A 57,671-nucleotide genomic window follows, 5' to 3' on the forward strand; every position below is an offset into this window, starting at 1 on the left:
TCCCGGCTGGTTCGGATTATTGGGTTGCGAATGCCCATTAGAATCGCCAGGCTCGGGCGAATCAGGATGCGAAGGAGAGGCTGGCTGGGGCTGATTCGACTGTTGATGCTGCGGATCATTCTGCTGTTCTTCTTGGGAAGGCGTTGGCTGCGGAGTATTGCGGTGCTTATTGCGGCGCTCGGCAGCAATCTGCGGGAACTCTACTTTCTCCATATCCGCCATAGCCACTTTTGTATATTGCCACCAAATATCCGCCGGGAAAGTACTGCCGAATACTGTGCCTACCCCACCAAAGCTGGTGAGCACCTGCTCCGAACCATCTTCCCCCTGCTGGAACATATTTACTGCCGTCACCATTTGCGGAGTGTAACCCACAAACCAAGCCGATACCGGCCCGGTCGAAGTGCCGGTCTTTCCGGCGAAGGGGCGAGAATATCCCCCGAGACCACTAGCCGTGCCGCCCGCGGAAAATACAGAGCGCAAAGCGTAAGTAGCTTCGTTAGCCACCTCGGATTTGATTACCCGCTCACCTGCTTTCGGGCTTTCATAAATTACATTGCCCGCCGCGTCACGCACTTCTTTTACGACGTGTGGCGTCACCAATTTTCCACCATTTGCTACCACACTATAAGAACGTGCCATTTCTTCTGCCGTCACCGAGGCCGAACCGAGCACATTTCCTAAATTATCATCTAGACCAGGAGTATCTGCTGAAAGACCCATACTTATGGCAGTTTCTTTCGTCTTTTCCGGCGTAATCTTTTTATTCAAATTGATATAGCCCGTATTAGAGGAATACTTGGTCATTCCAATTAAATCGAGCGAACCGTAGCCAACTCCCCCAGAATTCGTAAAAGTAGCTCCGCCTACCTGCATAGAAGCTGGAGCTGGGAAGCGCTCGCCGAGATCCACTCCCGCATCTAAGGCTCCTACCAGAGCAAATAGTTTAAAAGTAGAGCCCGCCTGCGCTCTATCTTGGGTGGCTGCATTACGCTGGCGCTTCATGTAGTCATCTCCGCCATAGACGGCGTAAATCTCGCCCGTATCTGGGCGCATCGAAATCAGACCTACCCGATTACCGGCTGGGCGTGATTTCGGCAAAGAATCCACGGCGGCCACGGCTGCTTCTTGCATTCCCTTATCTACCGTGGTGATTATCCGATAACCGCCCATATTCACTTCGTCTTCTGTGAAATCAGCTTTGCCTATCAGCTCATCGCGCACCTGCTGCAGTAAATAACCATTGGTGCCGGAAAAATCATTACTTTTAGCTGCGTCTACCGTCTCCGGGAAAGCCGCCAAGGCCGCCTGTGCTTCATCGGCAGTTATTTTCTCATCTTCCTGCATTCGCCGCAGCACTCGCTCATAACGCTTCTGAGCTATATCTGGATTGACAGCTGGATCCCAAGCCGAGGGCGCAGGGATTATTCCCGTCAAAAGTGCCGCCTGTTCCAGAGAAAGCTGCGCTGCCGGAATTCCGAAATAGGCTTTCGCAGCGGCCTCCACTCCATAGGCTCCCCGCCCAAAATAAATAGTATTGAGGTAGTTACCCAAGATTTGATCTTTAGATTGCGAATTATTGATCTTCAAAGCTAATACCGCTTCTTTGGCTTTGCCGAAGAGAGAAGTGGTAGTACCGAGATAATAACGCTCCGCATATTGCTGCGTAAGAGTGGAGCCACCCTGGCGCTCTCCACCGCGCAAATTATTAATAAGGGCTCGAATAATCGCCTTCGGAGAAACCCCACTATTTTTCTCAAAATTTTGATCTTCGGAAGAAATAACCGCTTTCTTCATCACTTCTGGAATTTCCGTAAAGTCAATTATCTTGCGGTTAATTTCGGCATATTCGCCTACTTTGGTTTCCCCGTCGGCATAGTAAACACCGGTAGTCTGGGCAATAGCGAAATCTGCCGGATCCGGTACTTCCGTCGAGAAATACAGACCCAAAAAAGCTCCTATTCCGAGAGCAATAAGGGTAATAAAAGATCCCAATACGACTCGCCAACTCGGGAGCCACCTGAGCACTGCCCCTTTCCCGGCGCGCGGATAATTCAGCCCACGGCGCGGCTTATGCTTAGGTTTTGCGCCCGGTTGCAGATTTCTCATCTTTTTACCTGCCATTATTTACCCTTTGCTTCGCTATTTTCCGGCATGGTCTTTTCGGCTTTTTCGGCTATGCTCTGCCCTAATTTACTCATTGCCAACCCGCGGCGCGCCTTCTTCTTAAAAATATTAAGTTTCTGCCACGGATTTTCCGTATCACCGAGCGGATCAGTAGCCGGATTTTCCATATCATACCATCCACGCTCCAGCCGCGATTGAGTGTCGTCCTCGGAAATAAGAAATACATCTAACCAGCGAGTACGCGGATCGGCGTCCACAAAAATTGCTTTGCAGAAAAGAGTGAGCGGCACGGCGAGAATAGAGCCAAGTATGCCCACGATACCCGTCCAGATAGCTAAAGAAATAAAAGTAATACTGGGGGAAAGCCCCACCACATCACCCGTAAATTTCGGTTGAATAAAGGTCTGAATTACCACATTTATTAGTGAATAAAGCACCCCTACCCAGAGCATGGCCTGCCACCCTTGGTCGAGCAAACCCATCAGCATCGGAGGTAGCACGCCAATGATGAAGCCGATATTGGGAATATAGTTAGTGATAAAAGCCCACATTCCCCACGTCCACGCGAGCGGAATACCCATGATTTGCAGCGCGATAGCGTCAATCACTGCCACAATTAAGCCAAAAATAGTGGAAATTATCCAGTAATGGCGTACCCGCTTTTCAAAACCCGCGAGCGCCGCGCCCAAGCTCTTGTGCTCCATATTGATTATGAAGCTGCGCGAAGTCATGGTGCGCAAATCAAAAACGATGAAGAATAAAGAAATTACTACTACTGCCAGCAGACCACTTATGGAGGAGAGAGAATCTACTAGCGTCCAGGCCGCTGAAATCAAAGAATTGTAGTTGATATCGTTAATTAGGTTATTAAGGTCATCTGTTTTAATGCCGTGGCTACCTAAAAATTGCAGCAAAGAATCCACTACCGATTCGAAATTACCGGCATAGTTCATTAGCGTTTGCGGTACCGGCGTGAGTGACCACACCATAATTCCTACCGTGCCGAGGAATACCACCATTACTAGTAGGAAAGTAATAAAGACGGCGAGTGCGGCGGGGACGCCGAGGTTGAGTAATTTGCGGGAAATGGGGCGGAAAGCGAGAGCAAGAGTGAGAGCTAGAAAAATAGGAGCAAAGACGTCTGCTATATAGTGCAAACCCATAAAAGCCACCACGAGCAGTGCCAAGGAAATTAATATCATTAGGCCTACCGGCACGGTGGTGCGATAAGTTTTCGATTCTGCCAGCACTTTCGCTTTTGCACTAGTTTTCTGTGCCTTGGCCGCATCCGCTGTTTGGGCAATGGTTGCACCCGCATCGGTAGATATGTGCATAGGTAAGCTCCTCACTCTTCGTTCCTATCATTGCACTTTTGTATCCGATAGAGAGAATTTTAGCAGGCGCGGTGCCTCATTTAGTTGTGAGACTTTCCGCCAATACCAGAGTGCAGCCAAGATATATATGGAAGCGAGCAGAGAAAAAACTAGCGGAGAGAATCCGGTGTCTGGCAAGAAGAGAGCACCTGTTAACGCTGCCGCTACGAAAGCAGAATTGTAGAGCATATCGTAGAGAGCGAAGGCTCTTCCGCGAAAAATATCTGCCGTATCTTTTTGCACAATTGTATCTACCGCTATTTTTGCTCCCTGCGCTCCCAGTCCGCCCAGAGCTGCACTTATATACAAAAATGGAGGATGGTAAGTAAATACTAGAAGTAGCTGCGCACAGAAACTTACCAGGAGGCAGCAGATAATCCAGCGCGCCGGGCTAAGTATTCTCCCAAAAGCAGGAGTAAGAATTACGGCGAGCCCACCTCCGAAAAACGAGATACCCGCTGTGAAAGCAAAAATGGCTAATCCGGCATCGGCGTTGCGTGGATCGGAGAGTAAATTGCGCGCAATGAGCAGTAAAGCCAAAAAATTTACTCCGTAGAGGAAACGATGTATCGCCATTATGCCTAGGGCATAGGCGGGAGTACCGCGCTGGAGCAGGTAGCGAGCACCGGAATATATTCGCTGCCCTAAATGGCAGAATTCTCTAGCCAGCGAGCGCGTATTAGCTCTGCGCAAATCATCCGCATCGGGCCCGAGCGCATCCGGAGTAAAACGCCGCGCCGCTAGGCTAGCCGTTAAGAAAAGCAAAGCAGCTAGGAGTAGTGCAATAGCGTTGCGGATCCCTCCTGGCGGAGCTAAACGATTCACTAATAAGCCCAGCAGTGCTCCGGCTACTGCAGCGCCCGCACCTAAAGTAGGCACAATTGAATTCGCCATTAAAAGGAGATCTTTTGGCAGCGTATGTGGTAATCCTGCCGAGAGAGCAGAGAGCAGAAATCTATTCACACCCAGAGTAATTAACGCTAAAACGTAAATCGCTTTGGCATCTGGAGCAAAATAAATAAGTATTGCAAGTAGAGAAGCCAATCCAGTACGCAGTAAATTTCCAAAGCAGAGCACCTGCCGGCGGTGCCATCTATCTAGAAGCGGACCGGCGAAAGGCCCGACGATGGTAAAAGGAAGGAGAAGCACTGCGAAAGCCAGCGCCACCTGCTCAGCCGTCGCCATCACTTCCGGGCGGAAAAAGAACAAGGCAGCTAAGCCAGCTTGAAATACTCCATCTCCGGTCTGCGATAGGAGGCGTACCGTGAGTAGTTTTCGAAATTGCCGATGCTGTAAGCAAAATTTCAGTTGCTTTCCGGCACTACGATTTTCCGAGCGATGATTTTCTGGGTGGCAGTTTCCCACAGGACGGTTTTTCTCGTGGTGCTTTTCACCACGATATTTTTCCCCGCAGTACTTTTCACTCTCCCGCATCGTCTAGCGAATTCTTTTCTTTCCACCACGCCAACAACCGCCGGCGTGCCTCTTCCTCTCCGAGCGCTCCTTCTTCCATACGCAACTCCAGCAGATAATTGCGCGCTTCTCCCACTTGCCGCCCCGGCGGAAGCGAAAGTAACTCCATGATTTGTTTTCCATCTAAATCTGGGCGAATAGCGTCGATTTCTTCTTGCTCTGCCAGCTCTTTTATGCGAAGTTCTAAATCATCCATCCCAGCACTCAGCCACTGGGCTTTCCGGCGATTACGCGTGGTACAGTCGGCGCGCGTAAGTCTGTTTAATCTCCCTAGCAGCGGCCCCGCATCAGTTACGTAACGGCGCACCGCCGAATCAGACCAGCGTTGCTCTCCATAGCCATGAAAACGTAGATGTAGCTCTACCAGGCGCGCCACATCTTTTATTAGCTGTTTTTCAAAACGAAGCGCCCGCATTCTTTTTGCGGCCATCCGCGCCCCCACAATATCGTGCGCATGAAAAGAAACTGTGCCATCTTTTTCAAAACGCCGCGTCGCCGGTTTCCCGATATCATGCAGCAAAGCTGCGAAACGCAAACGAAAATCTGGCGCAGGTACTTCCCCGTCTGCCGCCGTTTCTAAATCTATTGCTTGATCTAAAACGGTAAGCGTGTGCTCATAGACGTCTTTATGCCTTCCGTGTTCATCTACCGTTTCACGTAAAACGGCAACTTCCGGCAAGACTCTTGCAAGTACTTCCGTCTCCGCCAGCAGTTCTATTCCTGCTCGGGGATAGGGTGCACAAATTAACCGCACCAACTCGGCCTGTACTCTCTCCGCCGAAACTATTTCTAAACGCGGCGCCAATTTACGCATTGCCCGCATTACTTCCGGCGTCACATGAAATCCAAGCTGAGCAGTAAAACGCGCCGCCCGTAAAATACGTAAAGGATCATCAGAAAAAGATTGCTCCGGAGAAGCTGGAGTAGAAAGTATGCCTGCTACTAAATCATTCATTCCCCCGCACGGATCTACCAGCTCTAATTCCGGAAGCCGAACGGCTAGAGCATTTACCGTAAAATCCCGGCGCGTCAAATCGCCTGCTAAAGTATCCCCAAATTCCACTTCGGGCTTTCGGGAATCGCTTTCATATTCCTCTTTTCGGTAAGTAGTGACTTCTACTACTAAGCCATCTTTTACCGCACCTATCGTGCCAAATTTCTTACCAATATCCCAGGTATTATCTCCCCACTCTGCCAGAATTTTTTGCGTCTGTTCAGGGCGAGCAGAAGTGGTGAAATCATAATCATGTACTGGCGCACCCAGAAAAGCATCTCGAACTGGCCCCCCAACTAACGCCAATTCTTCTCCATAACGTGAGAAACTAGTACCTAGATTAAGAATTGCTTCCGGAAGTGAGTGCAGGGTTTGGTGCCCCTGCGCGAGCATCCGAGCACGCTGGTTCGCGCCAGCGCCTAAGTTTGTTTCTATGCCTTGTGAAGGAGGATTAGTATTCGTCACTCTCTAAGAATGCCACGAAAACTGCTCCGTTCATAACGCATAGAACACCAAATCACTACCACTGTAAACGATGTCGAATACGAAGAAGAATACTCACCCCTTGCGCCGCCGCCGGCGTTTACCTGGGAAACGACGGACGTTTTCCCGCCACCAACTGCCGATTGTGAACGAAACTTCGGCCGGTGGGGTAATAGTAGAAGTGAGAAATAACCGTGCTTATGTGGCTTTAATTGCGCGGCGCGCCCGCAACGGTAATTTAGAGTGGTGCTTACCGAAGGGGCATTTAGAAGGAGAAGAAACTGCTGCCGAAGCAGCAGCACGCGAAATTTCAGAAGAGACTGGCATACATGGGCGAGTACTTTGCCATTTGAACACTATTGATTATTGGTTTTCTGGCACCGATAGGCGCGTGCACAAAGTAGTGCACCATTTCCTGCTCGAAGCACTAAGTGGAGAAATCACCGTACTAAACGATCCTGATCAGGAAGCAGAATTAGCTGAATGGGTGGCTCTGGAGGAAGTGGCAGAACGCCTCGCCTACGATAACGAGAAGCGTATAATTGAGGCTGCGCAGGAATTACTCATCGGAGAGAAAGAGTAGCCATGGCGGAGAAGAAAAAATCTTTATTCATCTCCCTAGTGGCTTTATGTATGGCAATCTGCCTATTCACTCTAGGTATTCCGTATGCACAAGGAGAAAATCAAGAAGAAGATACTGCTCACCCAGGCGTACACCTAGAAATTATTGGTACTGGAGAAGCAATTCTTCTTCCGGGGAAAGATTTAACGCTCCGCCTGCGAGTGGAAAACTTGGGAGAAAACGCGGCGAAACTAGAAAATCTCGAATTACGAGCTGCCTATTCCCCCTCTACCACCCAAACAAGTATCTATAACTGGATGCGCGGCGCGACGGCCGGAAAATCAATTCTCTCTTTCCCACAGAATCTCTCCTTGGCGAAGGGGGAAACTAAGGAAATTACTCTTACGTTGCCTGCTGATAAACGCCCTTGGTCTACTAAGGCTTTTGAATGGGGAGCGCGCGGAATCGAAGTGCAAGCCAGCATCGCCGGAAATGAGGATAATGAAAATCTCCGCGATCGCACTTTTATTACCGTAGCTCCCGAAGCTGAAATCACCCCGATGCCTATATCTGTGCTATTACCAGTGACAGCAGGAGTAAAGAAACTGGCAGAAACGCCGAATATTAAAGAGTTGGTAGCGGGAGAAAACGCACAGAACGCAGAAAAAACAGCAAATAAAAAAGAAGCAGGAGTGCAGCTGCAAAAACGCGTGCTCGCTTGGGATATTGCGGGAATAAATGCTTTTGTTGATCCAGCTTTTCTGCAAGAGAATCAGGTACCGCTGCAGCAAAGTTCTTTTAAGCAGGCCAAGCTACACTTGCTGCCTACGCACGACGTCGATTTTGCGGCACTTGCCCACACCGAGCAAGCGAGTTTAGCTAAGAAAATCGTAGAACGCACCCAAAAACAGGCACTTAATATAGGCGGAGATTCAAAACTTACGCAGATATTTTTAGAGGGGAAAGCCGACGCTCAGACGCTTAATTTAGTGGCACAAACAGGAATTTCGCAAGTAATTATGGAAGACCGTTACGCGCCCGCCGAGCGAGAACTTTACTATACGCCGAGCCCGTATTCGCATATCTATCTAGAAGATGGCGAGTTGAATGTGTTGCTTTTCCACAGTGCCATTAGTTCTGCTCTACATGGGCGTCTACCAGCTCCCGCCGGAGATGACTACCTTGACCTCTCGACTTTCGATGCCCAACAAACGAGTATTGCTTTGAGTGCCGTACACTTCGGACAAGCGCCAAATTATTCGCGGCCAATTGTGGTGCGCATAGAGCGCGGTATAGTTGATGGAAACTCTGGTGCAGAAAGTGACGCAGTAGCAAAAGAAAATACAGAGCTCACAGCCGTGCGCGCACTTCTCCAAGCTCCTTGGTTAAAGCCTGCTTCTTTAGAGAATATCGAAAACACTAATACACGCCAGCTCAACGAAGGTGGAATTTCTGAGCAAGAAATAAATCCCGGGGAATTATCTGCCGCTGATTTGCAAAATTTGCAAATAAATCGCGCCGCCCTCGATGAAATAATTCAGATCATAGAAAACCCCACTACTTTTCGGGCAGTTTTGGATAACTATACAGAGCGAATGCTGGCTACTGATTGGCGAAAAGATCCAAAAGCGCGAAAGACGGCAATCAACCAACTGGCGGCACCACAATTAATTTCCGGAATTAAGGTGGAAGAATCTTCTACTATCAATATGATTTCTGATACTGCTGAAATACCTCTACATATCACTAACCCTTTTCCGGTACCCGTAAATGTGACGGTCAAAGTGAAAGCTCCCGATAGCCGATTAGAAATTCCAGCTGCAGTATCTGCGCAGTTACGGGCAGGAACTACCACTACCGTAGCAATTCCTGTGCAGGCACATGGATCAGGAAATCTGCAGCTAGAGGTGCATATCGTAAATAAAAACGGGCACGAAGTGGGCACGCCGGCCGCTATAAATATGCGGATTCGCGCTAGTTGGGAAAATACCGGCACTCTAGTTTTCGCTATTTTAATTGGCCTAGTGCTGGTAGTCGGAGTGACTAAATCAGTACGCAGCGGGCGGAGAGCGGAAGCAATTTCCCAACCACATGAAAAAGACCTCTCTGCTTCTTCAGCTCCCACTACCGCTTCAGCTCCCGCTTCAGCTCCCGCTTCAGCTCCCGATTCGTCTCCAGCTCAAGCTCCCGCTCCCACCGACCGCGCAGATAAACAGGTAAACTTAAAGAAGGATTGACATAAATACCTACCTTTAACGTATTGGCGTAAAATCTGCTAGCAGAGTCTCCTGGCGCAGAGCGTATTGGCAGGTAGCGCATTATATTTATCGGAATGATTAGAAAGGGAAAATTTTGGAAAATTCGTATCTCTCTGGAAAAACCCCCATTGCTGATCGTTTCACACTAGATTCACTTTCGCTCGAAGAATTTTCGTCTTTTGGCACTACTACTTGGCAAGCCACTGATACGGTACTTTCCCGGCATCTGCGTGCTATCGTCGTCGATCCGAAACTAACGCAGCGCCCACAAGTTATTGATGCCGCACGCCGAGCTGCCTTACTTGATCCGGCACAGCATATTGCGGTAGTAGCGATACACGATGATGCAGAAAGTGCCATAATTTTTACGGAAATTCCCACCGGCGAACGCCTAAAATCTTATCTGGAAAAAGGCCCCTTAGATCCTGCCTCGACTATGGCAATTATGGGGCAAGTAGCGGCCGGAATACATGCAGCTGGGGATTTCGGAATTCGAGATTTGCAACTGCAGGCACGCAGTATTTATTTGCCTGATTCAGGAGAAGTGCTAATTGACGGCATCGGAATTCGCGCCGCTTTAGCGCAGGTAGATTTGCAGCGCAGCCCACTCGAATTAGATCGAGCAGAAGCGCGCGGTTTGGTAATTTTCCTCGCAGCTTTACTCCAAGGAGAAGATTTCCCTGAAGACCCAGCCAGCCACGATTCAGTGCTGCAAAAAGCGCTTAGCTTACCGAATTTACCGGCAGCTCTTTTCGATTTGTTGCAGGCAGAGGCACACGGGCAAGGGCCAGCTTCAGCCGGAGATTTTTTGCGGCGGCTAGCTCCGTGGGGAGAAATTGATTTTACGGCACTTCCAAATCCACACGCCCGCTTGCATACTGCTTTTCCACTTTTAAGTGCACAAGATTTACCGGTAAGCGCGCAAGATTTCCCAGCAGAAAATAATGCTCCCGCTCCCAATCCAGCGGCAGAAGTGGAAGAAGTGGAATCTGCTACCCCAGAATCAGAGGCTTACGAATCTCTCACTCCAGAATCTGCTACCCCAGATTCAATTATCCAGAATTCTCCCAGCCCAAATTCTGGCGAAGGTTCAGAAGAAGCGCTATCTGAAAATTCTCGCCCACCCTTTGTGTGGCCAAAACTAAGTAGCACCCCTGGTAAAGCGGCATCGCCTGCAACCCCTTCGCAGTTAGCTCCGTATGCAAATACCGATTTACCGGAAAATACAAAGGCGCAATCTGCTCATAATGCAGAAGCTGCTACAGGCAGCGACGCTAGCGCGCACGATAGCGATGCCAGCGCATACCAAGAAAATACGGGTGGGCGCCAAGACAATACTGATACGCATAACAGCGATACCAATACGCGGCGTCGTTCACGCGGACTTTTTTGGGGAATGCTGCTAGCTGGGATTGCCATTTTTGCTATCTGCCTTTTTGCTTTGCTGCGGCCTTTAAGTCCGGTATCTATACCCGCAGAAGAAGATAAAAATGGTGCAGCCGGGAGCTCGGAAGCAGAAAACTTTCCGCAGGTAGCCCCCCAAATTTCCAGTGCAAAAGTAGTGGCAGAAGATCCGCAGACGCTGGAAACAGCCAATAGCTCCACTGAACGTTTGGTAAAAGAAATAACGAAAGCAATCGATGGGGATCCGGAAACTGCCTGGTACACCTGGTGGTACCAAAGCAATTCTATATATAATAATGATAAAATAGGAGTAGCCGTCAAGTTAAAAGAAAAAACTGCTCTTAGTGAAATTACCGTGCTAGTACGCGGAGAAGGTGGAAGTATTAAATGGATGCTTCCTCCTAGTGCGGATGCCGAAAGCGGTACACTTGTAAGTAGTAGTGCTATTTCGGAAAAGACGCATTTACAAGCAAAGAAACCAGTAGTAACCGATGAATTCATTTTATGGATTGATTCTCTGCCAGTAGACGAAGAAGGAATGAATCGAGCCGTAATTTCGGAAATTACAGTCAAATAAGTGCCCAGACAATGCTAAGAAAGTGATGGAGAAAGAAAATGGCTGATATTTATGATGTTTTAATTGTGGGCTCTGGCCCAGCTGGCTGGACGGCAGCGATTTATAGCGCCCGCGCCGGGCACAGCACCTTAGTAATTGCCGGAGCTTTAGATGCAGGTGGCGCGCTTATGACTACCACCGAAGTGGAAAACTTCCCCGGTTGGGAAAACGGTGTTATGGGGCCCGAACTCATGGACAATATGGAAAAGCAGGCTAAAAAGTTTGGGGCAGAAGTCGAATATGAAGATGCCAGCGAATTTTCTCTCTCTGGCGATGTGAAAACTATAAAAACGGAATCTGCTTCTTATAAGGCAAAGACGGTTATTCTGGCTCTCGGCTCCGCCTACCGCAAGCTCGGATTAGAAAATGAAGCTAACTTGACTGGAAAAGGTGTTTCTTACTGCGCCACCTGCGATGGTTTCTTCTTTAAAGATCGAGAAATCGCTGTGATCGGTGGAGGGGATTCCGCAGTCACGGAAGCACTTTTCCTCGCAAAATTCGCTAAAAAGGTGCACGTAATTCATCGACGTGATGCTCTGCGCGCCTCGCAGATAATGGCAGATAGGCTTCTGGCAAAAGATGAAGTAGAAATGCACTGGAATTCCGTAGTAGAAAAAATAAACGGAGAAGATGCCCTGGAGTCGCTGACCTTAAAGGATACCCAGACGGGCGAACTCTCTGAACTGAAGGTAGCCGGACTTTTCATAGCTATTGGGCACGAACCACGCTCTAAAGTAGTGGCAAATGAAATTACTACCGATGAAAAAGGCTATATAAAAGTAGAACATCCTACTACAAAGACTAATTTACCGGGGGTTTTTGCTTGCGGAGACGTCGTGGATAGTCACTATCGGCAAGCTGTCACGGCAGCAGGCAGTGGCTGTAAAGCTGCTTTAGATGCCGAAAATTATTTAGCAGATGCAGCAGCCAAATAGGCTAATTAACTAGTAAAAGCGGGGTAGTGTTACCACTATCCCGCTTTTCTTTTTAGCTTCTATTGCTGCTTTTATTTCCCTACACCAATAATCTCTAAAATCCGCTGTAAATCTTCAACAGAAGCAAATTCGATAGTTATCTTCCCTTTTCGTATTCCTTGCGCAATCTTCACTCTTGTATCTAAGTAATCGCCTAATTCTTGCGCCCATGTGGCCAGCTCTGGATTAACTTGTTTTGGACGCCGCGGCGTAATTAACTTTTCTTCACCGCTTAAGGTAACTTTTTCTTCCGTAGCTCGAACTGACAAACCTTCCGCTACTATTTGCTGCGCTAAACGCTCCATAGCAGCCGGATCATTCAACCCTAAAAGTGCTCGGGCGTGCCCAGCTGAAAGCACTCCTGCCGCTACTCGCCGCTGCACCAAAGGCGGCAACTTTAAAAGCCGTAAGGTATTTGAAATCTGAGGGCGAGATTTCGCAATTCGTTTCGATAATTCCTCTTGTGTGCATTGGAAATCATCTAATAACTGCTGATAAGCAGCTGCTTCTTCTAAAGGATTCAACTGCGCCCGGTGCAAATTCTCCAATAACGCATCTCGCAACAAATCTGCATCCTCGGTATGGCGCACAATTGCTGGTACAGTTTTCTTTCCTGCTTTTAACGAAGCGCGCCAGCGCCGCTCACCCATAATTAATTCATAACGTGCCTGTGGATGGCTGGCATTTCTCTCTGCCAAAGGGCGCACTACTATTGGCTGTAATACTCCTACTTCTTTTATTGAAAGCGCTAATTCGTCTAATTCATCTTCATCAAAAACTTGCCGAGGCTGTTTTGTATTGGGAATTACCTGATCTAAAGCAATTTCTCCGTAAGTGGCTCCTGGCACTGGCACCAAATCTTGGGAAGTATCCGTTTCACGTGAAACATTCTTATACTTTTTAGAAGCTTTCTGTGCTTTCTCTGTGCTAGCTACACTAGCTGTGCCCGTCTGCGCGGCACTAACTTCATCCTTTTTCTTTTTACCGCTGGCAACTCTCTTTACCGACTTTTTATCCCCAGTTACAGAAACACCAGAAACATTATTTTCATTAACCTTGTTTTTAGCTGCTCCACCAGTATTTTCACCGACACTATTTTTTACTGCGATACCTTCTGCAGCGGTGTTCGCCGAAGCGGTAGCGGGGCGTGCCGAACTAAAAAATACGTCAATTGGACTTTCTTTTTCTCCCTGAGAATCAGGAATCAAAGCGCCGATTCCTCGCCCTAATCCACGTCGTTTTTCTCTCATCGTTTCATCCCCTCAAATTATTCAACAAAAGCAGCTAAATTAATATCTTTTGCCAATTAAATTCTAACTAGTTTTTATTTACTTTTTTCGTTTAGTGTTCTACTTAGTTTTTATTTAGTTTGCTCGCTCAGCTATTTCTTTTGCAGCAGCCATATAAGCTATCGCTCCAGAAGATCTTTCGTCATAAGTAATCACACTCTGTTGAAAACTAGGTGCTTCAGAAATTCTAATATTGCGCGGAATCTCTATATTCAAAGTTTCTTGTGGAAAATACGCCCGTACCTCTGCAGCTACTTCTTGCGAAAGATTAGTACGTCTATCAAACATCGTAAGTAATATCGTAGATATCTGTACTTCTGCTTGGAGAGCCTCTCGTACCCGCCCTATCGTCTTTAATAGTTGCGTCAACCCTTCTAAAGCATAGTATTCAGTTTGAATCGGAATAAGAATTTCTTTTGCTGCCACTAGCGCATTAATAGTCAATAAGCCTAAAGAAGGCGGACAATCGATAATAATATAATCTGGAGCAGCGGATGTTTCACGTGAAACATCTAAATAATCTTGCACCGCTTTTTGCATACGAAATTCGCGTTGCTCAGAATTAGCTAATTCAAATTCTAATAAAGATAAATCCATATTCGCAGGAACGACTTGCAAGTTACGTAACTCTGGGCATGCTTGCACTACCTGCGCAATATCGACTTCTCCCTGCAATACGTTATAAAGAGTAGAAACTTCCGCACTTTTATCAGCTCCAAGTGCAGTAGAAGCATTACCTTGGGGATCGCCATCTATTACCAGTACTTGTAATCCACCTTTGGCGAGTGCTGCTGCGATATTTACAGCTGTAGTAGTTTTACCTACACCGCCTTTTTGATTTGCCACCGTAATTATTCGGGGCACAGCAGGGCGCGGAAAAGGAGAAGAAGCTACTTCTTTCATTACTTTTCGGTCACGCGCGAGATCAGCACCTAGGGGAGAATCTTGCAGCAGAGTTTCGAAAAAATCTTCGTTTTCCGCATTATTCACATTCGATAAGCCACTAGACTCTACTGCACCCATTTGCCCATCTATGTTTTGCATAAAATCCTGCTTTCCCTACTTCGAGCCTATCTAATCACTATCTTGCAGTAAACAGCAAAAATTCTTAAACAGTAAAGTACCAATACCTATATCGTAATAAATAGAGAAGCAATCCTGCCTTTATTATTGGATAAATTTTACTACTTCACTATTCATCATATAGGCACTCTTAATATACCCACTAGAAGAAAAAGAGCAGAATCTTTTCCCTGATATATTGTAGGTATAATGAACATAGCAAACAAATAAGTACGCTATTTTATACTTTCCGCGCTTTCCTACTTCTTTTTGATCTCCACTACTCGCGTACCCTCTACAGCACCCCAAATAGATACTTCGTGCACATCTACCCACGCCGCCCTATATTTACGCAACTGCGTATGTGCAGCTTTTATTTCTTCTTCTGCGCGGGCACCTTTCAAAGCGAGGAGCGAGCCACCACTTTTCACTAAAGGCAAAGTCCACGGCACTAATTTCCGTAAAGCAGCTACCGCACGCGCCGTCACAAACTCACTAGCCAGCTTGCCGGAAAGCTCTTCTGCCCGCCCTCTTTTAATTTCCACATTAGAGAGATTCAGCTCCGCTTTCACCATCTCCAACCACTTAACGCGGCGCTCCATTGGCTCTACCAAGTAAAGCTGCATATCAGGCCGTACAGCGGCAATCACGATTCCCGGAAAACCCGCTCCTGCTCCCACATCAATAAGCTCAGCACCAAAAGGCAAAAAATCTAATAACGCAGTGGAGTTAAGTAAATGGCGATCCCAGAGTTTATCCATCTCACGTGGACCTACCAGTCCCTGCACTTGCCCTTGCGATTCAAGCAATTGTGCAAACCGCAGCAACTTTTCCCAACCTGCATTACCAAAATGTACAGCTCCTCCGGTTGGAGGAGCTTGTACACTATATTTTGGCTCTTCACTCATATGCGAATCATTCATATGTGAATTGCTCATACGAAATCGCTTATATGCGAAATACTTATTTACTCTGCAGAATCTGCTGAAATAGCCGATTCAGCGGAATCTGCCGACTCGGCAGAATCCATCGACTCTGCGGAAAAATCTCCCTCCGCGGCAGAATCAGCATATTCAGTAGCTAACTCGTCTTCATCTTCTGCTAAATGTAAGACCACATGCCGATTAGCTCCGAAACCTTCCGATTCGGAAACCAATCCCGCGGCAGCTGCTACGTCGTGCACTACTTTCCGCTCAAAAGGATTCATTGGCTGAAGCGCATACTCTTCTCCGGTATCCAGCACTTCCTCTACAGCATCCTGTGCTATTTCCCGAATCTTATCGCGATGCTGCTCCCGATAACCCAATACATCCAGCATCAGCCGCGAACGCTCTCCGGTTTCTTGCTGCACGGCTAAACGAGTAAGTTCCTGTAAAGAATCCAGTACTTCTCCGCGGCGCCCAATCAAGCGCTTTAATCGCCGATCTTTACCTTCTTCGTTTACAATCGCCACCGTTGCTCGTTCAGCCTCAGTAGAGATTTCTAAATCTCCATCTAAATCAGCTATATCTAAGAGCTCTTCCAAATAATCGGCCGCTAAATCGCCTTCTTTATCTAGCTGCGTTTGCAACTCTTCTGGGCTGAGTTCTTCTTCTTTCATTGTTTTCCTTTTATATCCAGGAGGTGAAACACCTAACCTACATAATTAAACTAAAAATTTCGGGGCTTTTGGGCCTTTTGTGCGCGCTTCTTCCGCGCTTTTTTCTTTTCTTGCGAACGCTGCCGCTGTGCTAGCCGCCGTTCATAGCGCTTCCGAGCTCTTTCTTCATCAGTAAGCCCGTCTTTTCCGCGCTCTGGTTCAGCTGCCACAGAATCTGCATCTACTTCTGCTGCACCTTTCCCAGCTTGCTCTCCACCACTTTCTTTACCACGCAGTTGCGCTTTCTTCGCCCGCTCTTTCCCTAAAGGTTGTGGACGCTGACCGGTATTTTCTACCTCTCCTTCTTCTGGAGGAAGACCTTTTGCAATCCGCTTCGCCCGCAGTTTTGCTTGCCGTTTCTTATAAGCTGCACTGCCAGGGGTGGGGTTCGTATTAAGCAGCCACGTCTGCTGGCCGATATTCCAAATATTGCCAACTAACCAATAAATAAGCACGCCTACCTGGAAAGTAGTGCCGGTAAATATGTAAATCATCGGCATGCCATAGAGCATATACTTTTGCATCTTATAGGCCGGATTATTTGGATCCATAGCTTTTTCCGGCATATTCTTCGTCATAATCTGCTTCTGAGTAAAGAAAAGCGTCGCAATCATAAGCGCAATTAAAACAACTGCTACGACGAGAATATTGGTAGAAGTAGCAAAATTTTTCGCAGTACCAATCGAGCTGGAAAGAGGGGCTCCAAATAGAGTAGAACGAGAAATTTCTTCTGCTAATTTTTCATTAATCGGCCCTACTGCCTTTACCCGATATATCCCTTCTGAAAGTGGCTTTACCGCGTAGAGAAGCCGGAAAAGCGCAAAGAAAATCGGCATCTGAATAAGCATCGGTAAACAAGAGGAAAAAGGGGAAGTGCCGTGCTCTCTATAAAGTGCCTGCAATTCTTCCTGCTGCCGCTGCATCGACACCTGATCTTTACGATTCTTATATTTCTTTTGAATCCGCTGAATCTCTGGATTTAACTCTTGCGCAGCTCGCATAGATTTAGTCTGCTTATTAAAGAGCGGAATCATTAAGGCACGTACCACAATAGTGAGCCCTACAATAGCTAGTACCCACGCTGGGCCCGGGCCTTTCCCCATTCCTAAAGTTGTGAGAAGAGAGTGGACGCCACTCATAATCCAAGCAATTATCCACATAATGGGATAGAGAATAGTATCCAAGGTATTTCCGTTCCTTATTTAACTGATTCGTTTATAAAATTTCTTTTTCTGCGTGCCGGCGAACTTCGAGTAACTCAGAATAATTAAGGGGCCGAGTCGGCCATTTTCCCTGCGGTGGTACCCAGTCTACCCCACCTTTACTCCAAGGATTACAGCGCAAAATTCTCCATACTGCTAAGATTGTACCCTTTATTACGCCGTGAATTTCAATCGCTTCCACTGCATAACGCGAACACGTAGGTTCATACCGGCATCTGCGCGGTAAAGCAGCAGATATAGAGCGCTGATACCACGCAATAACAGCCAGAAGAACTTTTTTTAGCACTTTTCTGCTGCCTTTCCTGCCACCGGTATTAGAGATAATTTTCGTAATTCTTTTTCAATAGCTACTTGTAGTTGCTGATAATCGGCCGTAGCTGCTGCCGGACGAGCCCTTACTACTAAAGCTTGTGCCTTTATTATGGGCAAATATTCCCGCATAATATGCCGTAATTTTCTTATTACTTGATGGCGAACTACGGAATTTCCAACTCTTTTACCAACAACGAAGCCGACCTTAGGTAGGTCGGCTTTCGTATCTTCCGCAACAGGAATTACATGCATAGTTAATAAGTAATTTCCGCTGCTCTTTCCGCCGCGAAATACGGAAGTAAATTCCGCGCTTTTTCGCAACCGGTTTTCTTTCGGCAGCATTTAGGCAGAAAGCTTAGCGCGACCCTTAAGCCGGCGCGCAGCTAATACTGCACGGCCTCCGCGCGTGCGCATACGCTTACGAAAACCATGCACCTTGGAACGATGCCGGTTATTAGGCTGATAAGTACGTTTCGTAGACATGGGTAACTCCCACCGCATAAACTCGGATTCTTCACAATGTATCTATACCGCGGATATATTTACATTGTGCGTGCGCTCTTTACACACATAGCCATATGACTCTACGCGACTTTTCGTTTATAGGTCAATCTTTCATGCATCTCTCGTGATTGATATCTCAAGGAATATATTTGAAAATTTCCGGTATAAATCATATTCCACAGCTGTTAATAACTTTTCTTTTTTGACTTTTCGGCTTATTGCTCAGAAAAGCCACAACGAATTACAAAGGTGTAATATCCACAGCTGTGTATAAGTATGTGGATAATTTTAATGCATTTCCTTTTTTTCTCGTCTAGACTGAGAAAGCTAAGTTTTATATTTCTTTAATTTATGGCCATACTTTACGGTCATTTTTAGAAATCTGGAAAGGAATATTATGGAAGAAGGCTTTGCTGCGCGGGCGGCCTGGACAGCTGCTGCAGAACTTTTACGTGCAGAAGGATGCCTTTCTGATTCCCAAGCTGCTTTTCTAAATTTAGCTAAACCTATAGCCACTGTAGATGAAATTTTTATGATCAGTGTAGGCTCTGATTTCATAAAAGATTGGCTACAGGAACACGTAATAGAAGCTATGACTCCACAACTGAGTAATATCCTCGGGCGCACAGTTAAAATTTTAATTTCCGTAGATCCAGCTCTCAGTGAACAAGAAGTACCTACTTCAAGTGCCGATACTCTCTCTGCTTCTTTTACTTCTCCACATCCATCTACACCACTTCAAAATGTAAATTCTCCTGTTTTTTCAGAAGAAACAAAGAAACCAGAACTCCACTCTGTAAATTATTCACCCGTAGATAACTCTCTCACTTCTTTAGAAGAAAAAATGCGGTCTTATCACGGAGATTCTTCTTATTCTGCCTCTTCCTATCCCGAAGATTTTTCCTCTTCTCCGCAGAATGAACCAAATACCGATACGTCTTTCCCTGCTGCTTTTCCAACTGCGTTGCCAAAATTACCAAATGGTAGTCAAGGGCAAGAAGCAGCACGTTTAAATCCTCGGCATACTTTTGAAAATTTCGTAATTGGCGAATCAAATCGTTTCGCACATGCCACCGCTTTAGCAGTAGCAGAATCTCCTGGATCTACCTACAATCCGCTTTTTCTTTACTCTGCTTCCGGCATGGGAAAAACTCATCTTTTACATGCCATTGGAAACTACACGCTCAGTCTTTATCCCGGATTAAAAGTCCTCTACACTTCAGCTGAAGAATTTACTAATGCCTTTATTAATGCATTAAGTAATAACGAACGCTATACCTTTAAAGATCGCTTCCGAAATGTAGATGTACTACTTATTGACGATATTCAGTTTATTTCTGGCCGAGAAAACACATTGGAAGAATTTTTTCACACCTTTAATTCTCTTTCTAACGCCAATAAACAAATCGTCATTACTTCAGACGTAGCTCCAAAATATTTAACCGGCTTCGAAGAACGCATGATTTCTCGCTTTGCCTCTGGAATTACCGCTAATATCGATTTACCTAATTTTGAAACCCGTATAGCTATTTTAGAGAAAAAAGCTGCTGCCGAATCTCTCGAAGTCCCGCGGGCTGTTTTAGAATTTATTGCTTCCCGCATCACCACAAATGTGCGCGAAATGGAAGGCGCTTTACGGCGTATCACTGCTTACGGCGGTTTAGCTCAGCAAGAAATTACCTTGGATATGGCAGAAATGGTATTGAAAGATATTATTTCCGATCCGGATTCTATCCAAATAAGTGCCGGTATGATCATGGCAGAAACTGCTCTTTATTTTGATCTCACTACCGCTGATTTAAAATCTCCTACTCGTACCCGCGCACTCACTACTCCACGCCATATCGGAATGTATCTTTGCCGAGAACTCACTAATCTTTCGCTTCCGCAGATTGCAGATGCCTTTAATCGCCGCGACCATACCACGGTAATTAACGCTGTGAAAAAGGTAGAAAAACAGATGGCGGAAAAACAAAATATCTTTAATGAAGTATCGGAATTAACTACCCGCATTAAACAAGCTGCAAAAACCCAAGCCCAGCAAGTAGAAAATTATAAATAATTTTTCTTGTGCATAACTCTGCTTTTCTGCGACTTCTTTGTGTTCTTTGCCCGCTTGCCTGTGGATAAAAACTAAAAGCAAATACTTTCTTCCGCGTTTTTACTTCTTATCCACTGACTAATCACAAAATATTACACAGATACTTTCCCTCTACCGTTAAGAAAATTTAGAATATCCACAAAATCCACAAGGCCTACTACTGCTACTACCTATTTATATAAACTACAAAAATGCCGCCACCCGTTGCGGAAAATATGTAATTATAAGTATCTTGTTTTCTCAAACTCACGTAAAATACTCTTAGAAAAAGAAAGTAGGTAGTTGTGAAATTTCAAGTTGAATACGATACCTTCACCGAAGCAGTAACGTGGGTGGCGCGTACTATTCCCAACCGTCCGGCTATTCCCGTATTAGCAGGAATGAAGATTACTGCTAAAGAAGAAGGGGTAATTACCTTAGGATCGCGGGATTCCGATATTTCTTCACATATTGAAATAGACGGAGAAGTGCTAGACACGGGAGAAATTTTAGTAAACGGAAAGTTGCTGGCAGATATTTGCCGAAATCTACCGAATAAAGCAATTACTTTTTCTTTAGAAGATAACAAGCTAGAAATTGAATGCGGTACCACGCGTTTTTCCATGAAAATAATGACCATGGATGATTATTCTGAATTACCGGAAATGCCAGAAATAATTGGAAAAGTAGATGGCAGTATTTGGGAAGAAGCAGTAAGCCAGGTCAGTATTGCTGCCTCGCATGACGATACTTTGCCAATGTTGGTATCTATTTGTATCGAAATTTCTGGAAACCAAATTTCTTTACTTGCTACCGATCGATATCGTCTCGCTTTGCGGGAATTAGCGTGGGAAGCAAAAGAAGAAAACTTAGAGAAGCGAATTTTGGTACGCTCAGCACGGCTGCTAGAAATAGCAAAATCTTTGGGAAGCAGTAGCGTAAATATTCACCTAGATAGTTTAGAAAATCCGTCGTTATTAGGTTTTTCTGCAGCAGGTAAACAAAATACCGTGCAGCTCACGGATGGAGAATATCCGCAAGTACGTTCTCTTTTCCCCACGGAAGTAGAAGGAAGTGCCAGCGTAGATAGAGAAGAAATGCTAAACGCAATTAAAAGATCGCGTTTAGTAGTAGAAAAAAATTCCGCGGTACGCCTTTCGCTACAGCCAGAAGAATTAGTGATAGAAGCCGGGCAAGGGGAAGTCGCTCAGGCTTCAGAGGTAATAGGAGCAAAATTAGCGGGAGAAGAAATTAAATTAGCTTTTAATCCGGTATTTCTCCAAGACGCTTTAAGTGTAATAAAAGAAGAGAATATGCATCTTTCCTATACACAAGCTACCAAGCCAGTGGTAATAAGTGGAGAAAACGCAAAAGGTGAAGTTAATAAAGATTTCAGTATTTTACTTATGCCGATTCGTACTTTCGGGGAAAACTAAATTGTAGAGCAAAGTGTATATTTCTGATTTCGCAATTTATAATTTTCGCTCGTATCGGCAAGCTTTTTTAAAGCTGCAGCCCGGTATTAACGTGTTTTGCGGCCAAAACGGGGCGGGGAAAACAAATCTAGTAGAAGCAATAGCTTATCTAGCTACGTTTTCTTCGCATCGAGTTGCAGCTGATACGGCATTGGTACATAAGCAGGCTACCGAAGCAGTTATTCAGGCGCGCTGCGTACAAGAAGAAGGCGAAAGTGTTTTAGAAGTAAAAATACTTCCTGGCAAAGCGAATTCTTGTTGGATAAATAGAGGGCCAGTAAAGCCAGCAGAACTACTGGGAATAGTGAAAGTAGTGGTCTTTGCACCGGAAGATTTAGAAAAAATAAAAGGAGAGCCGGGAGCGCGGCGAAATTTTTTAGACGAATTACTTATACAGGTAGATAAAAAGAATAAAGAAATTAATCGAGAATACAATCGGGTACTTAGTCAAAGAGCAGCGTTATTAAAAACAGCGCGGAAATGTCGGCGGAGTGGGCGAAATTTTGACGAAAAAAATTTAGAAGTTTGGGATAGGAAAATAGCTAGCTTAGGGGCAGAAATTATTGCCCGCCGCGCGGAAATTATTCAAAAATTGCGCCCTTATATAATGGAATACTATCGGCTTATTTCTGGAGGTAAAGGAAAAGCCCGAATAGATTACGAAGCAAATATTAATATCCGCCGCGGGTGGGAACTTCCAGATCCAGCAGCTGTGCAAGGAGAAAAAGGAGAAGAACTTGCGCTTAAAGCGGATGGAGAAATTCAAGAAAACGAAGAAAAACTGCAAAATACAGCAGTTGTAGAAGCCGTTTTATATGAGCAACTACAAAAATGGCGCGAAACAGAAATAGAAAGAGGAGTAAATTTAGTAGGCCCACACCGCGATGATATTCGGTTATTACTTCAAGATTTACCTGCTAAAGGTTACGCTTCGCACGGAGAAACGTGGTCCTATGCTTTAGCTTTGCGCCTTGCAGAATGGGAAATTTTACGGAATATCGAAGCAGATCTGTGGGGAAGTAAAGAAGAACCTATTCTCATTTTAGACGATGTATTTTCTGAACTAGATATGTATCGGCGGGAACGGTTAATGGAGATAATAACCGAGGCAGAACAAGTAATAATTACTTCTGCGAGCGGAGAAGAATTGCCGGAGAGGGCTGCGCGAAAAAGTTTTCTAGTAGCAAATCACGAAGTAGTAGAAAAAACTGAAACTGAAGTTGAAGCTAAAACCGAAGAAAATGAAAAAGTAGCAGAAGGAAAGTAAATGAAAAAAGAGGAGGTGAGTAGGGAAGAACGTCGGCGGCAGGCACGAATAGCTGCCGATAAAAAATATGGAGATGTATTGCCATTACAAATTTTAGAAAAAATGCGGGTAATGGCAGAAGCACAAGGCTGGGTGCGAATTAGAAAAAGTGGCTCAGCAACGCGAAACAAAGAAATGGCACCGCAAGAGAGAATTGGTGCAGATGTTTATGTACCTGTACCCGGGCAAGATGTAGGAAGTGGTGCCCGAAAATCTTATTTAGATCCCAAACCGCTCGGAATGTTAGTGGAGCGCACGTTAAAAGAAAAAGCGTGGCAAGAAAAAATCGATGTAGCTGCTATTGCAGAAAATTGGGAAGCAATAGTAGGAAAAGTGGTAGCAGCTAATTCTTGTGTGCAAGAGTATTCAGAAGAAAAAGTATTGACGATTAGGGCGCGTACGGTTTCGTGGGAAACGCAATTGCGGGCACTTTCTTTAGAATTAGATAAGCGAATTTCTTCCCAGCTAGGAGAAGGTGTAGTAAAAGAAATTCGCATAGTAGGGCCGCATCGCCCTTCTTGGAGACACGGAAAATATGTAGTTCCTGGCCGCGGTGTGCGCGATACCTATGATTAAACGAATGATTAACCGGAATAACGATACGCAATACATAAAAACAAAGTGAAAAAGTACGGCGTGGGGAGAAAGCTTTAGGAAAAAGCTCTAAAAGAGAAGGCTCTAAGATCGGAGCGAGCGCCAAAATCGAAAAATGCGTATTTTCTGGCTATAATAGAAGAAGTAGTAGTTTATGTAGGTACCTACTAAAGAAGGTCTTAAATCTGTAAAAGTATATATCTCGAGCCATTGAGAGATAAGACACAGAAAAAGAAGCAGTAAAAGGGTGGAGGAGCGCTGCCGCGTGAGTGAAGAAAAAAATAAACCGGAAGAACATTATGGCGCAGAAGATATTACGGTACTGGAAGGGCTAGAGGCAGTACGTAAACGTCCGGGAATGTATATCGGCTCTACCGGAGTACGAGGACTACATCATTTAGTTTATGAGGTAGTGGATAATTCTGTAGACGAAGCTTTAGCTGGATATTGTAGTGAAATCACCGTCACTCTTTTAGAAGGTGGCGGAGTGCGCATAGTAGATAATGGGCGCGGAATTCCGGTAGATATTCACCCCACCGAAAAAGTTTCTGCAGTACAAGTAGTTATGACGATGCTGCACGCCGGAGGTAAATTCGGCAACGGCTCCTATGCGGTATCAGGTGGTTTACACGGAGTAGGTGTTTCGGTCGTAAATGCGCTTTCCACCCGAATGGAAACACAAATTTGGCGTGATGGATACGTCTGGAGAATAGCCTACGAAAATGGGGTACCTTTAGCACCACTCGCCAAAGGCGAAAAGACCGATAAAACGGGTACGCAGCAGACCTTTTGGCCAAATGCAGAAATTTTTGAAACTACCCATTTTGATTTCGAAACTCTCCGGCATCGTTTCCGGCAAATGGCTTTCCTAAATAAAGGCCTTCGTATCACGCTAATAGACGAAAGAAAAGAAGCGGTAGAAGAAGGAGACGAAGTCACTGGAGACAACAAAGGAGTAGCTGATGCACCACTGCCGGGGCATCGCGAAATTAGCTATAAATATGACGGGGGAATTCTGGACTATGTGGCACATTTAGTGCGCACGAAAAAAGCAGAACCAGTACATAGCGAACCTATTTATTTTGAAGTAGAAGATACCGAAAAGAAAATGTCGGTAGAAATAGCTATGCAGTGGACTAATGCCTATAGTGAATCCCTCTACACTTTCGCCAACACTATTAACACCACAGAAGGCGGTACCCACGAAGAAGGCTTCCGCACTGCACTCACTTCAGTAATAAATAAATATGCCCGTGATAAGAATCTTCTAAAAGATAAAGATCCGAATCTTTCGGGTGACGATGTGCGCGAAGGTTTAACTACCGTAATTTCTATTAAAATCGGCGAGCCGCAATTCGAAGGGCAGACAAAAACTAAGCTGGGTAATACGGAAGCGCGCACTTTTGTGCAGACCCAGACCTATGCATATCTTTCCGAATGGCTAGATATGCATCCAACTGAAGGAAGAGAAATAATTCGCAAAGCTACTCAAGCCTATTCGGCGCGAGTAGCAGCACGGAAAGCTCGCGAAGCGACGCGGCGTAAATCAGTACTAGAATCAGCTTCTTTACCTGGGAAGCTGAAAGATTGTACTTCGCGTAACCCGGAAGAATGTGAAATTTTTATTGTGGAGGGTGATTCTGCTGGTGGTTCAGCAGTAAATGGGCGTAACCCCCAACATCAGGCGATTATGCCGATTCGCGGGAAAATTCTTAATGTGGAAAAGGCGCGGCTAGATAGGGCACTTTCTTCCGACACTATTCAAGGTTTAATTACGGCTTTTGGTACGGGCGTAGGAGAAAGCTTTGATATAGAGAAATTGCGCTACCACAAAATCGTCTTTATGGCAGACGCCGATGTGGACGGGCAACATATTGCTACGTTGCTTCTCACGTTAATTTATCGCTATATGAAGCCGCTTATTGAAGGGGGATATGTGTATTTAGCAATGCCACCCCTCTATCGTTTGAAATGGACTAATGCTCCCCATCAATATGTATTTTCTGACAAAGAACGCGATGAAGTTTTAGCAGCTGGTTTAGCGGCTGGGAAAAAATTACCGAAAGCCGAAGGGCAAGGAATTCAGCGCTATAAAGGTCTAGGAGAAATGAACGCTTCTGAATTGTGGGAAACCACGATGGATCCGGAGACGCGGACTTTGAAAAAAGTAGAAATAGGTGAAGCAGCTAGTACTGATGAAACTTTTTCTATTTTGATGGGAGAAGATGTGCAGTCGCGGCGCAGCTTTATTCAGCGCAATGCCCATGACGTACGCTTCCTAGATATTTAAGGATAGATGTGAGTACAGAGAAGAAGAATATGAGCGAAACCGGATATAAGCACGGATATATAAAAGACGTAGACCTGCAAAAAGAGATGGAAACTTCCTATCTCGATTATGCGATGTCGGTGATAGTCGGGCGCGCGCTTCCCGATGTGCGCGACGGCATGAAACCCGTACATCGGCGAGTAATTTACGCTATGTGGAATGGCGGTTTCCGCCCCGATGCTTCTTTCTCTAAATCAGTAAAAGTAGTGGGCGAAGTAATGAGTAATTACCACCCACACGGTGATGCTGCTATTTACGATACGATGGTGCGCTTAGTGCAACCGTGGAGTATGCGCTATCCGCTGGTAGCTGGGCAAGGAAATTTTGGTACGGCCGGAGATTTGGGTGCAGCTGCTCCGCGATATACCGAAGCCCGTATGGCTCCACTCGCTCTGGAAATGGTGCGCGATATTAATGAAGACACCGTAGATTTTCAGCCTAATTTCGATGGATCGGTACAAGAACCTACCGTACTTACTGCGCGAATCCCTAATTTACTTATTAATGGCTCAGAAGGAATTGCGGTGGGTATGGCCACCCGAATTCCACCGCACAACCTACGGGAAGTAGCGGAAGGAGTGCAGTGGTATTTACAGCATCCGGAGGCGAGCCGCGAAGAACTGCTTAATCAGTTAATGCACTACATTAAAGGGCCAGATTTTCCGACCGGAGCCGTCATTCTCGGCACTAAAGGTATTGAAGATATGTATCGCACGGGTAATGGTTCGATTACCCAAAGAGCGATTGTGGAAGTAGATGAAATAAACGGGCGGCAGTGCCTAGTAATTACCGATCTTCCCTACCAAGTGAATCCCGATAGATTACTCGGGAAGATGGTAGAAGGAATTAAAGACGGGCGGCTTCCTGGCATCGCTGATATTCGTGATGAATCTTCTGGGCGAGCTGGCCAGCGCATAGTAGTAGTCTTAAAACGCGACGCAGTAGCAAAAGTAGTGCTTAATAATTTATATAAGCATACGCAGCTGCAAAATAATTTCCCCGCCAATATGCTGGCATTAGTGGACGGTGTGCCGCGTACACTTTCTTTAGACGGGTTCGTATATCACTGGGTAAATCATCAAATAGAAGTGATTAATCGCCGTACCCGTTATCGGCTGCAAAAGACCGAAGAACGGCTGATGATTCTTGCCGGATTGGCGAAAGCATTAGATAACTTAGATGCGGTAATTTCGCTTATTCGATCTTCTCAAACTCCGGAAGAAGCGCGCAATGGTTTGATTGCTTTGCTAGATATTAACGAAGTGCAAGCTGATCATATTTTGGCTATGCAGCTCCGCCGGTTGGCAGCTTTAGAGCGGCAGAAGATTCTAGATGAAAAGGCCGAGAAAGAAGCACTTTGCGCCGATTATCGGGATATTTTGGCGAAGCCAGAGCGGCAACGGCAAATAATTTCTACCGAGTTGGCAGAGATAGTTGAAAAATATGGGGACGAGCGGCGTACCAAAATTATTCCTCATGAAGGCGGAGTGACGGTAGAAGATTTAATACCGGAAGAAGAAGTAGTCGTGACGATTACCCGCTCCGGATTCATTAAGCGGACTAAAGTATCCGAATACCGGGCGCAGCATCGTGGTGGAAAAGGAATTAAAGGCGCTACTTTGCGAGGCGACGATGTAGTAGAGACTTTCGGTATTGCCTCTACGCACGATTGGCACCTTTTCTTCACCAATATGGGGCGGGTCTACCGTATTAAAGGTTATGAAATCCCGGAGGGAGCAAGAGATGCGAAAGGCCAGCATATAGCGAACCTATTAGCTTTCCAGCCGGAAGAAAAGATTGCCTCCGCTATTTCTTTACATAACTATGAGCAGGCAGATTATTTAGTGCTGGCCACAGAAGACGGCATGATTAAAAAGACCCGGCTGAGTGAATATGATTCAGCGCGCAGTGGCGGGTTAATCGCGATAAATCTGCGTGAGCGCGCCGATGGCAGTACCGATAAATTAGTATCTGCCCAGCTGATAAACGAAAATGACGATTTATTGCTGGTATCACGGAAAGGTCAATCTTTACGCTTTACTGCTGACGAAGAATCTTTGCGGGCGCTCGGGAGAGCTACTGCAGGAGTGCGAGGTATGAAATTCCGGGCGGGCGATTCTTTGCTTACCATGGTGGCGGTGCGCGAAAACGCGGAAGTCTTTGTGGTGACGGAAGGTGGATTCGCAAAGCGTACCTTATTAGAAGAATATCGCCGGCAAAATCGCGGCGGCTTAGGAGTAAAAGTAGCCAATTTAGTGGCAGAGCGGGGAGATTTAGTAGGAGCTTTAATTACCCAAGCCGGTGATGAAGTGCTGGTAATTATGGAATCTGGAAAAGTAGTGCGCTCGCGGGTAGATGAAGTAAATCTGACGGGTAGAAATACGCAAGGAGTTACCTTTGCACGCCCCGAAGAAGACGATAAAATTATTGCAATTGCTATTAATCTAGAAAAAGATGAAGAAGAGGAAGAGAGCGCATAATGGCAGAAGAAAAACCTGCCGCTGGAGTGGAAAATTCGGTACCTGCCGAAGAATATCCGGTGGAAATAAAAACGGCGCAACTGACTATTTCTCATATTAATCCATGGTCGGCGTTGAAGATTTCTTTCCTTCTTTCAGTGGCGGTAGGCATTGTTATAGTGGTGCTTTCAATAATTGCTTGGTTTATTTTTGACGCTATGCACGTATGGTCAGGTATTGCCGAGCTTTTCACCACTTTGAAATCGGAGCAGTTACTGCAAATGGGGCAATTCTTAGAATTTGGAAGATTGATACCCTTTTCTATCATTGTGGCTTTAATGGAAATTGTGCTCTGTACGGCTGCGGGTGGTTTAATGGCGCTGATTTACAATACTGTAGCTTCGCTGGTAGGTGGCTTGCGTATAGTAGCTACGGACGAATAGAGCCAGAGAAAAAGCAGACAGCAGAAAAAGTGTGAGTTCTATTGCTTACCACGCAATCTGATTTGTAAATATATGCTTTTTTAAGATAATCTAACTCGGTACGTAGTTAAAACGCAGTACGAATGGGCCTATAGCTCAGTTGGTTAGAGCGCCACACTGATAATGTGGAGGTCGATGGTTCGAGTCCATCTAGGCCCACGGAAATAGCAGTTTTCCCTACGGGGCATTGGCGCAGCTGGTAGCGCGACTGCTTTGCAAGCAGTAGGTCAGGGGTTCGAGTCCCCTATGCTCCACTCCATTTGAATTTTATATAGAAAATTTTTTATTGCTCTAAAATTTGTTTTATCAGTGGCGAAAAAATACTGAAATTATGGGAAATATGAAAGATTATTTTGCAGGAGATCCACGCACAGAGCGGCAGCGTATGCTGGCGGGAGATTGGTATAGAGCTTTTGATTCCGATAATGCACTGGTCGCTCAGCGGGGTATGGAATTAACTGATGAATACTACGGAGCAGAAGTCTATGGAGAAAAAGAGCGCGCAAAAGAAATTCTCCACGAGCTGCTTGGTGAGGTAGGCGAAGATGTATATATTAAGCCACCTTTTTATGTAGACTACGGTGAAAATATCTACATCGGGGCGCGCACTTTTATTAATTTTAATTTAGTGGCGCTGGATTGCACCGAAATTCGCATAGGTGAAGATTGCATGATTGGGCCAAATGTGCAGCTCTTGACGCCTATTCATCCTTTAGAAAAAGAAGCTCGCCGCGCTAAAATTGAAAAAGCAGCCCCGATTACGCTCGGCAATAATGTGTGGCTCGGAGGCGGAGTGATAGTGCTACCAGGAGTCACGATTGGTGATAATACCGTGGTAGGTGCCGGAGCCGTCGTCACTAAAGATTTACCGGCAAATGTGCTGGCGGTGGGAAATCCGGCGCGGATTCTGCGCAGCCTAGAAGCGGAAGAGTTCCCTCCGGCGGCGCGGGCGGAAAAGAAGTAAGAAATTATAGATTTTCCCAATAGTCCGCTGCCCACGGATCTGGCCGCTCGTTGCCGCAGTTAATTTTGGGCAGTTTACCTAATTTAATTGCCAGCGCGAGTGCTGCGCAGCCGAGAAAAAATAATGAGAAGCAACCCTTTTTTCGAAAATGCATAATCTTTCCTTTTCGTAATTTACTATCTAGTCTACTGATTTCTTTTTGCACTGGTATCCGCGGCGGTGAATTTACCGGCAAGTTATGAAAAGATAGAACTATGAAAGCAACTATACACACAAATATGGGAGATATTGCGGTAGAGCTCTATCCGCAGTATGCACCGGAAACAGTAGCGAATTTTACGGAGCTAGCCACTGGAAAACGCGAATGGATAGATCCGCGCAGCGGCGAGAAAGTGACGCGGCCACTTTATGACGGAGTTATTTTCCACCGCGTAATTGACGGTTTCATGATTCAGGGTGGAGATCCGCTCGGAACGGGCACCGGTGGCCCGGGCTATACTTTTGACGATGAAATTTCGGCAGAAGTTAACTTCACAGCTCCCTATATGCTCGCAATGGCCAATGCGGGTACGCGTTTCGGTAAAGGCACCAACGGTTCTCAGTTTTTCATTACCGTAGCCCCCACCACGTGGCTACAAGGAAAGCACACTATTTTTGGAAAAGTAGTGGATGCGGATTCGCAGGCAGTAGTAGATAAAATAGCGCAAGTAGAAACCGGAGCACTTGATAGGCCGGTAGAGGATGTAGTAATCGAAACAATTTCGGTGGCAGAGTAGTCTAACTAATGCCGAGAAAAAGTATTTCTGAGCAGCTGCGCGCCTTTTGGGCCGGAATTTCCACGGGGCGGTTTCTTCGTTATGCGGAAAGCGCCCCGGTCACCTGCGGCTTAATTCTGCTTTCCGCACTACTAGTCTTAGCAGAGCGAATACAGCCAGTAATAGGCGCGCAGCTGCTCTTCTACCCACCCTTAGCTTTTTATCAGCCTTATCGCTTTATCACGGCGGCTTTTCTCCACGCTGGCCTTCTGCACTTACTGTTCAATATGTATGCACTCTGGCTAATTGGATCAGTATTAGAGCGCATAATTGGCTCTCTCCGCTTCGCACTGCTCTATATTTTGAGCGCTTTCGCGGGAAACGTCATGTTTTATGCCGTTTCGGTAATGACTAATACTATGCATACCGCGGCAGTAGGAGCTTCCGGAGCGGTATTTGGGCTCTTCGGCGCTTTACTAATTTTTACGCGCAACGTACAAGGAAATACAGCCGGTATAGCAATTTTATTGGGAGTCAATCTGGCGCTCAGTTTTATAATTCCCGCTATTGCCTGGCAAGCACATTTGGGTGGATTAATAGGTGGCACTCTCTTAATGTGGCTCTGGGTGGTAATTCGTAAGATTCGCCGCCAGCCCAGCCTGCTCCTAGATATTCTAATTGCTGCCCTTATTGCTGCTCTTTTAGTGGGAATACTCTATCTTCTCTAAGTCATTGCGGGGAGTTATTTTCTAAGAGAATTTTTAGCGGAAAACTAAAAAATTCATATAGTTCGTGCAGAGTATAATAGCTATAAAAGTACGCAAAGTGTTGTCCAAGTAAAGCAGCGCAAATAAAATTACGCAAATAAAATCGTTCAAGTATTTATCCACAGGCTTTCCCACAGTCGTGGATAAATTACAAACTTGTAATTCGCTTTTAATTTTAGAAATAGTGCGCTTTGGAAATAATTCGCTTTGAAAGTGGAGAGTGGAGCGAAAAGTGGCTACTTCCAACCCGCCGTCATAAAGAAACCAGCTAACATAAAGCCAATTCCAATGAAAAGATTGATATTGCCGTTGCTAAGCCCCGGAACCGGGAAACGCCCATTCGTTACATAAGCGGTGACTACTATTAAAAGGCCAATAATAGCTAGTGCCACCATGAGCGGTGCCCACCAGCGCGGAGAACGCTTCTCTTCGGTGGTGTTCTGTGCGCGGCGATTTTGCGCCTTGCGGCGGTCGACTACTTTTTGGCGTTTTTTAGATTCAGGCATCTTTACTCCCAACAAACTTAAATAGCTTCACAGGTAAGGATATATGGATATAGTAAAAAAAGGGAGCGGGACGCAGAGAAAAAGCAAAGAAGCGCCCGCGCAGAGAAAGTTTTAGAATAAGAGCGTGGATACAAAAGAAATACAAATAGGCGAAGTACCTCGGCATCGGGGGCGTTCTGCTTCGCATAGAGCAGAAGCCCGCAGGAGCCGCACGCAGAGTGAGCAAAGTACGGCTCCGCGCCCGCCGGCGAGCCGAAAAAGAAAGTTACTTTTTGGAGCAATAGGAATATTAGGAGAAATTCTAATTACTATTGGTATCCTCTTGGGGCTTTTTATCGTGTGGCAGCTGTGGTGGACCAACTTAGTGGGAGAGCGTAACCAAGCCACAGCGGTATCGGCTATCCACGAAGAATTTGGGAAACTACCTCCCGGTGTAGGGGAAGCACACCACGACGCTCCGCCAGCTTGGGAAAAAGCAGTAGGCCCTGGTGAGCATTTCGGAGTAATCCACATTCCGGCTTTTGGCTATGATCATCAAAGCATAATCGCCGAAGGCACCACGAAACAAGTACTAGATTTCGGGGCTTTTGGGCACTACACCGATACCGCTATGCCCGGGGAAATTGGTAATTTTTCCACCGCTGTGCACAGAGAAGTCTACGGCGCTCGCATGATAAACGTAGATAAGTTAAAAGAAGGCGACGCAATCGTCATCGAAACTGCCGATACCTGGTATGTGTATAAAATAATTAGTCACCAAATAGTAGACCCCAGTGATATTTATGTAGTTTCCCCAGATCCTTTCCGCGCGCGCGAACGGATTGAAGCCGGGCAAGATTATAGCGGGATTCACCCCACGCGCCGGCTACTTACTATTACTACTTGCCATCCGCCGGGGATTGCCAATAAACGCTGGATTGTCCAAGCAGAATTTGATAACTGGGTGAAGCGTAGCGATGGAAAACCGATAGAACTTATTGACCCAGCAGAGTTAGCGAAGAAGTAGGGAGAGGAAAATGTACGGATTTATTTGGCGGCATTTGCCGGGGCCTACTTGGCTAAAAGTAATCGAATCACTGGTGTTGATATTAGCGATAGTTTGGCTGCTCTTTAACTATGCTTTTCCGTGGTTAGTAGAAGAAACGGATTTCTTCGGCACCACTATCAGCTAAACCTGTAATTAGCTAAATAGCATTTCTGATATCGGTGACGTTCGCTAAAGCGTAGTATCCCATGCGCAACGCTACCGACTAAGCTTTCTGTAGATGCCAGCTAAGCCATGTTGTGGATGCAGGTAAAGCCCTAGTGGTAGTTGCTTTCTGCGGTAATACCTGCAGCGAAAAATATCTAGCGGAGTAACTCGCGGCAGTAATTAATAATTATTCTGTGAATAACTATTAATTTCGCGGTGGAGTTGCTGGTTGTGAATTATCGTGTGGAGGCTGGGTATTATCCTTATTCTTTGGGCCGTCCGATATAGTGAGCTTTACTCGCGTATTGAAATCAACTTTTCCAGCGAGTGGTTCCTGCTTTATCACTGTGCCCTGCGGGGAATCATCTGACTCATAAACAGTATCGTAGTTCAGTTTCCGCGCATTTAATTCATTCTGGGCAGCTTCGAGGCTCTTTCCGACCAGAGTTGGTAAAGTGACTTTTCCAGTGGATACATAGAGAGTAATTCGCGTACCTTTATCTACCGGTGTGCCGGCCGAAGGATCCGTATCGAATACTTTTCCAGCAGCTATGCCTGGTTCATCTACTTTTTCTACCGCCCCTACTATCAGACCTAAAGATTTCAACTCGGCGCGGGCGCTCTCTTCCGTATAAGAACCATTACTCAAATCCGGTACCGTCGCCTCTCCCACTCCAGATGAGAAATGCACAGTGACGGTGCTGCCTTTATCAACCATAGTGCGGATAGCTGGGTTAGAAGATACAAACCGCCCTACCGGCACTTTTTCGTCTTCTACCGGATCTCCGAGAGCAAATACTAGTCCAACTTCTTCTAAGGCGCGCCGGGCATCTGCCTGAGTCATATTCGACATATCCGGTACGCTTACGCGGGTTATTTCGGTGCCTTTATCCTGCCAAGGTAAGGCATCATTCCACGCTGCTATGCCAACTCCGGTGAGCACCAACAATATTAAAATGCCGGCTACCCATTTCCATATATTGTGTGATTTTTGGGGAGTTGACGGAATTTCAATATCGGTATCCGTTTGCCCGGCCGCTGCACCTGGAAGCGGTCCGGCAGCAATCTGGGTAGCCTCTACTGGCCGCGGCGGTATCGGCACCACCCGGGTCTTCCAAGTATCTACCTGGGGAGCTGCTACTGCTTCTCCGTGCATGGCGGCAGAAAGTTCGCGATGCATTTCGGCGGCACTTTGATAACGGTCTTCGCGCCGCTTCGCAAGTGCCTTCATCACTACTCTATCTAAAGCCTCCGGAATATCAGGAGCAATTTCCGAAGCTGGCCGCGGAGTTTGCGATACGTGCTGATAAGCTACCGCTACCGCCGAATCACCTTGGAAAGGTGGTTTGCCGGTGAGTAATTCATAAAGCAGGCAGCCGGTGGAATATAGATCAGAACGAGCATCCACTACTTCGCCGCGCGCTTGTTCTGGCGAGAGATACTGGGCGGTACCAACTACTGAATTAGTGGAGGTCATAGTGGCTGCCGAATCCGCAATTGCCCGCGCAATTCCGAAATCAGTCACCTTTACTTTGCCATCGGTAGTGAGCATAATATTGCCCGGCTTAATATCGCGGTGAATTATCCCTTCGCGGTGGGAATATTCCAGAGCAGAGAGTACGCCAATCGTAATCTGCACGGCTTCGCTTATCGGCACCGCTTTGCCGTTTTCGAGAAGTTTCGATACCGTCTTTCCGCGTACTAGCTCCATTACGATATAGGGAAGCGAAATAATTTTCCCACTGCTAGTTTTTATTTGCTCTTCGCTGGTATCGTATACCGCCACAATAGCTGGATGGTTTAGTGCCGCTGCCGAGCGAGCTTCGCGCCGGAAGCGTGCCAAAAACGTAGGATCTGCCGCTAAATCTGCGCGCAGCACTTTTATAGCTACCGTACGAGAAAGGCGAGTATCGTAGCCTTTATGCACCTGTGCCATACCACCGCGGCCAATTAAATCACCTAATTCGTAGCGGCCGCCCAGGATTCGGGGAATCTCAGTCATTATCTCGCGCTCCTATCGGTGTAAAACCACCCTCTAGCTTATAATGCCGTATTTTTCTGTAAATATCTGCTTGGAGAAGTTGCGATTGGATTACAAAATTCATTTATTCACCACCGCATTCATCACTGCTTTTGCTACTGGAGCAGCTGATTCAATTCCATAGCCGCCGTTCTCAATAAATACGGCTACCGCTACCCGTGAATTTTCTGCTGCTTCGAAACCAATAAACCAGGCGTGTGGAGCTTTAGCTCCGCCCACTTCTGCCGTTCCCGTTTTCCCTGCCATCTTAATGCCAGGTACCTGTACACGTGCTCCGTAATTTTTTTCTACCGCATCCTGCATCATTGAAGAAAGATACTGGGCAGTGGCGGAAGAAATCGGAGAAGCCAGCACGGTGGGAGAAGTTTGGGATACGGGTGCAAAATCCGCACTTAATACTTTGTCGATTAAATACGGCTGCATCATTTCACCGTTATTTGCAATTGTCGCGGCCACTAAGGCCATCTGGAGGGGACTGACCTGCACATCTTGCTGGCCAAAAGCATCCATAGCTAAAGCGGCTTTACTGGCTGGCTTCGGTAACCGGGAAGGGCGCACCGGAAGTGGCGTAGTTAAATCTTTATGGAAACCAAATTTTTCGGCCGTCGCTATGAGTTTTTCTGCCCCTAAATTAGCGCCAGCAATAGCGAAAGCCGTATTGCAAGACTCCACTAAAGCGGTGCGCAAAGAAGCCTTCCCGGAGCCATCTCCACAGGCCCCACCGGTATTATGCACCACAGAATTAGTTTCTGGAAGTGTCCACGTGGTGGGAGCATCTATCACAGACTCCGGAGAAGCACCTTCTTCGAGGAGAGCTGCGGCGGTAATTACTTTAAAAATTGACCCCGGCGGGTAGAGGTCATCACCTAAAGCTCGATTTAAAAGTGGTTTATCGCTTTGAGCCGATATTTCTTCCCAGTACTGCTCAGCTGCTTTCTTATCTTGGGTGGCTATCCCATTTGGATCGAAAGCTGGTGAAGAGAGTAAAGCGAGAATTTTTCCGCTCTGCGGATCGATAGCTACGACGGCGCCGCGGCGCCCCGCTAGTGCCTCATAGGCAGCTTTTTGCGCGGCAGGATCGATAGTGAGAGCTAAAGCTCCTCCTTGCGGCTGGGCGCCGGTAAATAAATCTTCAATGCGCTGCGCCCACAGCGAAGAATCGGAACCTCCCAATACCGAATTACCGTATTTCTCTAGTCCGGTCATCGAGTTGTGCGTGACGGAGAAATAGCCAGTGATATGGCTGTAGAGATCTCCTGCCGGATAATTACGCTGATACTTATAGATGCCCTCAGTAGGGGTAGAGCTAGCTATCGCATCTCCAGCTACGATAATTGGCCCACGTTCGGTACCGAATTCTTTATAGAGAGTACGAGCATTGCGGGTATCGGCGTTGAGTGCATCGGCGCGAAAGAATTGGATATAGGTCGCCGCCAGCATAAGCGTCACAAACATGACGATGACGGTGAGAGAGAGTTTCCGTAAAGGTGGATTCATAGGTGTACCACCTCCGTCGGGTGTGAATCTGTATCGGGGGAATCCGCGGCGGAATCAACATTAACTCCATCTGCGGCGTCGTCATTCTTTTCCAGGAGAGGAGTTAAATCTGAAGTATTTAACTGGGAAAGTGGCGTAGTGGCGGGCTTATAGGGGCGGCGCGCATCGCTAGACATACGCAGTAAAATTCCTACTATTATCCAATTGGAAATAAGTGCCGAACCACCTAAAGCCAGAAACGGCATAGCCAAGCCGGTGAGGGGAATTACGCGCGTCACTCCTCCGACGACTACAAAGCATTGCAAGGCGATGGCGAAGCCAAAACCGCCAGCGAGAAGTTTCCCGAAACCGTCGCGCAGATGAAGGCCGATATTGAAAGCGCGGAAAATAAAGAGTAAGTAAAGACAGAGAATAGCTATTAAACCAACTAGTCCTAGTTCTTCCCCTAAAGAAGCAATTATAAAATCAGAATTAGAGGCGAAAGACATAGTCGGATAGCCTTTTCCCCAACCAGTGCCGAGTAAACCACCAGAGGCCAAACCAAACCAGCCTTGGACTAGTTGATAGGAACCGTAAGGAGAATCGTATACTTGCTGGTCAAAAGCGTGGAGCCAGACGGTGATGCGCGCTTGGATATGCGGCATGATTTGAATGATGAACCAAACTCCGATGCTGGAGAGTAATCCACCAATTACAATCCAAGAAATTCGCTCGGTGGCGAGGTAGAGCATAGCTACGAATAAGCCAAAGAACAGCAGCGCCGTGCCGAAATCTTTTTCAAAAGCCAGAATTGCTAGCCCGGCCAGCCACGCAACTAGAATTGGGGCGGCGTGGCGAAGTTGTGGAAACTGGAGTCCAAATAATTTTTTCCCAGCTAGAGCTAGGTTATCGCGCTGTACCACTAAATATCCGGCAAAAAATATCACGAAGCAGATTTTTGCTAATTCGGCGGGCTGGAAGCTAAAACCGGCCAGAGAAATCCAGAGCCGAGCTCCGTAAATTTCTTTACCGATTCCCGGAGTGAGCGGCAATAATAGCAGGGCAATTCCGAGTAAAAGCGAAGTGTAAGTGAATTGCCGCAACCGGCGGTGATCGCGCAGGAAAAACAGCGTTAGCAGCATGAGGATAATTCCCCCACCCGTCAGTATTAACTGACTTCCGACTTCGGCATGGCCGGGTAAATCGTAATCAATACGGTGAATCATCGCGAGGCCGATACCGTTTAGTGCCACTGCTACCGGGAAAATTATGGGATCTGCCCACGGAGCTAATTTCCTGATGAGGAGATGAGCGGCGAAGAGCCCCAATGCAGTGATGCTAGCTCCGAGAATAAAATTTCCGGACCACGGGGAAGAAGCAGCGTCTGTAGTTCCTTGTGTCACTAGCAGCCACGCTGTCAAAGAGATAGCAAAAGCCAACAGAAGTAGCCCGAACTCTGGAATTCTTCCAGAGCGGGCCGGCCGCTGGGCAATTACACTCATTTATCGCCTCCCGGTTTTGCGGCGGGAGAATCTTGCATGTTTTTATATAGATTAGCTACCACCGTTTGAGCTTCGGGAAGAGAAGAACGTGTAATAGGGGTCTGGAGCCGATTTTGGACTACGGGAGAAAGTGAATCCAGACGTAAAGAAGTCTTGGTGTGGAGAGAGCTCAAATGAAGCGGCCCTACTTTTTGGGGAATCCCTTTATAGATAGCCACATACTCGCCGGCCGGAGCTACAAAATATTGACTCTGCGTCCACATATATCCGGCGCCACTCCCACCACCTAAAACTAATAGCGCGCCGACTAGAGCCGCAATACGCGCGCGCCGCGGGCGTTTAGGTGGATTAGTAGGTAGAGCGGGGGAAGGATTGTCGAGTAAACTGAGTGCTTTTTCTGCTGCGGAGGCTGGATTGCGCTGCACCTGCACTGGATTCGCACAAGCAGCTCCCACTATGAGGGGTTTCTGCGGGAGAGTATCAGCAGTTTCGGTATCTACAACATCGGCGATAATTACGGTGACGTTATCCGGGGCTCCTCCGGCCAAAGCTAAGCTCACTAAATGTTGGGCACATTCATCAGGATCACTGTAGGAACTAAGCGTGGATTGCAGCATTTCTTCAGAAACGACTCCGAATAGACCGTCGGAGCAGAGCAGCCATCTATCTCCTACTTTTGCTTCGCGCAGTGATTCATCTAATTCGAGTTCTTCTGGACTATCGCCGAGTGCTCGCATAATTACATTGCGCTTGGGGTGATGGCGAGCTTCTTCTGGTGTCAATTTTCCTCTATCCACCAGGTACTGCACAAGAGTGTGGTCATGGGTCACTTGTGTCAGTTTTTCTTTTCGCAATAAGTAAGCGCGGGAATCGCCAATATGTACCATGGCGAGTTTATTTCCTGAGCGAAGAATTGCTACGCAGGTAGTACCCATTCCGGAAAGCGAAGAATCCACTGCCGTGCGCATAATTAAATCTTCGTGGGCGTCTTGGAGTGAATTGCGTAGGCGCCGCAAAAGATCGTCGGCTGGGTATACGTCATCGTTTAAGGAGAGATGGGCGACGGTGACGGAGGAGGCGATATCTCCAGCGGCAGCTCCGCCCATGCCGTCTGCCACTACCAGTAAATTTTCTGAAGCATAGCCAGAATCTTGGTTAGATTTTCTAATCAAACCAATATCCGAATAAGCTGCATACAGAAATTTTATTGCCATTAGCGCAACTCCAATACCGTCTTGCCAATAGTGATTGGCACACCGGCCTGTAGTTCAGTAGGCGTACTAATTCTCTTTTTCCCTACCCAAGTGCCGTTAGTAGAGTTCAAATCTTCTACGTAGTATTTTCCTTCTGTGCGATAGAAGCGGGCATGCCGAGCAGAGGCAAAGCCGTCGTCCAGCACCAGAGCCGAATCAGGTGATCGGCCTACGGAAATAGTGGAATTACCAAAGGGAAGTACTGTACCGGCGAGCGGCCCGGCTGTAACTACCAGACTGCCGCTAGTTTCGGGAGCATTAGAGCTTTTTCGCGCGGGGCGGCGGCGATTTTTTGATTTCGGGGCCGGGAAAAAACTGGCGCGCGATTTTACCTGCGTACCAAAGACATCATTACGTACCGTTCTCACCACTAAGAGTACGAATGCCCAAAGCAGAAGGAGAAAACCAAAACGTAATAAAGTGATAAAAAGAGTGCTCATGCTGGCTCCGAACTCGCCCAATACATAATGCGCGTACGCCCGATAGTAATAGTGTTCCCATCTACCAGCGTGGCAGCTGTAATGCGATGACCTTCTACGAAAGAGCCGTTAGTGGTATTTAAATCGCGCGCAATCACTCCGCGCGGAGTAACTCTTATCTCTAGATGTTGCCGGGAAACTCCCGGATCATCTACTGTGATATCGCATTTTGAGCCCCGCCCGATAATAGTAACCGGCCCGGTGAGGACGTAGCGTTCTTCGCCAATTTCAATGATTGGATCTTCGGCATTACGGGTGGGTACCGTGGCGGGAGCGACGGCTCCACGGCGGGAACTGCCGGAAACGGTGATTTTTCCAATCGGCAAATCATTGCTTTTCTGGAAGGAAATTTCTAGCGGCCCGAGGAAGGTATAACGCTGCTCGCGGGCATAATCTTCGGCGGTGCGCACTAGCTCTTCTACTAACTCCGATTCTCCCCATTCGGCTAATTTGCCAAAGTCATGCTCGGAAATGGCAATTAGAAAATGATTGGGCACGATAGTGCGCTCGCGGGTAAGAGCAGTGGCTTGATCGTCCATCGATTTTTTAATACCAGTGGCTAATTCGACGGGCTGTAAATCGGAGCGGAAAGCGCGGGAAAATACATTATCCACTACATTTTCCATATGCTTTTCAAATTTATCGAAAGCTCCCATGGACAGCTCCTTAAATTGCTTCTCTGCTGGTACGGCATTTGCCGGATATCATAGTATAAATCATAGCCGTTTCTAATGCGGAGAAGCAGATGCTGAGAAAAATAATAAAATAGATGCTGGTGGCGTGTATCACGGAGTAGATGCAGAATTATTATTTGAATAAGCTCCTATTAGACGTGTAAGCTACTAGCGTTCGTTGCTTTGGCTCGAGTGGCGGAATAGGCAGACGCGCACGGTTCAGGTCCGTGTGCCCTTACGGGCATGGGGGTTCAACTCCCCCCTCGAGCACTATTAAATTAAATATTCTTAATAACATTGCACCCCCCAGATTTGAACTGCTCCCCATTAGTTGGACTGAGAAATGAGTTACCGTCTAGTGGGGAGCAGTTTTCATTGAGAGCACGAAGTTCGCTGAGTGAAAGTCAGCGTGAACAGTTGATAGATCTTTTTGAGCAGGGCATGGGCTATGGAGCTGCTGCCAGTGTTCTTGGGGTCTCCAGACACGCCGTCCGTAGCCTCTATCGTCGGTTTCATCTGCATGGCAGGCTGTGTCTTGTGCAGAAACCGACAAAGCAACAGTACTCGTTCGAGATTAAAAAGGAAGTCGTCGAACGCTATCTCGCGGGTGAAACGAAGATGGATCTTGCCCGCGAGTTCAGTTTGTCCTCTGACGATCTCGTTAAAGCGTGGGTTCGCGCGTGGCGCGACGATGGAGATGAGGCGTTAAAGCCAAAGCCAAAAGGCAGGCCCAAAGGATCTAGTAAGCCAAAGGCGCTCAAGGAAGAAGACAAGCTACGCCGCCAGATCGCGCGGTTGGAAGCGGAAAACGCCTATCTAAAAAAATTGCGGGACTTGAGGAATCAGGGACACGCCTGAAAGTCCAGGCGATTGTCATCCTCAAGTCACACCACCGTCTGGAGTATCTCTTGGACGCGGCAAGTATGCCACGATCGACGTTCTTTTACCACCAGAAACGACTCAATAATCCGGATAAACATGCTGTACTTAAGGACGCGATTCGAGAAAGCTTCGAGCGCAATAAACACCGCTACGGATACCGGCGAGTCTTGTTGGACCTGCGTAACCAGGGCTGGGTGGTCAACCACAAACTTGTCTTTAAACTCATGCGTGAAATGGGTCTTCGAGCCAAAATCCGTCAACGCAGGCCCTATGTTTCCTATGCCGGCACCATCAGTCATATCGCTGAGAACAAACTTGAGCGAAACTTCACCCCGGATACCCCAAACACCACCTTTGCAAGCGATGTCACCGAGTTCAGAGTTGCAGGCCGCAAGGTGTATCTGTCACCAGTGATGGATCTGTTCGACCGCTCAATCGTTGCCCACACTGTGGCTACATCGCCGTCGACCGCCTTTACCGCTGATTCCTTGACCAAGGCGATTACCGCTTGTGCACCTGAGTCTGGCTGGATGATTCACACCGACCAAGGCTTCCAGTACCAGCACTCGTCCTGGCGGAATTTGATTCATGACAACGGTGGTGTTCAGTCAATGTCACGAAAAGGTAATTGTTACGACAATGCAATCATCGAGAACTTCTTCGGACACTTGAAGACCGAGATGTATCACGGTGAAGTCTTCAACACCATCGCAGAGTTCAATCAAGCAATCGACGAGTACATCCAGTGGTACAACACCGAACGCATCCAACAACGACTCAAGGGCCTAACCCCAATGCAATATCGGAATCAGGCCCTTGAACCCCTAACCGCCTAGAATTAAACCAGTCCAACTTTCGGGGGCTAGTTCAATTTTTCTGGGGGGTGCAGTGTTAATTTACTTGATTATTTTATTCGGCATTTTCTCTTTTCCGCTGATAGCGGGTGATGCCAGTACCAAGTCCAGCTGTCAACAAGCCGAGAGAGAGCAGACCAGTCAAAGCTACGCCAGTCTTTGCTAAACCAGATTTAGCATTGTTGGAAGCGCCAGGCTGCATCTTATCGCTCTGGGTACCAGCCTGGGAGCCAGATTGATTATCTGGGTTTGGCTGAGGTTGAGGCTGGGGTTGAGGTTGCGGATCCGGGTTCGGATTTGGATTTGGATCCGGGTTCGGATTTGGATTTGGATCCGGGTTCGGATTTGGATTTGGATTCGGATTTGGATTTGGATTCGGGTTCGGATTCGGGTTTGGATCCGGGTTCGGATTCGGGTTCGGATTCGGATTCGGCTCCGGCTCTGGATCCTTCTTCTCTGCCTTCGGCAAGGTCACTGGCTGTGAAACAGCTGAACTAGAAATAGCATCCATTATAGAGGTGGAAAGGTAGCGTGCAGTTACTTTAGCTTCAGAATTGGCTTCTGCTTCTTCTTTTGTAAGTTGCAACTGTGCTTTTCCGTTTTCTAATGCTACTGGAGCGCCGAGAGCAGTTCCGCTTTGTAATGCCGCTGGAGCATTAGCTGCAGCCCTGCTTTGTAGCGCTGCGGGAGCATTGGATGCAGCTTGTTCGATGTAGAACTGTACTGTTCCAATCGCTGTCCGGTTATCGTTCGCAGCACCAGCTACTCCTGCATTCGCCTTTACTTCAGCAGTTATAGTTACGCTTCCATTTTCCGCCTTTACTGGCGCACTTAAAGTAACTTCTGACTCAGGCAGCTTGTGCTCAGTCTTATAAGAGATATTGCTATCGGGTACATTATCTTCATCGCTGCTCATAGAATTGATTACATCTCTGAGCTTGCTGGTAAGGAGGAAGCCCATTTGCCCTTCGTCAAAAAGACTGGGGGTAGGAGCGGGTTGCCCTTGCTCATTCTTCGCCTTGGGATCTCCCATCAATGCTTTATTGAGGATTCCAGAGAGAATATTGCCCGTCATATTAGGCATATCAATGCCCATTACTGCATAAGGCAATTTATCGAGAGTACCAGTGAGAGTTTGATATACCCAACCATTATCATTTACTAACTTCGGCAGTAACTTGGAAAGATTTATCGGGAAGCCAGCCAGATTCACCTTTCCAGGTGCTTCATTGAAGGTAATAAGTGGCTGAGTACCTTCTCGATAAGGGAGAGTCTGCTTATTAGTGGTGTCATAGGCTTTGATATTGGTAAGCTCATTCATCTGGATATTTTTACCAAGTGCCTGAATTACCGGATAGAGATTATCCCCATCTATAGCCGTTTTAACTATTTTCTTTATGACCGTACTATTTTGGGCGTTATCTTTTACTTCCTTGAACCAAGCAGGCATTTCGGCGACTTTTTCATTTTCATCTCCGCGCAGATTCAACTGATAAACCGCAGTAGCAAAATCTTCTACGGTCTTTTCATAGTTGTTTTCGTCTAGAGCTAATTTCGTCGTCATTACCTTGTTAATGAAATTCGTAATAGCTTTCTCCGTATCGGCATCTATCTTCCCGTTCGCGGTGGCGCGATCAATGCCTTTAATGAGTCCATCTACTATGTATTCCGCAGCTTCTGAATGGAGATCAATAAACTTCAATTGCCCGTCTAGCAATGTCGAAGTATCAACCTTTTCTAGCTGTCCCTTTAATAAGGCGAACGCCATAGTCTTAAGATCAGTGCCGCTCATATTCATGGGCTTCACGATATTCAGATATTGCTCGAGCCCGCCGGCTGCTTTAATTCCAGCTGCGTGCTTGTTGAGGAAAGAAATAGCGAAAGTACTTACTAATTCTTTAGAAATCCGATTTTGCGGGCTATTTTTCGCATACTCAGTCAGATTTGGAATTGTCTGGGTTTTTCCTTTTACATCTGTGAAACTGATATTGGTCAGCCCGGTATCTTCCATGAATACTTTTCCGGTTAAAGTACTCTCCACCTTGCTTCCGTCCGTGGTGCTACGCGTGATATCCACTTGCCGCATGGGATTCGGATAGGTGAGCAAAGAACCAGTTTCAATATCTACGAGGCGGTTTCCAGCCTTCGTCGTCATTTCCGATACGTCATTAGTGTGTGCATGACCCGTAAATACATAATTTATTCCTGCATTTGCTAGGTTTGTGGCCACTGACTTGTAGTTATCTATTAAATACATAGGCAGTACTTTTGGCTGTGCTGAGAAATGAGGCACCCAGCCATGATGGCCGAAAGCTATTACGACGTCGCCGCGATCCTTCGCAGTTTTAGCTTGTTGAGTGATCCAGGTCTGCAGCTTCTTATCGATAGCTCCAGAAACTTCATTCTCCGGTAAGTACTTTCCAGAATCTACAGCAATGATGGTGTATCCCGGGGCGGGGCGAGCCACATAGGAAAGTTCACCAGCCACATCTGGCCCGGGGGCACTTCCGGGCGATTCAAAGCGCTCAATTACTGAATCGTCATTGTAGATATCCTTGTAAATTTCTTGGAAATCTTTAGCAGTGGTGGGGGTGGCAGTTTCATTAGAGAAACTTACGCCATGCTTGTTGTTTATATCGTGATTACCATTGATAACGTACACTTCGCTGCCTGGTAAAGCTTGCTTTATTTTTGCTAAACCAGCTGCCACTACTTTATGACTTTCCTGCTCGCCGTCTTTCGTAAGATCGCCGGATATAAGTACTACATTGGGCTTTTCTTTAATTACCCGATTTACGGCGGCGTTATAAATTGCTTCTGATTCAGTGATAAGTTTGCGATCTGAATCAAGAACCTTCGCATATTCTGGAGTGTCAGCAATTAGGCTGTGCTCCAGTACATGCGTATCGGAAAGGGAAATTACAGATATTTTATCTGCGGAGGGCGCTTCTGCAAATGCTGCACTAGGCACTAGCGCGGCAGTAGCAAGTGAAAGCACTGCTGCACTAGAGAAGGCAATTTTCCATCTAGACATTACTATTCCTAATCTCTCTCTATTCTTTTTTAATGCGCTTATTTTTAGTAATGGAAAGTAGTTAGCGAAAAGCGTAAAGCCTATCTCCCCACATTGGGAGATTTTCGCTAACCGGAGCCATTTAAGTAAATCTGCCTCTACTCGATCGGTACTTCGTTGATACCGGCAAAGTAGAGGTGTCACGCAAATTACTTGTACCTAGTATATGTCACTTATGCTTAGTAAGTGTGTGAAAAATGTAAAATCAAAGTAAAATTCACTCTAATAACTGCTTTGTAACGACATTTAATGTAATAAACATCTAACATCGTAACTACTGTAGCCACTGCATTATTAGAAATTTTAAGTATTTAAGATAACTGGAGAGTGGTAGATACAAAAATAAAAACGCTAATTGTAAATAATAAGGCACTGAAGCTGTAGGTGAGAGTGGAATCTCGGAGCGATTTGGTGATTCTTCCTCCGAAAATCCCTCCTAGCATAGAGCCAGCGGCGAAAATAAGGGTAAGAGGGATATCCAGGCTTAAATTAGTACCGAGGCGGCCTGCTAACCCGAGTGCGGAAGTAATTACCATTACGAGTAAAGAAGTAGCGGTAGCAGTAGGCATGGGAAAGCCTAAAGAAAAAATTAGAATTGGCACCACTACTACGCCGCCGCCGATTCCGAAAAAGCCGGTGAGTAGTCCGGTGCCGGTAGCGGCAAGAAAGACGATGTACAGAGGCCGGCGCGGTGCAGGATGAGTAGCAGTAGCTGGTGCGCTTTTTGAGTTTTTCGTGGTTGGTGTGGTTCTTTCGGTGCGGCGCATTGTTTGAGCTCGGCGCAGCATCACTATGGCAATCACTATTAAGAGTAGTGAAAAACTGTAAAGCAAAATCTGGCTGGAGATTAGTAGATTAAGGCGCGCTCCGGCTACTGCTCCGAGCAGCGTCAAGAAACCGAAGCTGAGGCCTTCGCGCCAGCGCACTTGCTCGCGGCGCGTCAATAAAGCTACGAAAGACGTGAGCCCCACGATAATGAGCGATTCAGCGGCGGCGGCGTGAGGAGATTGGGAAAGTAAGTAGATGAGTACTGGGATTGAGAGAATTCCACCTCCCGCTCCGAGTGCTCCTACCACGAGACCGATAAATATGCCGATGCCGGCAGCTAAAAGAACCATAGTCTCCAGCTTAATGGCTTCTTAGTAGTGCCGCTGTGGATGTGAGGGAGAAGAAATTGCTAGTATGGAGATGGTGCGCTTTGCGCATTCCCGAAAAATATTCGAGATGAGGGAAAAATATGACGTATAAATTGATTTTGATGCGCCACGGGCAGAGTGAGTGGAACGCAAAAAATCTTTTCACCGGCTGGGTGGATGTAGCTCTTTCCGAGCAGGGTGAAAAAGAAGCCGTACACGGAGGTAAATTGCTGAAAGAGGCAGGTATTCTGCCGGATATTTTGCACACCTCCTTGCTGCGGCGGGCGATTTCCACCGCTAATCTGGCCTTGAACGCGGCAGATCGGCACTGGATTCCGGTGCGGAGAAATTGGCGGCTTAACGAGCGGCATTACGGAGCTCTCCAGGGTAAGAACAAGAAAGAGATCCGGGAAGAGTACGGAGAAGAGCAGTTTATGCAATGGCGGCGTTCTTATGATGTGCCGCCGCCAGAGATTGCGGCTGGTTCGGAATTTTCCCAGGATCAGGATGTGCGCTATGCCGGAGAGCCGATTCCAGCTACGGAGTGCTTGAAAGACGTGCTTGCGCGCTTGCTTCCGTATTGGGAAGAGGCAATTGTGCCAGATCTCAAGTCCGGTAAGACGGTGATGATTGCGGCGCACGGGAATTCCTTGCGGGCAATTGTGAAGCATCTGGATAATATCTCCGATGATGAAATTTCTGCTCTAAATATTCCTACCGGAATTCCGCTTTACTACGAGCTGGATGAAGATACGCTCCAGCCGATAAAAGCTGGCGGTACCTATTTGGATCCGGAAGCAGCTAAGGCAGCTATTGAAGCAGTAGCTAATCAAGGAAAATAGCAGTAACTGATGCGGGAAATCTAAATTTTCCGATTTGACGGTGAGGCGGGCAGCTAGCTGCCCGCCTCATTTTTTGAAATGAAATCGCGTTTTTATCTGAAATATCTAGCTCTTTTAGGAAAACGGCTCGCGCCAGAATTACAGAACTCCCAGCTTAACCTCGGCACTGCAGAGAAGGGCGCGGTTTCGGTTACAACTTGGTAAGTGAATAAGATTACGCCCCTGCCTTAAGGGTCTGCTTTTGGTAGAATAGAGGCCTAGCGAGGGAAAGAGCGAAGCAAATAATGAAATTCAAAACCGGCGACACTGTAATCTATCCACACCATGGAGCAGCTTGTATCGAGGAGATTTCGGAAAAGAATTTTCGCGGTAAAAAGAGAATGTATTTGAAGCTGCGGATTCTAAATGGTGATTTAGTAATCCAGGTGCCAGAAGATTCTTTAGCAGAAGTGGGCGTACGCGAAGTATCCAATGATGAAGAGTTGGAACGGGTATTTGATGTTTTGCGGGAAGAAGATGTAGAAGAGCCATCTAACTGGTCGCGCCGATATAAGGCGAATGGCGAAAAACTCACTTCTGGAGATGTAAATAAAGTGGCAGAAGTAGTGCGAGATTTGACGCGCCGCGATCATGATCGCGGGCTTTCTGCCGGTGAAAAACGGATGCTTACGCAAGCGCGGGAAATTCTTGGCTCGGAAGTGGCCTTAGCGCGTGGCTTAGACGGCAACGAAGCAGATATTTTGCTAGATGAAATAATGGGATTCGCGCCGGCAGAAGAATCGGCAGAATCTTCTGAGTCTGCGGAATCTGCAGAATCTGCTGAGTAGTCTATGGACGTCGCCGGAATAATACCGGGAGCTGGTTCAGGGAGTCGGCTGGGAGCCGATATTCCGAAAGCCTTAGTACCTTTGGCGGGAAAACCGTTAATAGTGTGGGCGATATTGCGTATGCAAGAGGCAGGGATTTCGCATATCACTGTAGCGGCACCCGCTAATTTTATGGCAGATTTTCAAAAAACTTTAGCTGGCTGCGGAGAAAATATTTCGATAGTGGTAGGGGGAGCTACTCGCCAAGAATCAGTAGCGCGCGCTCTTGCCGAGATAGAAAGTGAGCTAGTACTTATTCACGATGCAGCGCGCCCGCTTACGCCAGTTTCAGTAATAAATAGGGTGTTGGCGGCCTTGCGAGCGGGTGCGCCCGGAGTAATTCCGGTGCTACCAGTGGTGGATACGATTAAGCAGGCGTTGGCGGGAGAAGCGGCTGGGCAAGAGATAGTAGCTGCCACTTTAGAGCGTTCTCAATTGCGCGCGGTGCAAACTCCCCAAGGTTTTCAGGTAGATTTGCTGCGGCAGGCGCACGCCCGCCGGCAAGCACTGGGTGATTCCAGTGCCTCTGACGATAGCTTGCTTTTAGAAGAGCTAGGTGAGCGAGTAGTAATGGTGCCGGGAGCTCCCGAATCCTTAAAAATAACTACTCCTTTTGATTTGGCGGTGGCTGAGTTAATGGCCAGCTTAGGTGGAGATAATAAATAGGAATCGATTCGGTGATAAGGCTAGCTAGGCTAGAGATAAATATCAGCCAGTTTAAAAATAGATAGCGGGATAGAGGCAAGATGGAAATAGCAGATATGCGCGTAGGCATCGGTGTAGATGCGCATGCGTATCGAGCAGATAAAAAGACACCTCTTCATTTAGCAGCTTTAGAGTGGCCTGATGAAATAGCTTTAGCTGGGCATTCCGATGCCGATGTAGCTGCCCATGCGGCTTGTGATGCACTTTTAAGTGCCAGTGGCTGCGGAGATTTAGGAAGCGTCTTTGGCACCTCTCGCCCGGAGTGGAAAAACGCTGCGGGAGCAGCTCTCTTAGCAGAAACGCTGCGTATTCTGCGGCAGGCCGGTTGGCAGGTGCAAAATATCAGTATTCAGATTATCGGTGAACGCCCGCGTTTTGCTCCGCGTAAAGCGGAGGCAGAGCAAAAGTTGCAGGAAATAGTGGGCGCGCCAGTGAGTATTACTGCCACTACTACCGACCATTTAGGATTTACCGGTAGAGCAGAAGGGCTCGCAGCGATAGCTACGGCTCTCATCTACCGCGCGTAGTGCTAGTTACCTGCTAGCAAGTAAGTTTACCTGCTGGCAAGTAAGTAAATCTGCTGTTAAGTAAGCAAACCTGCCGGAAGCACGCAAATTAGACTTCTTGATTCTTTACCGGCAGGAAAGATACCAGCCCTACTAGTAGCACTAAAGCAATACCAAGAATTCCGAAATAAGCAGTATCAGCTAAAGAGTTGCCCGTGATGGCTGCACCGATAGTGATCGCAGTGGAGTACATAAAGGGAGAAAGGAAGGAAACCGCGCGCCCAGTAGTGGCGTAAAGTCCAAAGATTTCTCCCTCGGTGCCTTTCGGCGCGATACGTGCCAGATAGGTACGGGAAGCAGATTGGGTCGGGCCTACGAATACGCAGAGTCCCAGCCCGAAGATCCAATAGATTTGCTTAGCGCTTAAACCCATAATTCCGGCATGGCCGATAAATACCATCATGCCCATTAGCACCATCGAGGTGACGGAGATGATGATTACTTTGCGCGCGCCGAGAATGTCATCTAAGTAGCCGAAAGCGATGGTAGCAATACCGGCTACGAGGTTGGCTACGACTCCGAAAATGATCACTTCGCCGCCGGCGAATCCGAAGGCGGTGCCGGCAAGTACGGCGCCAAAAGTGAAGACGCCTGCTAAGCCGTCCCGATAGATAGCGGAAGAAATTAAGAACCACACTACCGAGCGATCGACTTTCCAAATTTCTTTAATAGAACGGAAAAGCTGCTTATACGCGCCGATAATTCCCAGAGAAACGGTGCCCTTTTTCCGGGGCTTATCTTTCGCGATAAGCATGATAGGTGCGGAAAATACGAGCGTCCAGAGGGCAGCTATTAGCATAGATACCCGCACATTTAAGCCATTTTCGGAAGTTACTCCAAACCAGCCAACTTCCGGATTTATGAAACCAACAAAGAGAATAAGTAGCAGCACTATGCCGCCCACATAGCCTAGCCCCCAACCGAAGCCGGAAATTTTTCCTACATTCTTGCTATTAGAGATATCGGACAGCATGGCGTTATAAATTACTGACCCAGTTTCAAAGGCGATATTACCGGCAGCTAATAAGAAGAGCCCTAGCCACAGGCGCCCTTCATTCGGAGATACGAAGAAGAGAGCTGCCGTGATAAATACCGTTAAAAGAGTAGTGGTATTGAGCACGGTGGCTGATTTTCCAGAGCGGTCTACTGCCTGCCCCAAAGCGGGAGCAACTATTGCCACTAGTATGCCAGCTACTCCTAAAGCTAATCCCAGCTGGGCATTGGCGCTCTCTCCGAAAAGTTTTGGATTAGTTAAATACACCGAGAATACGAAAGTGGTGACTATGGCATTAAAAGCGGCAGACGCCCAATCCCAAAATCCCCACGCCCAGACTCGGCCGGTAAAAGTTTTTTCACGTTTTTTAGAGTTAGAAGCTGGAGACGGCGGATTCACAGACGAATTAGATATTTTTTCCGCATTGTTTCCTGCTTGTTCAGAAATATATTCGCTCACACTATCTACACTACGTGGAATTTCTAAATAAAGCGCGGTTTTTTAAAAACTCTTTACAAATTGTTTACGTTGCGCAGCGTGTGCTGCGCGGCGCGCTGAGCGTTGAGTGTGGCGCGCGCTGTTATTTTTACTGCACTATGCGCCACTCGCACGCATAAAAGTTTTCGCGCCCTTCCCTTCCACAAGGTAGGCTTAGAGAGTGACTTTTAAGATATATGATTCAGCATCCCGCTCTTTACGCACTTTCACTCCGCTCGAGGCCGGAAAAGCGGGGATTTATCTCTGTGGGGCTACGGTACAGGGGTCTCCGCACATTGGGCACATTCGCTCTGCGCTAGCTTTCGACGTTCTAGTGCGCTGGTTGCGCCGTCAAGAATACTCCGTCACCCTCATCCGCAATGTGACCGATATTGACGATAAAATTTTAGCCAAGGCGAGTGCCGCCGGAGCGCCGTGGTGGGCGTGGGGCTATAAATATGAAAAAGAGTTCACCGCCGCCTATAACGCCTTAGGCGTCTTGCCCCCTACCTATGAGCCGCGGGCGACTGGACATATTCCGGAGATGATCGCACTTACGCAGCGCATTATGCAAAACGGGCACGCCTATGCAGGAAATGCGGGGAATGTGTATTTTGATGTAGCTTCTCTCGCTGATTACGGCTCGCTGACGCGCCAATCTTTGGCTGAGTTACATGTAGATACCAGCGATATAGAAGAAGATAAACGTTCTCCCTACGATTTTGCACTCTGGAAGGCACCTAAACCGGGTGAACCGGCCAGTGCAGCTTGGGAAACTCCGTGGGGAGCCGCCCGCCCTGGTTGGCATTTAGAGTGCACCGCTATGAGTGAAAAATACTTAGGTAAAAGTTTTGATATTCACGGCGGCGGCATAGATCTGCGTTTTCCACACCATGAAAATGAACAAGCACAAGCGCACGGAGCGGGTTGTGAATTCGCGCGCTACTGGATGCATAACGCTTGGGTCACTATTAAAGGCGAGAAGATGAGTAAATCTTTGGGAAATTCTCTTCTTGTAGAAAGCATTTTGCAAGAATATCCGGCCGCTTTGGTGCGTTTGGCTCTCGGCACGGTGCACTATCGCTCCACGGTGGCGTATTCAGAAGAGACCTTGCTGGAAGCAGCAGCAGTTTGGGAGCGGTTGAGTGGCTTTGTGAAAAGAGCTGCGGAGATGAGCGGGGAAATAGCCCGGGCAGAAATTGCCGAACTTCCTGCTGCGCAACTCCCAGTAGATTTCCAAGCAGCGATGAATGACGATTTAAATGTGGCGGGAGCGCTCGCCGTCATACATGAAGTAGTGAAAGTGGGCAATAATGCGCTCGCGGCCGGAAAAGTTGCCGAAGTGCAGAAATGCCAGCTGGAAGTGCGCGCAATGCTAGATGTACTAGGCTTAGATCCTTTGGCGGCTCCGTGGCGGGAGGAAGATACGGCTAGTTCGCGTTATCAAGAAGCATTAGATGTATTGGTGCAGAGATTGCTGGCGCAGCGAGCAGCGGCGCGGGCGGAAAAGAATTGGGCAGTTGCTGATTCTTTACGTGATACTTTGCTGGCGGCTGGCATTACGGTAGAAGATAGCGCGCAGGGCGCCCATTGGAAAATCAGTGGAAAATAACGAAGAGGGCAGAAAATAATGGCTAATCATTTTGGAGGCCCCGGTGCCGTGCGCAAAGGTAGAAAAAAGGGAAGCACCATCGGTTCCGGTGGAAAGACTCGAGGGCATCGGAAGAGCCGCGGGCCGACGCCAAAAGCGGAAAACCGTACGTATCATCCGGCTTATAAACGGAAGAAAGAATTAGAAGAAAAGGCGGCAAAGGCAAAGACGGCGCAGCTGCGGAAAATTCTGCAGATTCCCAAGAACCACGAATTAGTAGTAGGGCGCAATCCGGTACTAGAGGCAGTGGAAGCGGGAGTTAATTATCTACGGCTTTTTCTGGTGCACGATTTTGAAAATGACGAGCGCATTACGCGGGCGGCGGTGCACGCTACCGAACAGGGAATTCCGATTGTAGAGGTGAGCCGGCGCGAACTAGATCGCATGAGTGAGCAGGCTGTGCATCAGGGTATTGCGATAGAAGTGCCGCCGTATAAGTATGCCGATGTGCAAGAACTAGTGGATATAAGTGCGGAAAAGGCGCGGCCGGGGTTGATTGTAGCTTTAGATTCCGTGACTGATCCGCATAATTTAGGAGCGGTGATTCGTTCTGCGGCTGCTTTTAATGCAGATGGTGTGCTGATTCCAGAGCGGCGTTCGGCAGGCGTGAATGTGACTGCGTGGAAAGTATCTGCGGGAGCTTTGGCCCATGTGCCGGTAGCGCGCGAAACTAATTTAGTGCGGGCGCTGCAGTATTTACAGGAAGCAGGGTATTTCGTAATCGGATTGACGGGAGAAGCCGATGCCATGCTCCGAGAAGTAAATCTCGCCGATATGCCTTTGGTAATAGTGACGGGCGCAGAAGGGAAAGGGCTATCGAGATTAGTGGCGGAGCAGTGTGATGTGCGAGCAGCTATCGAGATAAATTCACAGGTAGAATCACTGAATGCCGCTGTGGCCACCGGTATTGCTCTATATGAAATAGATGGTCGGCGAGCAGGAAGTACCCAGAGTTAGCGGCGCAGGCGTGCGTGGTTACTTGGGTGTCTGGTTGCGTGATTGCTTAATTAAAGGCATACCACCAGGCAGCTAAGAGGCGTTGCGGTAAAAGGTTATTTAGAGAGATGTGTATGGAAAATAAATTAGAGGCTTTCTGGGTACATGCGATAAATGCGGCACGTTTAGATCCGGATACGGCGTTTTCGGGGCAAAAGGAATTAACTGCGCTTTGCCCGGTAGCTTTTGCCGGCGGAGATACGGAGGCGGAGGCCGATGATTTTCTGGAAGCGGTAGTTTCTGGAAAGAAAAAAGTATTCTGTAGCTATATCCCATCATATGAGATGGAAGGCGTCCCCTATCCGGAACGGGGCGATATGGCAATTCTTTGTGACGGGAGAGGAAATCCGCGCGCGCTATTGGTGAATGAGTGCAGTGAAAAAATACCTTTTCAGGAAATAACGGAGGAAATTGCGCGCGCCGCGGGAGAGGAATCTTTAGCTTCCTGGCAGGAGAAATACCGAAAAATATTCCGTGCAGAATGCGAGCGGCAGGGGAGAGAATTTTCTGAAAAAGATTCGGTGCTCATAGAGCATATAAAAGCGATTTATGTAGCTTAACTCCTAAAAGAAAAACACCACTTAATTCTTACACTTTTTTCGCCCATGCGCCGCTTTTTAGCGCGTGAATACTTTAACAGTACCTAGCTTTGGTTACTTTATTTTTTCCCATTACGATGACGGGGAAGCAAAACTACCAAGGAGAGGTTTTTGATGAAGAAAAAATTTGGGTGGTCGCTACACGGAGATGGGCGGCATATAGCCCCGGGGGAAGTGGTTACCCCGCATGAACGAATGGCCTGGCCGATTACAATCGGCATTGGTGCCCAGCACGTGGTGGCAATGTTTGGAGCTACCTTCCTGGTCCCGCTATTGACTGGTTTCGATCCCTCGACGACTTTGTTCTTCACCGGATTCGGAACCATTCTTTTTATGTTGATAACTTCCGGGCGGCTTCCCTCTTATCTGGGATCGTCTTTCGCCTTAATTGCTCCGATTGGTGCTGTCACCGGTTATATGGCGGGCGGCGGATCGCCCCTAGATCCGGATAAAGCTGCCTTAGCTCAAGGTGGTGTGATTGCCGTCGGTGCTACTTTGGCACTGGTCGGTTTAGTGGTACATTTTGCGGGCGCACACTGGATTGATAAGTTAATGCCCCCCATCGTCACCGGAGCAATCGTTTCTTTAATCGGATTCAACCTAGCGCCGGCCGCGTGGAACAACGTAAAACAAGCGCCTATCACCGCACTCACCACAATCATTACCGTATTGCTGGTCACGGTACTGTTCAAAGGAATTATTGGCCGGCTCTCCATCTTAATCGGGGTAATAGCCGGATACATTATGGCGGTAATTCGCGATGAAGTAGATTTCACGGGTATCGCAGACGCCTCTTGGCTGGGTGCTCCGGCTTTCCGCGCTCCAGCTTTTGACCTCTCGCTGCTCGGCTTATTTGTGCCGGTAGTGCTGGTATTGATTGCGGAAAATGTGGGTCACGTAAAGTCGGTTTCGGCAATGACGGGGGAAAACCTCGACGACGTCACCGGGCGGGCACTCTTTGCCGACGGTATCTCCACTATGTTTGCGGGAGCGGGCGGCGGTTCCGGTACCACCACTTACGCAGAGAACATCGGGGTAATGGCCGCTACGCGCGTCTACTCTACCGCTGCCTACGTAGTGGCGGCAGTGATTGCGCTTGGTCTCTCTATGTTGCCTAAGTTTGGGCAGCTCATTGCGACTATTCCTCCGGGAGTACTCGGTGGTGCGGCCACCGTTCTCTACGGCATGATCGGTATGCTGGGCGTGCGAATTTGGGTGCAGAATCGGGTAGATTTCTCTGATCCAGTGAACCTCAATACGGCCGCTGTGGCAATGGTGCTCGCAATCGCTAACTACACCTTGCACTGGGGAGATATGGTATTCGAAGGAATTGCCCTCGGCTCTTTCGCTGCCATCATTATTTACCACACCATGCGAGCTATCGCGCGCTGGCGCGGCACTTCTATGGAAGCAGCTTCTCCGGCCTCTGCTCCGGCTGGTGCAGAACTAGAACCGGGCGCACTGCGCAGAGATTTTTCCACAGAAGAATAAGAAATAGAGGCATAGGGGAATAAAGCACAGAGGAATAAAGCAAAAAATTCTTAGTCTGCGCTATTCTTAACTGCGCCAGAGCTGCTCTTTAAGGTTCCACACAACCTGAGGGCGGCTCTGCCGCTTTTTGAAAGTCTTTTTCTTGCGGATTTTTATGCATGGAATCCCAGTTATTGCCAATTACTATATTTACTGAATCGAGTTTTTTCTCGTCACTTAGCTGAATAGTGGCATCAGGAAAGAAGGCACGCAAAGTATAGGCGGCAGCGAGATTCTTTTTTGTAGCAATCAGCAGTACCGGAGCAGTTACAGCTGGGCCTTCCCAGTTTCCTACTTCTGTCACTTGTATATCTTGATCTTGGAGGGCTTCAGCTACTTCTCCCGCCAAGCCACTTTCACTTCCGGCATTAAATACTTTGGCAGTTATTTCTGCTAGCTTCTTTTCCTGCATATTCTTCGGTGGGCAAGGAATCAGCTGCTGCGAAGAAGTTTCCTTAGCTAGGCCGTGGAAAGGAAAAGGAAGGACGCCCGTCCAAAAAAGAGTATTGAGGAAGAGCAGGCACACCATTACTGCACCTACTCGGGTAAATAGGCGTATTTGCCGCGCGGTGCGGTGCTGCTGATAAGCGGTGCGTTCGGATGAGGAAGGCTCAGTAGTTTTCACAGTTTCTAATCTATATCAGGAAAAGTAGTGAAGGTAGGTAGAAAGTGAGAATTAGCTTCTGGGGAGGGTGTATAGAAAATTCAGTATCTAGAAAGCAGCGCTAAAAAGTATGAATTTGCAGTACGGAAGTATGTGAACTCGCAGAGCTGAAAGAATCGACTACTTCTACGACTCCGCGCTCTCCGATAGCTTCTTGAATAAAGAATTTAAAAGTCCGCCCTTGAATTCCGGGAACTATGCTCTCTAGGTCGTAGAAATAACGAGAAACTACACAGATATTATCTTTCTCGAGATGTACTTCCATTCCCATGCGGCGCAAGGTGTTGGCTACATCAGCTTCTAGATTCGGGGAATCGCTCAGGCTGCCATAGTATTCTCCGCGTAGAAGCGCCTCTAGGAGAGCTTTTTCGTTGGGGCCACCGGTGGCGATAGAGGAATTTACTCTTTCAAAAAAAGGAAGCTGGCCGGTGGCGGCGCGGTAGATGAAGAGCGGGCGGCCTTTATTTCCGTCTCGCTGGAGACTGCGCTCAATGTATCCGTAGGAATTCAATTTTCGCAGTGCATTGCGTACCGAATTTGGGTGTACGTCGATAGTTTGGGCAATAGAGTTTATATCTGCCCAAGAATTGAGTTCTTGCAGATGCTGCAATATAGCTTGTTGAATATCAGAAAGTTGCACAATTGTATGATACTTAAAGTACTAAATTAATTTCAATAGTTTTAACAATTAACTTAATTTTAATTTGAGACCGAAAGTCCTAAATAAATTGACGAGACCCCCTTTTTGGTACAGAATAGTAGCGAAAGTCACTATATGCGGGCGGTAAAAGTTAGCTGCGGCATAGTTTGGCGCGCCAGGCAGGAGTGCCAAGGAGTGAAAAATTAAATATAAATTGTTATCGAGTTTTAGACACAAGATCACTGGTGATCACGATTAAATAAGTGTCTTGCTTTGTATCGCATTTATTAGGGGAGAAAATGAAAGCGAGATTTAGCCGTTTGCGGGAGGAGCGATTCACCCGAGCGATTTCTATGAAAGCTGCTGCTTTTTTGGGATGTATAGCCTTGTTAAGTTGTGGAATTTTTGCTACACAGGCACAAGCTGCTCCACCAGGTAACAATGCGGATGGTATATACCAGAGTCCGGAAGAAGATACCGTACTCACTTTCACTCCGGGCGCGCCGCAGGCGAAGACTATTGAATCTCCTGCCGAGAAAGATGCAAAGAACAGCATTTCCGGTACTGTG

49 protein-coding genes, 3 tRNA genes and 2 pseudogenes (2 of these 54 cut by a window edge) are annotated in these 57,671 nt (G+C 47.3%); 30 read left to right on the forward strand and 24 right to left on the reverse strand.

Features of this window, described 5'->3' with window-relative positions; translation table 11 throughout:
- The 4 genes in view from BQ7117_RS00655 to BQ7117_RS00670 are tightly spaced (at most 27 nt apart) and all read right to left on the reverse strand, a layout consistent with a single transcriptional unit that may run on beyond the window.
- Positions 1 to 2,109 carry the 5' portion of a transglycosylase domain-containing protein gene (locus tag BQ7117_RS00655; RefSeq protein ID WP_237563020.1) on the reverse strand. It extends 21 nt beyond the left edge of the window, so only the first 2,109 of its 2,130 coding nucleotides appear in the window; the start codon lies at positions 2,107 to 2,109; the stop codon falls past the left edge of the window.
- Between the two features lie 14 nt (positions 2,110 to 2,123).
- Positions 2,124 to 3,461 carry an AI-2E family transporter gene (locus BQ7117_RS00660; protein ID WP_073995745.1) on the reverse strand — a complete coding sequence of 446 codons (1,338 nt, stop codon included), beginning with the start codon at positions 3,459 to 3,461 and terminating at the stop codon, positions 2,124 to 2,126.
- A gap of 27 nt (positions 3,462 to 3,488) precedes the next feature.
- Positions 3,489 to 4,934: an MFS transporter gene (locus tag BQ7117_RS00665; protein WP_237563021.1), complete on the reverse strand. Its 1,446-nt coding sequence runs from the start codon at positions 4,932 to 4,934 to the stop codon at positions 3,489 to 3,491.
- Positions 4,921 to 6,360, reverse strand: a complete 1,440-nt coding sequence (locus BQ7117_RS00670) for a CCA tRNA nucleotidyltransferase (RefSeq protein ID WP_084790031.1) — start codon at positions 6,358 to 6,360, stop codon at positions 4,921 to 4,923. Before BQ7117_RS00670 ends, BQ7117_RS00665 begins: the two co-directional genes overlap by 14 nt.
- Before the next feature lie 142 nt (positions 6,361 to 6,502).
- Between BQ7117_RS00670 and BQ7117_RS00675 the strand changes: the two genes are divergently transcribed.
- The 4 genes from BQ7117_RS00675 (at position 6,503) to trxB (ending at position 12,225) form a co-directional block, all read left to right on the forward strand.
- Positions 6,503 to 7,033, forward strand: a complete 531-nt coding sequence (locus tag BQ7117_RS00675) for an NUDIX domain-containing protein (protein WP_073995746.1) — start codon at positions 6,503 to 6,505, stop codon at positions 7,031 to 7,033.
- Between the two features lie 2 nt (positions 7,034 to 7,035).
- A complete protein-coding gene (locus tag BQ7117_RS00680; RefSeq protein ID WP_073995747.1) occupies positions 7,036 to 9,249 on the forward strand; it encodes a DUF6049 family protein in 2,214 nt (737 codons plus the stop codon).
- A gap of 115 nt (positions 9,250 to 9,364) precedes the next feature.
- Positions 9,365 to 11,251 carry a hypothetical protein gene (locus tag BQ7117_RS00685; protein ID WP_073995748.1) on the forward strand — a complete coding sequence of 629 codons (1,887 nt, stop codon included), beginning with the start codon at positions 9,365 to 9,367 and terminating at the stop codon, positions 11,249 to 11,251.
- Positions 11,252 to 11,289: 38 nt separating this feature from the next.
- Complete coding sequence (gene trxB, locus BQ7117_RS00690) at positions 11,290 to 12,225, forward strand: thioredoxin-disulfide reductase (RefSeq protein WP_073995749.1); 936 nt, start codon at positions 11,290 to 11,292, stop codon at positions 12,223 to 12,225.
- A 71-nt stretch (positions 12,226 to 12,296) separates the two neighbouring features.
- Here the strand turns inward: trxB and BQ7117_RS00695 are convergent, their stop codons facing one another.
- From BQ7117_RS00695 to rpmH, 8 genes are all read right to left on the reverse strand, one after another.
- A complete protein-coding gene (locus BQ7117_RS00695) occupies positions 12,297 to 13,514 on the reverse strand; it encodes a ParB/RepB/Spo0J family partition protein (RefSeq protein ID WP_073995750.1) in 1,218 nt (405 codons plus the stop codon).
- A 114-nt stretch (positions 13,515 to 13,628) separates the two neighbouring features.
- A complete protein-coding gene (locus tag BQ7117_RS00700) occupies positions 13,629 to 14,597 on the reverse strand; it encodes a ParA family protein (RefSeq protein WP_272914087.1) in 969 nt (322 codons plus the stop codon).
- Between the two features lie 278 nt (positions 14,598 to 14,875).
- Positions 14,876 to 15,553, reverse strand: coding sequence for a 16S rRNA (guanine(527)-N(7))-methyltransferase RsmG (rsmG, locus tag BQ7117_RS00705; RefSeq protein ID WP_237563022.1), 678 nt, complete (start codon positions 15,551 to 15,553; stop codon positions 14,876 to 14,878).
- A 29-nt stretch (positions 15,554 to 15,582) separates the two neighbouring features.
- Positions 15,583 to 16,215, reverse strand: coding sequence for a Jag family protein (locus BQ7117_RS00710; RefSeq protein WP_073995752.1), 633 nt, complete (start codon positions 16,213 to 16,215; stop codon positions 15,583 to 15,585).
- Positions 16,216 to 16,265: 50 nt separating this feature from the next.
- Positions 16,266 to 17,438: a membrane protein insertase YidC gene (gene yidC / locus BQ7117_RS00715; protein ID WP_073995753.1), complete on the reverse strand. Its 1,173-nt coding sequence runs from the start codon at positions 17,436 to 17,438 to the stop codon at positions 16,266 to 16,268.
- Between the two features lie 31 nt (positions 17,439 to 17,469).
- A complete protein-coding gene (yidD, locus tag BQ7117_RS00720; protein ID WP_073995754.1) occupies positions 17,470 to 17,763 on the reverse strand; it encodes a membrane protein insertion efficiency factor YidD in 294 nt (97 codons plus the stop codon).
- Entirely contained in the window at positions 17,757 to 18,131 is a 375-nt protein-coding gene (gene rnpA / locus BQ7117_RS00725) for a ribonuclease P protein component (RefSeq protein ID WP_073995755.1), read from the reverse strand. The genes yidD and rnpA overlap by 7 nt, the downstream gene beginning before the upstream one ends.
- Positions 18,132 to 18,272: a 50S ribosomal protein L34 gene (rpmH, locus tag BQ7117_RS00730; RefSeq protein WP_073995756.1), complete on the reverse strand. Its 141-nt coding sequence runs from the start codon at positions 18,270 to 18,272 to the stop codon at positions 18,132 to 18,134.
- Positions 18,273 to 18,690: 418 nt separating this feature from the next.
- Here rpmH and dnaA point away from each other — a divergent pair, with 418 nt between their 5' ends.
- The 12 genes from dnaA to BQ7117_RS00790 all read left to right on the forward strand — a co-directional run bounded on the left by dnaA (position 18,691) and on the right by BQ7117_RS00790 (position 31,465).
- Positions 18,691 to 20,355, forward strand: a complete 1,665-nt coding sequence (dnaA, locus tag BQ7117_RS00735) for a chromosomal replication initiator protein DnaA (RefSeq protein ID WP_073995757.1) — start codon at positions 18,691 to 18,693, stop codon at positions 20,353 to 20,355.
- 323 nt (positions 20,356 to 20,678) lie between these two features.
- A complete protein-coding gene (dnaN, locus tag BQ7117_RS00740) occupies positions 20,679 to 21,809 on the forward strand; it encodes a DNA polymerase III subunit beta (RefSeq protein WP_073995758.1) in 1,131 nt (376 codons plus the stop codon).
- Between the two features lie 13 nt (positions 21,810 to 21,822).
- Complete coding sequence (recF, locus tag BQ7117_RS00745) at positions 21,823 to 23,115, forward strand: DNA replication/repair protein RecF (RefSeq protein WP_073995759.1); 1,293 nt, start codon at positions 21,823 to 21,825, stop codon at positions 23,113 to 23,115.
- Complete coding sequence (locus BQ7117_RS00750) at positions 23,116 to 23,730, forward strand: DciA family protein (RefSeq protein WP_073995760.1); 615 nt, start codon at positions 23,116 to 23,118, stop codon at positions 23,728 to 23,730.
- Positions 23,731 to 24,013: 283 nt separating this feature from the next.
- The gene (gene gyrB, locus BQ7117_RS00755; protein WP_073996915.1) at positions 24,014 to 26,038 is read left to right on the forward strand and encodes a DNA topoisomerase (ATP-hydrolyzing) subunit B; all 2,025 of its coding nucleotides are present in this window, start codon (positions 24,014 to 24,016) and stop codon (positions 26,036 to 26,038) included.
- A gap of 29 nt (positions 26,039 to 26,067) precedes the next feature.
- Entirely contained in the window at positions 26,068 to 28,557 is a 2,490-nt protein-coding gene (gene gyrA, locus BQ7117_RS00760) for a DNA gyrase subunit A (RefSeq protein WP_073995761.1), read from the forward strand.
- On the forward strand, positions 28,557 to 28,979 hold the full coding sequence (locus BQ7117_RS00765; protein ID WP_084789794.1) for a DUF3566 domain-containing protein: 423 nt from the start codon (positions 28,557 to 28,559) through the stop codon (positions 28,977 to 28,979). The genes gyrA and BQ7117_RS00765 overlap by 1 nt, the downstream gene beginning before the upstream one ends.
- 124 nt (positions 28,980 to 29,103) lie before the next feature.
- Positions 29,104 to 29,177, forward strand: a tRNA-Ile gene (locus BQ7117_RS00770).
- A gap of 22 nt (positions 29,178 to 29,199) precedes the next feature.
- Positions 29,200 to 29,272: transfer RNA gene (locus BQ7117_RS00775), tRNA-Ala, on the forward strand.
- A gap of 77 nt (positions 29,273 to 29,349) precedes the next feature.
- Positions 29,350 to 29,982 (forward strand): sugar O-acetyltransferase, encoded by a 633-nt coding sequence (locus tag BQ7117_RS00780; RefSeq protein ID WP_073996917.1) that lies wholly within the window; start codon positions 29,350 to 29,352, stop codon positions 29,980 to 29,982.
- Between the two features lie 254 nt (positions 29,983 to 30,236).
- Positions 30,237 to 30,758 (forward strand): peptidylprolyl isomerase, encoded by a 522-nt coding sequence (locus tag BQ7117_RS00785; RefSeq protein WP_073995762.1) that lies wholly within the window; start codon positions 30,237 to 30,239, stop codon positions 30,756 to 30,758.
- 8 nt (positions 30,759 to 30,766) lie between these two features.
- Positions 30,767 to 31,465: a rhomboid family intramembrane serine protease gene (locus BQ7117_RS00790; RefSeq protein WP_073995763.1), complete on the forward strand. Its 699-nt coding sequence runs from the start codon at positions 30,767 to 30,769 to the stop codon at positions 31,463 to 31,465.
- A 275-nt stretch (positions 31,466 to 31,740) separates the two neighbouring features.
- Here the strand turns inward: BQ7117_RS00790 and BQ7117_RS00800 are convergent, their stop codons facing one another.
- On the reverse strand, positions 31,741 to 32,010 hold the full coding sequence (locus BQ7117_RS00800) for a cell division protein CrgA (RefSeq protein ID WP_073995765.1): 270 nt from the start codon (positions 32,008 to 32,010) through the stop codon (positions 31,741 to 31,743).
- A gap of 124 nt (positions 32,011 to 32,134) precedes the next feature.
- Here BQ7117_RS00800 and BQ7117_RS00805 point away from each other — a divergent pair, with 124 nt between their 5' ends.
- Both BQ7117_RS00805 and BQ7117_RS07725 read left to right on the forward strand, forming a co-directional pair.
- A complete protein-coding gene (locus BQ7117_RS00805) occupies positions 32,135 to 33,016 on the forward strand; it encodes a class E sortase (RefSeq protein WP_084789795.1) in 882 nt (293 codons plus the stop codon).
- 10 nt (positions 33,017 to 33,026) lie between these two features.
- Entirely contained in the window at positions 33,027 to 33,182 is a 156-nt protein-coding gene (locus BQ7117_RS07725; protein WP_202613011.1) for a hypothetical protein, read from the forward strand.
- A gap of 225 nt (positions 33,183 to 33,407) precedes the next feature.
- On the opposite strand, the gene pknB is transcribed toward BQ7117_RS07725, so the two are convergent.
- From pknB to BQ7117_RS00835, 6 genes are all read right to left on the reverse strand, one after another.
- Positions 33,408 to 35,204 carry a Stk1 family PASTA domain-containing Ser/Thr kinase gene (pknB, locus tag BQ7117_RS00810; RefSeq protein ID WP_073995766.1) on the reverse strand — a complete coding sequence of 599 codons (1,797 nt, stop codon included), beginning with the start codon at positions 35,202 to 35,204 and terminating at the stop codon, positions 33,408 to 33,410.
- A 99-nt stretch (positions 35,205 to 35,303) separates the two neighbouring features.
- Positions 35,304 to 36,740: a peptidoglycan D,D-transpeptidase FtsI family protein gene (locus tag BQ7117_RS00815; RefSeq protein ID WP_073995767.1), complete on the reverse strand. Its 1,437-nt coding sequence runs from the start codon at positions 36,738 to 36,740 to the stop codon at positions 35,304 to 35,306.
- A complete protein-coding gene (locus BQ7117_RS00820) occupies positions 36,737 to 38,221 on the reverse strand; it encodes an FtsW/RodA/SpoVE family cell cycle protein (protein WP_073995768.1) in 1,485 nt (494 codons plus the stop codon). Before BQ7117_RS00820 ends, BQ7117_RS00815 begins: the two co-directional genes overlap by 4 nt.
- Positions 38,218 to 39,435 carry a PP2C family protein-serine/threonine phosphatase gene (locus BQ7117_RS00825; RefSeq protein ID WP_073995769.1) on the reverse strand — a complete coding sequence of 406 codons (1,218 nt, stop codon included), beginning with the start codon at positions 39,433 to 39,435 and terminating at the stop codon, positions 38,218 to 38,220. The genes BQ7117_RS00820 and BQ7117_RS00825 overlap by 4 nt, the downstream gene beginning before the upstream one ends.
- The gene (locus BQ7117_RS00830) at positions 39,435 to 39,914 is read right to left on the reverse strand and encodes an FHA domain-containing protein FhaB/FipA (protein ID WP_073995770.1); all 480 of its coding nucleotides are present in this window, start codon (positions 39,912 to 39,914) and stop codon (positions 39,435 to 39,437) included. The genes BQ7117_RS00825 and BQ7117_RS00830 overlap by 1 nt, the downstream gene beginning before the upstream one ends.
- Positions 39,911 to 40,609 (reverse strand): FhaA domain-containing protein, encoded by a 699-nt coding sequence (locus tag BQ7117_RS00835; protein WP_073995771.1) that lies wholly within the window; start codon positions 40,607 to 40,609, stop codon positions 39,911 to 39,913. Before BQ7117_RS00835 ends, BQ7117_RS00830 begins: the two co-directional genes overlap by 4 nt.
- 204 nt (positions 40,610 to 40,813) lie before the next feature.
- Here BQ7117_RS00835 and BQ7117_RS00840 point away from each other — a divergent pair.
- From BQ7117_RS00840 to BQ7117_RS07520, 3 genes and pseudogenes are all read left to right on the forward strand, one after another.
- Positions 40,814 to 40,897: transfer RNA gene (locus BQ7117_RS00840), tRNA-Leu, on the forward strand.
- A 105-nt stretch (positions 40,898 to 41,002) separates the two neighbouring features.
- Positions 41,003 to 41,140 (forward strand): annotated as a pseudogene (locus BQ7117_RS07950) (helix-turn-helix domain-containing protein); the annotation flags it as partial.
- A 15-nt stretch (positions 41,141 to 41,155) separates the two neighbouring features.
- Positions 41,156 to 42,345, forward strand: a pseudogene (locus tag BQ7117_RS07520) (IS3 family transposase); the annotation flags it as partial.
- Between the two features lie 73 nt (positions 42,346 to 42,418).
- Here BQ7117_RS07520 and BQ7117_RS07600 read toward each other — a convergent pair.
- Together BQ7117_RS07600 and BQ7117_RS00860 are read right to left on the reverse strand one after the other, a co-directional pair.
- The gene (locus BQ7117_RS07600) at positions 42,419 to 45,397 is read right to left on the reverse strand and encodes a metallophosphoesterase family protein (RefSeq protein ID WP_073995774.1); all 2,979 of its coding nucleotides are present in this window, start codon (positions 45,395 to 45,397) and stop codon (positions 42,419 to 42,421) included.
- Positions 45,398 to 45,747: 350 nt separating this feature from the next.
- On the reverse strand, positions 45,748 to 46,554 hold the full coding sequence (locus tag BQ7117_RS00860; protein ID WP_073995775.1) for a sulfite exporter TauE/SafE family protein: 807 nt from the start codon (positions 46,552 to 46,554) through the stop codon (positions 45,748 to 45,750).
- Positions 46,555 to 46,673: 119 nt separating this feature from the next.
- On the opposite strand from BQ7117_RS00860, the gene BQ7117_RS00865 reads away from it, so the two are divergent.
- From BQ7117_RS00865 to ispF, 4 genes are all read left to right on the forward strand, one after another.
- Entirely contained in the window at positions 46,674 to 47,414 is a 741-nt protein-coding gene (locus BQ7117_RS00865) for a phosphoglyceromutase (protein ID WP_073995776.1), read from the forward strand.
- A 284-nt stretch (positions 47,415 to 47,698) separates the two neighbouring features.
- Positions 47,699 to 48,241 (forward strand): CarD family transcriptional regulator, encoded by a 543-nt coding sequence (locus BQ7117_RS00870; protein WP_073995777.1) that lies wholly within the window; start codon positions 47,699 to 47,701, stop codon positions 48,239 to 48,241.
- Positions 48,242 to 48,244: 3 nt separating this feature from the next.
- A complete protein-coding gene (gene ispD, locus BQ7117_RS00875) occupies positions 48,245 to 48,946 on the forward strand; it encodes a 2-C-methyl-D-erythritol 4-phosphate cytidylyltransferase (RefSeq protein ID WP_073995778.1) in 702 nt (233 codons plus the stop codon).
- 80 nt (positions 48,947 to 49,026) lie between these two features.
- Positions 49,027 to 49,512, forward strand: coding sequence for a 2-C-methyl-D-erythritol 2,4-cyclodiphosphate synthase (ispF, locus tag BQ7117_RS00880; protein WP_073995779.1), 486 nt, complete (start codon positions 49,027 to 49,029; stop codon positions 49,510 to 49,512).
- Positions 49,513 to 49,600: 88 nt separating this feature from the next.
- On the opposite strand, the gene BQ7117_RS00885 is transcribed toward ispF, so the two are convergent.
- Positions 49,601 to 51,004: an MFS transporter gene (locus tag BQ7117_RS00885; RefSeq protein ID WP_237563023.1), complete on the reverse strand. Its 1,404-nt coding sequence runs from the start codon at positions 51,002 to 51,004 to the stop codon at positions 49,601 to 49,603.
- 199 nt (positions 51,005 to 51,203) lie between these two features.
- Between BQ7117_RS00885 and cysS the strand changes: the two genes are divergently transcribed.
- The 4 genes from cysS to BQ7117_RS00905 all read left to right on the forward strand — a co-directional run bounded on the left by cysS (position 51,204) and on the right by BQ7117_RS00905 (position 55,759).
- Positions 51,204 to 52,634: a cysteine--tRNA ligase gene (gene cysS / locus BQ7117_RS00890; RefSeq protein WP_073995780.1), complete on the forward strand. Its 1,431-nt coding sequence runs from the start codon at positions 51,204 to 51,206 to the stop codon at positions 52,632 to 52,634.
- A gap of 18 nt (positions 52,635 to 52,652) precedes the next feature.
- Positions 52,653 to 53,630, forward strand: a complete 978-nt coding sequence (rlmB, locus tag BQ7117_RS00895) for a 23S rRNA (guanosine(2251)-2'-O)-methyltransferase RlmB (RefSeq protein ID WP_073995781.1) — start codon at positions 52,653 to 52,655, stop codon at positions 53,628 to 53,630.
- A 113-nt stretch (positions 53,631 to 53,743) separates the two neighbouring features.
- Positions 53,744 to 54,229: an ASCH domain-containing protein gene (locus tag BQ7117_RS00900; RefSeq protein WP_073995782.1), complete on the forward strand. Its 486-nt coding sequence runs from the start codon at positions 53,744 to 53,746 to the stop codon at positions 54,227 to 54,229.
- A gap of 153 nt (positions 54,230 to 54,382) precedes the next feature.
- Complete coding sequence (locus BQ7117_RS00905) at positions 54,383 to 55,759, forward strand: uracil-xanthine permease family protein (RefSeq protein WP_073995783.1); 1,377 nt, start codon at positions 54,383 to 54,385, stop codon at positions 55,757 to 55,759.
- Positions 55,760 to 55,847: 88 nt separating this feature from the next.
- On the opposite strand, the gene BQ7117_RS00910 is transcribed toward BQ7117_RS00905, so the two are convergent.
- Both BQ7117_RS00910 and BQ7117_RS00915 read right to left on the reverse strand, forming a co-directional pair.
- Positions 55,848 to 56,423 carry a LytR C-terminal domain-containing protein gene (locus BQ7117_RS00910; RefSeq protein WP_073995784.1) on the reverse strand — a complete coding sequence of 192 codons (576 nt, stop codon included), beginning with the start codon at positions 56,421 to 56,423 and terminating at the stop codon, positions 55,848 to 55,850.
- Between the two features lie 100 nt (positions 56,424 to 56,523).
- Positions 56,524 to 57,102 (reverse strand): helix-turn-helix domain-containing protein, encoded by a 579-nt coding sequence (locus tag BQ7117_RS00915; RefSeq protein WP_073995785.1) that lies wholly within the window; start codon positions 57,100 to 57,102, stop codon positions 56,524 to 56,526.
- Positions 57,103 to 57,401: 299 nt separating this feature from the next.
- Here BQ7117_RS00915 and BQ7117_RS00920 point away from each other — a divergent pair, with 299 nt between their 5' ends.
- Positions 57,402 to 57,671, forward strand: the beginning of a protein-coding gene (locus BQ7117_RS00920) for a YPDG domain-containing protein (protein WP_073995786.1). Its footprint extends 2,376 nt past the window's final position; the window shows 270 of its 2,646 coding nt (coding positions 1–270); it begins with the start codon at positions 57,402 to 57,404; its stop codon lies beyond the right edge, outside the window.

Source organism: Arcanobacterium urinimassiliense (assembly GCF_900119495.1).
Lineage (GTDB): Bacteria > Actinomycetota > Actinomycetes > Actinomycetales > Actinomycetaceae > Arcanobacterium_A > Arcanobacterium_A urinimassiliense.

Coding starts and splice junctions, on each gene's coding strand:
- BQ7117_RS00800 (WP_073995765.1), bottom strand. CDS start 32,010: ATGCCTGAATCTAAAAAACGCCAAAAAGTAGTCGACCGCCGCAAGGCG.
- rsmG (WP_237563022.1), bottom strand. CDS start 15,553: ATGAGCAATTCACATATGAATGATTCGCATATGAGTGAAGAGCCAAAA.
- ispD (WP_073995778.1), top strand. CDS start 48,245: ATGGACGTCGCCGGAATAATACCGGGAGCTGGTTCAGGGAGTCGGCTG.
- BQ7117_RS00835 (WP_073995771.1), bottom strand. CDS start 40,609: ATGGGAGCTTTCGATAAATTTGAAAAGCATATGGAAAATGTAGTGGAT.
- pknB (WP_073995766.1), bottom strand. CDS start 35,204: ATGACTGAGATTCCCCGAATCCTGGGCGGCCGCTACGAATTAGGTGAT.
- BQ7117_RS00785 (WP_073995762.1), top strand. CDS start 30,237: ATGAAAGCAACTATACACACAAATATGGGAGATATTGCGGTAGAGCTC.
- BQ7117_RS00670 (WP_084790031.1), bottom strand. CDS start 6,360: ATGCTCGCGCAGGGGCACCAAACCCTGCACTCACTTCCGGAAGCAATT.
- rlmB (WP_073995781.1), top strand. CDS start 52,653: ATGGCTAATCATTTTGGAGGCCCCGGTGCCGTGCGCAAAGGTAGAAAA.
- BQ7117_RS00790 (WP_073995763.1), top strand. CDS start 30,767: ATGCCGAGAAAAAGTATTTCTGAGCAGCTGCGCGCCTTTTGGGCCGGA.
- BQ7117_RS00700 (WP_272914087.1), bottom strand. CDS start 14,597: ATGCAAAACATAGATGGGCAAATGGGTGCAGTAGAGTCTAGTGGCTTA.
- BQ7117_RS00830 (WP_073995770.1), bottom strand. CDS start 39,914: ATGAGCACTCTTTTTATCACTTTATTACGTTTTGGTTTTCTCCTTCTG.
- BQ7117_RS00695 (WP_073995750.1), bottom strand. CDS start 13,514: ATGAGAGAAAAACGACGTGGATTAGGGCGAGGAATCGGCGCTTTGATT.
- ispF (WP_073995779.1), top strand. CDS start 49,027: ATGGAAATAGCAGATATGCGCGTAGGCATCGGTGTAGATGCGCATGCG.
- BQ7117_RS00870 (WP_073995777.1), top strand. CDS start 47,699: ATGAAATTCAAAACCGGCGACACTGTAATCTATCCACACCATGGAGCA.
- BQ7117_RS00815 (WP_073995767.1), bottom strand. CDS start 36,740: ATGAATCCACCTTTACGGAAACTCTCTCTCACCGTCATCGTCATGTTT.
- BQ7117_RS00660 (WP_073995745.1), bottom strand. CDS start 3,461: ATGCACATATCTACCGATGCGGGTGCAACCATTGCCCAAACAGCGGAT.
- gyrA (WP_073995761.1), top strand. CDS start 26,068: ATGAGCGAAACCGGATATAAGCACGGATATATAAAAGACGTAGACCTG.
- dnaA (WP_073995757.1), top strand. CDS start 18,691: ATGGAAGAAGGCTTTGCTGCGCGGGCGGCCTGGACAGCTGCTGCAGAA.
- BQ7117_RS00905 (WP_073995783.1), top strand. CDS start 54,383: ATGAAGAAAAAATTTGGGTGGTCGCTACACGGAGATGGGCGGCATATA.
- BQ7117_RS00780 (WP_073996917.1), top strand. CDS start 29,350: ATGGGAAATATGAAAGATTATTTTGCAGGAGATCCACGCACAGAGCGG.
- BQ7117_RS00680 (WP_073995747.1), top strand. CDS start 7,036: ATGGCGGAGAAGAAAAAATCTTTATTCATCTCCCTAGTGGCTTTATGT.
- BQ7117_RS00665 (WP_237563021.1), bottom strand. CDS start 4,934: ATGCGGGAGAGTGAAAAGTACTGCGGGGAAAAATATCGTGGTGAAAAG.
- rpmH (WP_073995756.1), bottom strand. CDS start 18,272: ATGTCTACGAAACGTACTTATCAGCCTAATAACCGGCATCGTTCCAAG.
- rnpA (WP_073995755.1), bottom strand. CDS start 18,131: ATGCTGCCGAAAGAAAACCGGTTGCGAAAAAGCGCGGAATTTACTTCC.
- trxB (WP_073995749.1), top strand. CDS start 11,290: ATGGCTGATATTTATGATGTTTTAATTGTGGGCTCTGGCCCAGCTGGC.
- BQ7117_RS07600 (WP_073995774.1), bottom strand. CDS start 45,397: ATGTCTAGATGGAAAATTGCCTTCTCTAGTGCAGCAGTGCTTTCACTT.
- BQ7117_RS00750 (WP_073995760.1), top strand. CDS start 23,116: ATGAAAAAAGAGGAGGTGAGTAGGGAAGAACGTCGGCGGCAGGCACGA.
- BQ7117_RS00825 (WP_073995769.1), bottom strand. CDS start 39,435: ATGGCAATAAAATTTCTGTATGCAGCTTATTCGGATATTGGTTTGATT.
- BQ7117_RS00900 (WP_073995782.1), top strand. CDS start 53,744: ATGGAAAATAAATTAGAGGCTTTCTGGGTACATGCGATAAATGCGGCA.
- BQ7117_RS00765 (WP_084789794.1), top strand. CDS start 28,557: ATGGCAGAAGAAAAACCTGCCGCTGGAGTGGAAAATTCGGTACCTGCC.
- BQ7117_RS00820 (WP_073995768.1), bottom strand. CDS start 38,221: ATGAGTGTAATTGCCCAGCGGCCGGCCCGCTCTGGAAGAATTCCAGAG.
- BQ7117_RS07725 (WP_202613011.1), top strand. CDS start 33,027: ATGTACGGATTTATTTGGCGGCATTTGCCGGGGCCTACTTGGCTAAAA.
- BQ7117_RS00675 (WP_073995746.1), top strand. CDS start 6,503: ATGTCGAATACGAAGAAGAATACTCACCCCTTGCGCCGCCGCCGGCGT.
- BQ7117_RS00865 (WP_073995776.1), top strand. CDS start 46,674: ATGACGTATAAATTGATTTTGATGCGCCACGGGCAGAGTGAGTGGAAC.
- BQ7117_RS00860 (WP_073995775.1), bottom strand. CDS start 46,554: ATGGTTCTTTTAGCTGCCGGCATCGGCATATTTATCGGTCTCGTGGTA.
- BQ7117_RS00710 (WP_073995752.1), bottom strand. CDS start 16,215: ATGAAAGAAGAAGAACTCAGCCCAGAAGAGTTGCAAACGCAGCTAGAT.